At 42.6% G+C, this 57,671-nt stretch carries 47 protein-coding genes and 3 pseudogenes (2 of these 50 cut by a window edge); 8 read left to right on the top strand and 42 right to left on the bottom strand.

Annotated elements, in window-relative coordinates:
* Window positions 1-1,937, top strand: the 3' portion of a protein-coding gene (locus ACDJ58_RS15190) for a beta strand repeat-containing protein (RefSeq protein WP_413379279.1). It extends 3,103 nt beyond the left edge of the window; 1,937 of the gene's 5,040 nt are visible here — the last part of the coding sequence; the start codon falls outside the window, past its left edge; the stop codon is at window positions 1,935-1,937.
* A 4-nt stretch (window positions 1,938-1,941) separates the two neighbouring features.
* Here ACDJ58_RS15190 and ACDJ58_RS15195 read toward each other — a convergent pair whose 3' ends face one another.
* Both ACDJ58_RS15195 and ACDJ58_RS15200 read right to left on the bottom strand, forming a co-directional pair.
* Window positions 1,942-2,799: a methyltransferase domain-containing protein gene (locus ACDJ58_RS15195; protein ID WP_413379281.1), complete on the bottom strand. Its 858-nt coding sequence runs from the start codon at window positions 2,797-2,799 to the stop codon at window positions 1,942-1,944.
* Between the two features lie 347 nt (window positions 2,800-3,146).
* Window positions 3,147-3,731, bottom strand: a complete 585-nt coding sequence (locus tag ACDJ58_RS15200; RefSeq protein WP_413379283.1) for a hypothetical protein — start codon at window positions 3,729-3,731, stop codon at window positions 3,147-3,149.
* Window positions 3,732-3,812: 81 nt separating this feature from the next.
* Between ACDJ58_RS15200 and ACDJ58_RS15205 the strand changes: the two genes are divergently transcribed.
* Window positions 3,813-5,576 carry a methyl-accepting chemotaxis protein gene (locus ACDJ58_RS15205; RefSeq protein ID WP_413379285.1) on the top strand — a complete coding sequence of 588 codons (1,764 nt, stop codon included), beginning with the start codon at window positions 3,813-3,815 and terminating at the stop codon, window positions 5,574-5,576.
* Between the two features lie 320 nt (window positions 5,577-5,896).
* Here ACDJ58_RS15205 and ACDJ58_RS15210 read toward each other — a convergent pair whose 3' ends face one another.
* The 15 genes and pseudogenes from ACDJ58_RS15210 to ACDJ58_RS15280 form a co-directional block, all read right to left on the bottom strand.
* Window positions 5,897-7,399, bottom strand: a complete 1,503-nt coding sequence (locus ACDJ58_RS15210) for an alpha/beta hydrolase family protein (protein ID WP_413379287.1) — start codon at window positions 7,397-7,399, stop codon at window positions 5,897-5,899.
* Between the two features lie 435 nt (window positions 7,400-7,834).
* Complete coding sequence (locus ACDJ58_RS15215) at window positions 7,835-8,071, bottom strand: hypothetical protein (protein ID WP_413379289.1); 237 nt, start codon at window positions 8,069-8,071, stop codon at window positions 7,835-7,837.
* 467 nt (window positions 8,072-8,538) lie between these two features.
* Window positions 8,539-8,853, bottom strand: a complete 315-nt coding sequence (gene trxA / locus ACDJ58_RS15220; protein ID WP_413379291.1) for a thioredoxin — start codon at window positions 8,851-8,853, stop codon at window positions 8,539-8,541.
* A gap of 99 nt (window positions 8,854-8,952) precedes the next feature.
* A pseudogene (locus ACDJ58_RS15225) lies at window positions 8,953-9,320 on the bottom strand (transposase); the annotation flags it as partial.
* 233 nt (window positions 9,321-9,553) lie between these two features.
* Window positions 9,554-9,730, bottom strand: a complete 177-nt coding sequence (locus ACDJ58_RS15230) for a hypothetical protein (protein WP_413379293.1) — start codon at window positions 9,728-9,730, stop codon at window positions 9,554-9,556.
* Window positions 9,731-9,986: 256 nt separating this feature from the next.
* Window positions 9,987-10,571, bottom strand: coding sequence for an MFS transporter (locus tag ACDJ58_RS15235; protein WP_413379295.1), 585 nt, complete (start codon window positions 10,569-10,571; stop codon window positions 9,987-9,989).
* Window positions 10,572-11,572: 1,001 nt separating this feature from the next.
* Entirely contained in the window at window positions 11,573-12,181 is a 609-nt protein-coding gene (locus ACDJ58_RS15240) for a hypothetical protein (RefSeq protein WP_413379297.1), read from the bottom strand.
* Window positions 12,182-12,599: 418 nt separating this feature from the next.
* Window positions 12,600-13,112, bottom strand: coding sequence for a cysteine hydrolase family protein (locus ACDJ58_RS15245; protein ID WP_413379299.1), 513 nt, complete (start codon window positions 13,110-13,112; stop codon window positions 12,600-12,602).
* A gap of 547 nt (window positions 13,113-13,659) precedes the next feature.
* Window positions 13,660-13,815 (bottom strand): annotated as a pseudogene (locus ACDJ58_RS15250) (multicopper oxidase domain-containing protein); the annotation flags it as partial.
* A 21-nt stretch (window positions 13,816-13,836) separates the two neighbouring features.
* Window positions 13,837-15,015 carry an MFS transporter gene (locus tag ACDJ58_RS15255; protein WP_413379301.1) on the bottom strand — a complete coding sequence of 393 codons (1,179 nt, stop codon included), beginning with the start codon at window positions 15,013-15,015 and terminating at the stop codon, window positions 13,837-13,839.
* A 183-nt stretch (window positions 15,016-15,198) separates the two neighbouring features.
* A complete protein-coding gene (locus ACDJ58_RS15260) occupies window positions 15,199-15,771 on the bottom strand; it encodes a TetR/AcrR family transcriptional regulator (protein WP_413379303.1) in 573 nt (190 codons plus the stop codon).
* A 295-nt stretch (window positions 15,772-16,066) separates the two neighbouring features.
* Window positions 16,067-16,552, bottom strand: coding sequence for a hypothetical protein (locus tag ACDJ58_RS15265; protein ID WP_413379305.1), 486 nt, complete (start codon window positions 16,550-16,552; stop codon window positions 16,067-16,069).
* 247 nt (window positions 16,553-16,799) lie between these two features.
* Complete coding sequence (locus ACDJ58_RS15270) at window positions 16,800-17,273, bottom strand: Imm26 family immunity protein (protein WP_413379307.1); 474 nt, start codon at window positions 17,271-17,273, stop codon at window positions 16,800-16,802.
* Window positions 17,274-17,844: 571 nt separating this feature from the next.
* Window positions 17,845-18,816 (bottom strand): aldo/keto reductase, encoded by a 972-nt coding sequence (locus ACDJ58_RS15275; RefSeq protein WP_413379309.1) that lies wholly within the window; start codon window positions 18,814-18,816, stop codon window positions 17,845-17,847.
* Window positions 18,817-18,899: 83 nt separating this feature from the next.
* The gene (locus tag ACDJ58_RS15280) at window positions 18,900-19,649 is read right to left on the bottom strand and encodes an SDR family oxidoreductase (protein WP_413379311.1); all 750 of its coding nucleotides are present in this window, start codon (window positions 19,647-19,649) and stop codon (window positions 18,900-18,902) included.
* A gap of 155 nt (window positions 19,650-19,804) precedes the next feature.
* Between ACDJ58_RS15280 and ACDJ58_RS15285 the strand changes: the two genes are divergently transcribed.
* The gene (locus ACDJ58_RS15285) at window positions 19,805-20,275 is read left to right on the top strand and encodes a MarR family winged helix-turn-helix transcriptional regulator (RefSeq protein ID WP_413379313.1); all 471 of its coding nucleotides are present in this window, start codon (window positions 19,805-19,807) and stop codon (window positions 20,273-20,275) included.
* A gap of 388 nt (window positions 20,276-20,663) precedes the next feature.
* Here ACDJ58_RS15285 and ACDJ58_RS15290 read toward each other — a convergent pair whose 3' ends face one another.
* The 10 genes from ACDJ58_RS15290 to ACDJ58_RS15335 form a co-directional block, all read right to left on the bottom strand.
* Window positions 20,664-20,963: an immunity 53 family protein gene (locus ACDJ58_RS15290; protein ID WP_413379315.1), complete on the bottom strand. Its 300-nt coding sequence runs from the start codon at window positions 20,961-20,963 to the stop codon at window positions 20,664-20,666.
* A 161-nt stretch (window positions 20,964-21,124) separates the two neighbouring features.
* Window positions 21,125-22,240, bottom strand: coding sequence for a protein kinase (locus ACDJ58_RS15295; protein ID WP_413379317.1), 1,116 nt, complete (start codon window positions 22,238-22,240; stop codon window positions 21,125-21,127).
* A gap of 154 nt (window positions 22,241-22,394) precedes the next feature.
* Window positions 22,395-22,631: a hypothetical protein gene (locus ACDJ58_RS15300; RefSeq protein WP_413379319.1), complete on the bottom strand. Its 237-nt coding sequence runs from the start codon at window positions 22,629-22,631 to the stop codon at window positions 22,395-22,397.
* A gap of 438 nt (window positions 22,632-23,069) precedes the next feature.
* On the bottom strand, window positions 23,070-24,572 hold the full coding sequence (locus tag ACDJ58_RS15305) for an IMP dehydrogenase (RefSeq protein ID WP_413379321.1): 1,503 nt from the start codon (window positions 24,570-24,572) through the stop codon (window positions 23,070-23,072).
* A 1-nt stretch (window position 24,573) separates the two neighbouring features.
* Window positions 24,574-25,035, bottom strand: coding sequence for a MarR family winged helix-turn-helix transcriptional regulator (locus tag ACDJ58_RS15310; protein WP_413379323.1), 462 nt, complete (start codon window positions 25,033-25,035; stop codon window positions 24,574-24,576).
* 242 nt (window positions 25,036-25,277) lie between these two features.
* Window positions 25,278-25,913: an AraC family ligand binding domain-containing protein gene (locus tag ACDJ58_RS15315; RefSeq protein ID WP_413379325.1), complete on the bottom strand. Its 636-nt coding sequence runs from the start codon at window positions 25,911-25,913 to the stop codon at window positions 25,278-25,280.
* A gap of 287 nt (window positions 25,914-26,200) precedes the next feature.
* Window positions 26,201-26,971, bottom strand: a complete 771-nt coding sequence (gene bglS / locus ACDJ58_RS15320; protein ID WP_064637706.1) for a beta-glucanase — start codon at window positions 26,969-26,971, stop codon at window positions 26,201-26,203.
* A gap of 528 nt (window positions 26,972-27,499) precedes the next feature.
* Window positions 27,500-28,390 (bottom strand): GNAT family N-acetyltransferase, encoded by an 891-nt coding sequence (locus ACDJ58_RS15325; protein ID WP_413379328.1) that lies wholly within the window; start codon window positions 28,388-28,390, stop codon window positions 27,500-27,502.
* Window positions 28,391-28,599: 209 nt separating this feature from the next.
* Complete coding sequence (locus ACDJ58_RS15330; protein WP_413379330.1) at window positions 28,600-28,935, bottom strand: hypothetical protein; 336 nt, start codon at window positions 28,933-28,935, stop codon at window positions 28,600-28,602.
* A gap of 149 nt (window positions 28,936-29,084) precedes the next feature.
* Complete coding sequence (locus tag ACDJ58_RS15335; protein ID WP_413379332.1) at window positions 29,085-29,657, bottom strand: TetR/AcrR family transcriptional regulator; 573 nt, start codon at window positions 29,655-29,657, stop codon at window positions 29,085-29,087.
* Window positions 29,658-29,775: 118 nt separating this feature from the next.
* Between ACDJ58_RS15335 and ACDJ58_RS15340 the strand changes: the two genes are divergently transcribed.
* Window positions 29,776-30,975 carry a carboxylesterase/lipase family protein gene (locus ACDJ58_RS15340; protein WP_413379334.1) on the top strand — a complete coding sequence of 400 codons (1,200 nt, stop codon included), beginning with the start codon at window positions 29,776-29,778 and terminating at the stop codon, window positions 30,973-30,975.
* On the top strand, window positions 30,918-31,652 hold the full coding sequence (locus ACDJ58_RS15345; RefSeq protein WP_413379336.1) for a carboxylesterase family protein: 735 nt from the start codon (window positions 30,918-30,920) through the stop codon (window positions 31,650-31,652). The genes ACDJ58_RS15340 and ACDJ58_RS15345 overlap by 58 nt, the downstream gene beginning before the upstream one ends.
* Before the next feature lie 369 nt (window positions 31,653-32,021).
* Here the strand turns inward: ACDJ58_RS15345 and ACDJ58_RS15350 are convergent, their stop codons facing one another.
* Entirely contained in the window at window positions 32,022-32,591 is a 570-nt protein-coding gene (locus tag ACDJ58_RS15350) for a class I SAM-dependent methyltransferase (RefSeq protein ID WP_413379338.1), read from the bottom strand.
* A gap of 523 nt (window positions 32,592-33,114) precedes the next feature.
* On the opposite strand from ACDJ58_RS15350, the gene ACDJ58_RS15355 reads away from it, so the two are divergent.
* Window positions 33,115-33,600 carry a hypothetical protein gene (locus ACDJ58_RS15355; protein ID WP_413379340.1) on the top strand — a complete coding sequence of 162 codons (486 nt, stop codon included), beginning with the start codon at window positions 33,115-33,117 and terminating at the stop codon, window positions 33,598-33,600.
* Window positions 33,601-33,870: 270 nt separating this feature from the next.
* Here ACDJ58_RS15355 and ACDJ58_RS15360 read toward each other — a convergent pair whose 3' ends face one another.
* The 12 genes and pseudogenes from ACDJ58_RS15360 to ACDJ58_RS15415 form a co-directional block, all read right to left on the bottom strand.
* Window positions 33,871-34,743, bottom strand: a complete 873-nt coding sequence (locus ACDJ58_RS15360) for an AraC family transcriptional regulator (protein WP_413379342.1) — start codon at window positions 34,741-34,743, stop codon at window positions 33,871-33,873.
* Window positions 34,744-35,065: 322 nt separating this feature from the next.
* Window positions 35,066-40,129: a hypothetical protein gene (locus tag ACDJ58_RS15365; RefSeq protein WP_413379345.1), complete on the bottom strand. Its 5,064-nt coding sequence runs from the start codon at window positions 40,127-40,129 to the stop codon at window positions 35,066-35,068.
* A 262-nt stretch (window positions 40,130-40,391) separates the two neighbouring features.
* Entirely contained in the window at window positions 40,392-41,600 is a 1,209-nt protein-coding gene (locus ACDJ58_RS15370; protein WP_413379349.1) for a GDSL-type esterase/lipase family protein, read from the bottom strand.
* A gap of 17 nt (window positions 41,601-41,617) precedes the next feature.
* The gene (locus tag ACDJ58_RS15375) at window positions 41,618-43,849 is read right to left on the bottom strand and encodes an FAD-dependent oxidoreductase (RefSeq protein ID WP_413379351.1); all 2,232 of its coding nucleotides are present in this window, start codon (window positions 43,847-43,849) and stop codon (window positions 41,618-41,620) included.
* Between the two features lie 87 nt (window positions 43,850-43,936).
* On the bottom strand, window positions 43,937-45,559 hold the full coding sequence (locus tag ACDJ58_RS15380) for a response regulator (RefSeq protein ID WP_413379353.1): 1,623 nt from the start codon (window positions 45,557-45,559) through the stop codon (window positions 43,937-43,939).
* The gene (locus tag ACDJ58_RS15385) at window positions 45,559-47,226 is read right to left on the bottom strand and encodes a histidine kinase (RefSeq protein WP_413379355.1); all 1,668 of its coding nucleotides are present in this window, start codon (window positions 47,224-47,226) and stop codon (window positions 45,559-45,561) included. The genes ACDJ58_RS15380 and ACDJ58_RS15385 overlap by 1 nt, the downstream gene beginning before the upstream one ends.
* Window positions 47,227-47,392: 166 nt before the next feature.
* Entirely contained in the window at window positions 47,393-48,979 is a 1,587-nt protein-coding gene (locus tag ACDJ58_RS15390) for an extracellular solute-binding protein (RefSeq protein WP_413379357.1), read from the bottom strand.
* A gap of 65 nt (window positions 48,980-49,044) precedes the next feature.
* Window positions 49,045-49,914, bottom strand: coding sequence for a carbohydrate ABC transporter permease (locus ACDJ58_RS15395; RefSeq protein WP_413379359.1), 870 nt, complete (start codon window positions 49,912-49,914; stop codon window positions 49,045-49,047).
* A gap of 13 nt (window positions 49,915-49,927) precedes the next feature.
* On the bottom strand, window positions 49,928-50,875 hold the full coding sequence (locus ACDJ58_RS15400) for an ABC transporter permease (protein ID WP_413379361.1): 948 nt from the start codon (window positions 50,873-50,875) through the stop codon (window positions 49,928-49,930).
* Window positions 50,876-51,474: 599 nt separating this feature from the next.
* Window positions 51,475-52,345: pseudogene (locus ACDJ58_RS15405) on the bottom strand (SDR family NAD(P)-dependent oxidoreductase).
* 46 nt (window positions 52,346-52,391) lie between these two features.
* Window positions 52,392-53,390, bottom strand: a complete 999-nt coding sequence (locus ACDJ58_RS15410; RefSeq protein WP_413379363.1) for an NADP-dependent oxidoreductase — start codon at window positions 53,388-53,390, stop codon at window positions 52,392-52,394.
* 163 nt (window positions 53,391-53,553) lie between these two features.
* Entirely contained in the window at window positions 53,554-54,312 is a 759-nt protein-coding gene (locus ACDJ58_RS15415; RefSeq protein ID WP_413379365.1) for an SDR family oxidoreductase, read from the bottom strand.
* Window positions 54,313-54,493: 181 nt separating this feature from the next.
* On the opposite strand from ACDJ58_RS15415, the gene ACDJ58_RS15420 reads away from it, so the two are divergent.
* Window positions 54,494-55,132, top strand: a complete 639-nt coding sequence (locus tag ACDJ58_RS15420; protein WP_413379367.1) for a TetR/AcrR family transcriptional regulator — start codon at window positions 54,494-54,496, stop codon at window positions 55,130-55,132.
* Between the two features lie 474 nt (window positions 55,133-55,606).
* On the opposite strand, the gene ACDJ58_RS15425 is transcribed toward ACDJ58_RS15420, so the two are convergent.
* The gene (locus tag ACDJ58_RS15425) at window positions 55,607-56,437 is read right to left on the bottom strand and encodes an SDR family oxidoreductase (RefSeq protein WP_413379369.1); all 831 of its coding nucleotides are present in this window, start codon (window positions 56,435-56,437) and stop codon (window positions 55,607-55,609) included.
* Between the two features lie 97 nt (window positions 56,438-56,534).
* Here ACDJ58_RS15425 and ACDJ58_RS15430 point away from each other — a divergent pair, with 97 nt between their 5' ends.
* Entirely contained in the window at window positions 56,535-56,948 is a 414-nt protein-coding gene (locus ACDJ58_RS15430; RefSeq protein WP_413379371.1) for a MerR family transcriptional regulator, read from the top strand.
* Between the two features lie 87 nt (window positions 56,949-57,035).
* Here ACDJ58_RS15430 and ACDJ58_RS15435 read toward each other — a convergent pair whose 3' ends face one another.
* Window positions 57,036-57,671 carry the 3' portion of a class I SAM-dependent methyltransferase gene (locus tag ACDJ58_RS15435; protein WP_413379373.1) on the bottom strand. The gene runs 120 nt beyond the window's last position, so only the last 636 of its 756 coding nucleotides appear in the window; its start codon lies beyond the right edge, outside the window; it ends in the stop codon at window positions 57,036-57,038.

A 57,671-nucleotide genomic window follows, 5' to 3' on the forward strand; every position in this document is an offset into this window, starting at 1 on the left:
TACTGGACCCGCTGCCTGCAGGAGAAACATTCGTAACAAACAGCGTGCTTATTAACGGGAATCGCTGGAGTAGTGCCGATCCAATAACTGGGATTAATTTAGGCACTGTACAGCCTCAATTTCCGGTTACTGTCACCTTTTTAGCAACCGTTACTTCCCTGCTAGACCCGCCCGAGTTAGTCAATCAGGCCACCGGCAATTTCACATATATCCTTCCAGATGGGCGAGTTATTCCGGGAACATCTCAATCCAATATAGTGACCATTCCGGTGAGCGATCCTGGCACAATCACAGTCACAAAATTATCTAACCAAACGATAGTAACTTCGGGGAATATTGTAACCTACACATTTTCTGTGCTTAACGGTTCAAGTGCGATAGCAACTAATGTTATTCTCACTGATCCCATTCCAGATGGATCAACTTTTGTTCCGGACAGCTTAACCCTGAACGGGGTAGTACAGATTGATGCTGATCCTTCTGATGGATTTTTAATTGGCAGCCTTGCAGGGAACAGTTCTAATCCGTTGACCTTCCAAGTAAGTGTAGATAATTTATCCGTGCAGCCCGTTCCAAACACATTAATAAACCAAGCCAATCTGACCTTTATTCTAAATGGGTTAGGTGGCAGCACCTCCTCCAACCTTGTAGAGATCCCCATTCTAGCACCGGTGATTACGATTCTCAAATCCGCATCCCCTGCTGAAGTAGATCTCGGGGATACCGTGCAATATGTCCTTAGTGTTCAAAATTCGGGAAATACGTCAGCAAACGTCACCCTAGTTGACCCCATTCCCCTAGAGGCTGTCTTTATTCCGGATTCCTTAACAGTGAATGGAGTGCCTATTATTAGCGATCCTGTAGATGGAATTCCGATAGGGACCCTCCCACCAGGAGATATCACCACCGTCGCGTTCGCCGTAAACATATTAAATTTCCCTGCCAATAATCAGGTTGTAAATGAAGCCATAGCCACGTACACCTATACTCTGCCTGACGGTAGCGTCACAAACAATTCAGTCAATTCCAATTCGGTCGTAACGATAATTTCAGACCCACTGGTGGACATTATCAAAACCGCTTCTCCCACTCAGGTTGCTCCAAATCAAATCATTGATTTCTCGTTCACCTTGGTAAATGGCAACAACCTGTCGTTAAGTGATGTTTTGTTCTTTGATCAGATTCCTCAAGGAACGACTTTTGTAAGTGGAAGTGTTACGAGCCGAGGGGTAAATATACCGGGAGCGAACCCGGCAACTGGAGTTGGTATCGAGAATGTTGAAGCCGGAGCTACAATCTCAATACGTTTCCAAGTCACCGTAAATAGTGGTATTACTTTAACTCAAATCACCAATCAGGCCAGTGTGGAATATCGGTTAGGTTCAATTCCATTCAGAGTGGATTCCAACATCGTCATCATTCCCGTCACAGCAATTACACCAACAGTGCCTATAATTCCGTCAGGACCAGTACCTTCCACTCCCCCTGTAGCTTCGGAGGCTGGATCTGGGGTATCGCAAACCTCTTCAGCGCCAGCCATCCCTGTGCAAAAAACGGCTAACAAAACGGTTGTTGAAGTAGGTGAAACTATTAATTATGCCATCCTTATTCAGAATACGAGCCCTTACACCGCAACCCAGCTTGTTTTAAAAGATAAAGTACAATCGGAAGCACACATCGTATCAGGCAGTATTCACGCCCCAAATCTTCCGCAGACGGGCACCAATCTAGAACAAGGCCTGATATTAAACCAATTGCTGCCGGGAGAATCCATTCAGATCCATTATCAAGTTCTGGTCAAGGGGCAACCTGCGAATAGCAAACTGGTGAATCAGGCTTCATTATCCATTGTTTACGTCATTCCTGGTGCAGGCACAGCTACTATAACCCTTGCATCAAACACCACCGTAGTCACCATTGTGGAAAGTGAAGAATAACAACTTATCGTTTTGTACCTACTTTTTTCTTACCTAAACTTGTTTTCCGATTGGACTTGGCCCTTGTTTTGGTTCTAGAAGATTTTGGCTTGCCCCCTTTGCTACTTTTTTTAAGTATAGGGGGCTTTTCTTCTACTGACTTATTTAGAGACTCTTCCTCTCCAGATGAGAGGGAACGAAAATGATCCAAGTTGAAGGATTGTTCCTGTTCTTCTTTTTCTGTTGTTCGAATTCGTTGTTCCATCACATAATCCGGTTCTTCCAGTCTTACGGTCCCTTGAAGACCGGCTATTTCCGCTTCGGGCATCGGTTCTTTCACGACCAGAAGATGATACATGATTTGATGAGCTACGTTGAATTGTGATTGTCTGAGAAGTCCCAGCTCCACTTCATTGTATAAACCATGGTAGGCAGGGAAATAAAAGAATTCCATCTTCAGCATTCGGAAGTCAATCCGATTTTGGGACAAATCCTCTTCTACGGGGAAAGCGACCGATGGATACAGGGAAAGCTCACTATCGTCTTCCATACGTCCTGGGTAAGTCGTCCAATATTTAGGCGAGTGCTCGTTGAACTGTTGCTTAAACTGGGGATTTACCATATGAACACTGGCATGAGCATAAGGAGCAACAATACATACTATTGCTTTGTGTCGGCAAATCCGATAAATGTCCTTCATAACCAAAATCAAATTATCAACATATTGCAAACTGTGAGAACACATTATAAAATCGACAGTGTCGTTTTTAAGTGGAATAGGCAAGTTATAATCATGAACAATGTCCGTCATCTCATAACGAATACGATCAATGCCAATGCAATCTTTGAACTTATTTATGCCGCTACCCAAATCAATTCTCAACCTACTCACTTCTTCCTAGTCAGTTGTTTATGTATGTTATTCATTGAAGATAGGAATGTATAAGCCATTCTCCCATGTCAATTTGCCCTTTGTGGAGCTTCGTTTGAATTTCAGGTCATTTTGCAACCCTGAGCCACACTCGATCCCTCATTACTGCTTAAAAGATTTGTCCCTTAATCATCATATAGATAATTTTATTTATTGTGCTCCAAGTGTTGAGTGTATTTGCACTATTGTCTACTCATTCAGTGAGCCAGCTTCTTGGCACAATTGATCACGACCACCTTGTAAGGCTCACCCTCTCCTCAACTGAAAATTCTAGAGTTAAGGTCCGCATACGCCACGGACTAGCCAATCGACTGAATACGCCTTCCCTGTTCATCATAACTGTAACGAATCGTCCTTCCATCCGGTAGTGTTTCTTGTGTCAATTGGTCGAGTGTGTCGTACAGATAGGCTGTACAACCAGCATCAGTTTGAATTATTTTTACATTTCCATTGCTATCATATGTATAGTTGTGCTCACGAAGTGCACTACCAGTGCCAAAGTAATCACTGTAAGTAAGCAGCTGATCCCCTTGATCGTAAGTAGCTTTAGTTATAATTCCGTTGGCTCGATCGACTTGTTGCATTGCGCCCGTATCATTGTATTGATATAAAATGAGGCTTTGATTATCTTTTGCTATACTTTTGACTTGTTCTAACCCAGTGTATTCAAAATTAACTTTAGACGCACCTGTACCTGTTGTATATGCGAGTTCCTGGAGGCCACTGTTCGCTTTATACGTGTACGTTTTTGTATGTCCCCGATCTCCTCCATTTCTGTACTTGTTGTTGATATCATTTAAATCAAGTTGTCTAATATGTTTCAAGATAAAAAGTAAGCCGCCCATCTGCCTATATGTAAATATAAATCTAGGATTAGTCTTCATTTCCCTCTTCGATTTTACGATAAATAGTATGGGGTTATACGAATAATCCTATTCTTTACTACTTCCAAGGGGGAACAGAACGTGAGACAGACTCGCAAAAAAAAGATGGATTTAAGGTTTAAACTTTATTTGATCATTCTGGTTCCGCTGCTGGCCATGGGCGGTCTAATCATGTGGACCACCATTGATTCTAGTGAAAATGCATCATTAATGACCATGCAGCATAACAATCAGCAGCTGGCAGTGAATACTGCTTCTCAACTAGGCCAGGAATCGGAACTAATCAAGACATTATCCTCTACTGCTTCAGAGGAGAGCAACGAATACAAAAGTCTTAGAGACGAACTCGTTAAAGTTAGGCTTCAATCTGGAGCCTTATATGTTTATATGTATAACAAAACTTCAGACGGTTGGATCTACACCGTGGATGGAGCGGATTGGGACGATAGGGAATACAGCCCTTATGGGACTGCAATGGAATTCAATTCCCAGATTCAGGAACGCTTGTTACGCGGTGAAGTCGTCACAACAGGCATTGTAGACGATCCAACCTGGGGACAGCTATTGTCCTCCTTTACACCAATCAAGGATTCGCAAGGTACTGTTATTGGCTATCTGGGCATTGATATTTCTGCTGGAGCAGTGAATCAAGTCTCCGCGACATCCCTGAATAATGCTTATCGGACCATTATCCCGATTTTTGTGGTTGTACTGATTCTGTCTTTGGTCATGATGCTATTCGTAGTAAGAGGCATTCTCAGACAAGTACACGATATTAAGTCAAGCCTCGAACAGGTTGCTGATGGGAATCTCAAAGTTGTATCCACACATATGACAAATGATCAGCTCGGTGATATCAGTGATTTGATTAATGTCATGGTTGCCCAATTGACGAACATTCTGATGGGAATACAGCAAGGATCCAATACGTTGCAGCAGTCCTCGAAAAATATTGCGGAAACGGCTCAAACGAATCAGCGTCAGACCGAAGAACTTTCCAAAGCAATCGAAGAAATTGCTATAGGCTCCGTGAAACAGGCCGAAGAAACAGAACAATCCGTCCAGCACTCAGAGAATCTCGGCAAAATAATGGATGAAGTAGGTTCATATGTGCAACAGTTTACCCATACTTCAGAGCAGTTATCTGCCGTGCAAGTACAAGTTACACGTGAACATGAGGTTCTGCTTGAAAAGAGCCGCGAGAATGCGAAGCGTGTTGAGCATCAGCAGAAAATTTCCAGTTCACTGACGACTCAATCGGAACTCGCTTCCTCCATTAGTGGACAAATACACAACATTTTAAAACAAACTCAAATTCTATCGCTGAATGCTTCAATCGAGGCAGCCCGCGCTGGCGAAGCGGGTAGAGGCTTTGCGGTCGTTGCTGGTGAAATGGGACAGCTCGCTCAGCAATCCGAACGTTCGATCCAGGAGATTGATGAGATCCTGAGTTCATTTGTTCAAGAGATACATCGTATGGGCAGTCATTTTGATGCGAATATGGTGGCGGTCAAGGAACAGGAAGAACAGATTGCTGATTGCCTCCAGACGTTCAGACAGGTTAGCCGCTTATCGACCGAGGTGCAGGAGCTGGCTCAACGTTTGGAAAGCCGGACGGTGGATATGCACTCTATTCGTGAGGAAGTGGAACAGCATTTGAGCTATATTGCTTCCGCAACCGAGGAAACTTCAGCCATGGCCGAAGAAGTCACGGCAAGTGCTGTGGAGCAGCAGCGGTCGGCCAACGAACTGTCGAACATCTCCGGGCAGCTCGCCAGCCTTGCAGGGAACCTCAAATCATATTCCGACCAATTTCAGATCGAAGTCCGTAAATCAGATTCATAATAATGAAAACCCCGTTACCTGTCGAATCAGACGGCGGGGTTTTTACTTTTTCTAATTGGCTTATATATTTGAATCTATACCATTCTGTCCGGATTTCCCATCGAATCAAAGCGTTTAACCAATGCAATTTTAATGGATCATGTGTGTATTCACTTTTATTACCATTGTGAATCTTGCTCCGGATCATGGAAGGCGTACTTCTTCCCCTTTTTCTTATGTCTGTATGGACCCTTGAATTTCATTGAATTATTATCCATATAGTAAATATATAGTTATTTTACAAAGGGGATTAAAACACATTTGGTAGCCTGTTCCGTAATTTATAATAGCGAGGTTATGAACTTCACCTCTGGAAAGCGGCTATCCGGTCCTTTCATTAAGGCTCCGCCTTGATTTTTCAGATACATATCGAAGAAATCCAGCATATAGGCATTGATAACGGAGTTCGCTCTTTCTGGCGCAATCTTTCCTGTAATGCCCAGCATATTGAAAACCGGAGAAATGAACTGTACGTCGGTAAAATTCAAATGCTCTGTATTTTCGATATAGAGGATTTGTCCTCCTTCGTCGAACGTTTCGCGCATCCGTTCAAGCTCCAACTTTTTATCTTCCGTTACTTGATCCATCCACTCTCTTGTTGAGCCCATACGGTTAAGCTCTGCATCTGTGTAGACCCGGTTATTCATCACCATTTTTAATTCTTCGAAATAGCTTTCCGAGTTGATGAACAAAAACGGCTTTCGCAGATCCTCTCTGTCACGAAGACGATAAAGCCCTCCATCCAAGTCTATTCCAACCGTGATTCGCGGATCGTAAGAAGCGTCGTAGGCCGTCGCCCCGCCGATGGAATGACCGAACACCCCGACATGACCGAGATCAATCCTTCCTTTTAGATGACTTGGAATCTGTCCCGATTGGATGAGCTCGAATTGGTCCAGCGCAAACACCACATCGCCGGTTAACACTTTTCCCAACTTGTCGCGATTTTCTCTTCCTGTTCGGTAATCATCGTCGGGCGAGAATAAGTCGTTGGTTGTGCTGGTCGTGATTCGACCGTCCGGAAACTCGGTTGCAAATGTATTGTAGGTGTGGTCGATCACTGCCACGATATATCCGTGACTCGCGAGATTCTCAGCTTGCGACGTATGGAGGAACCTGGAAGAGCTGAAACCGGGGTTCGCAAGGATCAGCGGGTATGAAGTCTGAGCCGAAGAGACTTCTGCCCCCGAATAAGCATGACTGGATACGTACTTCAGGTGTTGAAAAGTAAACCCAGGAAGGCCATAGCTCGCGGCCATATAACGTAAAATTTGGGGATTGGGAATAAAGGAAGTGTACTTGTCGGTAGCAGCTTGAACCGGATACCATACCTGAACCATCAACTCTCTCTTACCACTTCTGGCTTTGGCAAAAATCTCTTCCCTATTTGTATCCACGAGATGAAAAGTTTGCGTTCCTACCTTAAATTCGCCTGTCGGTTCAGGTAGTTTAAATACAGGAAAAGCATACATAAGACCCGCTGTTACGACCAGCGTTGTCGCTATAGCGGTATAAGCTGAACCCAACATGAATCTTGGGATTTTTTTTTGGCCGTTTTTTTTAAAGTAGCTATAACTTAAAATGGCTAAAAAAATGATAGTTATGAAATATGGGAAAAATAGCTGAACTCTGTATCCTTCCACCATCCAATGAATGACCAGTAAAAGTGTGGCGATCCCGCTTGCAACGAATACTGGAATTCTACGCCGTCCTTTTTTTAATAGGAAAGTTAATACAAACAAGCCGATGTTTGACAAAAAAAGCAACAATTCAAACAGCCTCATCTCGATTCTCCTTTTAAAAAATTTCTATTTTCGTTTGTTCCAATATTATCCTGCCAGGCTGGCCTAAGCTATCGATTCAACTTACATCTACCTTACAATTTTGTAATTCTACCTTGCGGTTTTGAAGGACTCGTAAAACTGTGGAATTGATGCATACGAACCGATACATGTTTAGATCACCTTCTAAACGGAAATGACACAATGTAATTGTGCTCAGCTTTGGACATGAACTTAGTTCCTTAAAACAAAAAAAGCCGCTATAATAGCGACTTTGAATGGGATAATGTTCTTGTCCCTCGATATAATAGAAACTAAACAACCGTTCCCTGGTAGAATACCGGGAAACGGTGCAATTTAAAGATCGTTTTATTTATTTTGTCTACTTGACTCCTTGTAAGCGCCTTTTTAACAGATAACGTTGTTGACTAATTTTAGTCAACATATGTCACTCACAATGATATTTCCCCATAAACTTTTTAATGTTTTACCATTAATCTTAAATTCATTTAATAGTTGTTCAACTGATTCATACTTAATTTGCGCTTCTTCATTTTCTTTAATACAGTACCAACCACTTTCATTATAACTGATTAAGAAATGTGTATCATTCAAGATAAATTCTATTTCGTGTCCGAGATTTAAGTCTTCAGTGAATTCATCGTAACTATACATCTTGAGTCACCCTTTACTATCTCCATCGACTTCTAGGAACATTCTTATTCCAATCCCAATCCCAATCATGTGTCTGTGGGACTTTAGGTGTGCTTGGGATTTCTATGTTTCGTATAATCGATGTCTTTTTTAGCATTACCATTTTATCATAAAATTTTCTTTGAGCAAATTTACTATTATTATATATTTTATCCATATAAGAACACGGTTTTTGTTCCTTAGCTAGAAGTTTCTCAGTTTGCTTTCCGGAATATGATATTTTTTTAGCGGTCTCACCAGAACCTCTCTAAAATACCTGTACCTTCGACTGACAGTGTGAAGATCGTTTCCTCAGACGATTGTTTTACACATATGTGCCTCCTAGTGTCTAGTGTTTTTCAAGTCCATTCACTTGCCACACTATTTTTTTTGGAGAAAGCAGATGCTATACTTGCTAAAGCGTTACCTGTCGGCTTTTGTGTGTTGATTTATTCGGAGGCAACAAGCTGCTGCATGGCACCTTTCGGCAATATGCCTATTTCTTTATATAGGGGCTTTCCATCTTTGAATATAATGGTTGCCGGTATGCTCATAATCTGAAATTGTGAAGAGGTTTCCGGATTTTCGTCTATATTAACTTTAACTACTTTAATGGAATCATTTGCTTCCTTTTCAAACTCCTCTAAAACAGGTGCAAACATTCTGCATGGACCACACCAAGGAGCCCAGAAATTCACTACTGTTATACCTTCAGTTTGCACCATCTCTTTAAAAGTAGAATCTTTCGCGTGTTGAATAGCCATCGTGATCATCCTTCCGAATTAAATATAATAAAGATATATTATATCCTTAATTGTACATGAGATTTCAACGGTTTATCTGTTGGAGATTAAGGCTCCGTTTCACTTATTCCAATGTCCGGCATTATGCGTGGCAGTGTCGTTGCAAATAAGGCGAAAAAGAACGCGGAGCCTGCGTTCCAGATTCATCACCAGAAGTTGTAGCGTGATGACCGATTAACTTGTCTTTGCCTGGCGTGCCCGAAGACAGTCAAGCCCGTATTTGCACTTGCCTTCAATCGCATTTCGTTCACCTGCGTCCTGTTTGACGACTTGTTTCTCTTCGCTTATCAGGCCGTTATTCGGCTGGCGTCCCAATGCCGGTCCTGAGACGGATGCCATTCTGCTTGCAAAACTGTCGGTTCTCTCGTGTTCGGTAGGTTGATAGCCGGATAGCACCCCATGCGTTCGCGGTACTTCTCGATCACTTCTTCTATAATCCTTCTCACCTCCTTTCATAGGCCCAGTTTCGATTTCCGTGGGGAACTTTATCTGTGCGTCACGGGGAGCCTATAAGGAATTTCTTGGGGCAGCATTGAGCTCCACCGGCCCCATTGATAATGGCACAATCCCAATCGTCACAATAAAATTCTCCTCCTGCATCGCATTTATTAAACGATATTATAGCTATATAATGTCTATAAATAGCCCAAAATTCGATCGATCAATCCATTCCTTTGAATTGCCCGGCCAGTTCATAATTTTTTTTATTTTTCAGATACTGCTCCATTTGGCGTCCTGCTTCGGGGACAACTTGTTGAATCAAACATTCGCTGCCGTGATCAAGACCGCACTCGAACAACGAAGCGTTTCCTTCGATCGTGTGAATAACGTCCAGCAACGAGATATCTTCCCGATAGCGCATAGTCGGTTGCTTGTGAATATTTCAAAGTGCTCTTCTGTTTGAATTATAGACTTTATGAGTCTATAATAACTTTAATTTGCGTGAAATGCAAGCGCCAGAATCAATTGAATTAACTCCCTTTATGAGGAATCACTTTGTTCGGGATGCGTAAAAATTCGGTTACTCCAGTAAAACTTTAATTCAGTTCTGCTACCTCTCCTAACAAAAGCTGCAAGTGACCCTGTTCGTAGCACTAGCTTGAACTAGTCGTTTTGAGTCGACGGTCAGCTATGGTCAAGATTAGTGCGATGATGCTTACCACGATCATTATGATGGCAATGTGATGGAGGCCGCTATCTGTAATCTTTGTGTGAAAAACAATGCCGATTAATGCCGAGGATGCAATAGAACCAATATATCCGAATGTACGGAGAAAACCTGAAGCTGTACCAATCTGGTCTTCAGAAACCTGCATGTACAACGCTGTTTGGTTGCCGCTAGACATTGTACCCTTCATGATACCGAAAATTAGAGTAATTAACACAATCCAAATCATTGGCGTTCTAGTCTTGAGAAAGAATACCCCAATGGAGTCAACGATAGAGGAACCCGCGACAACAATGAGTGGTCCACGAACCAAATTTCGTTTTGAAATTGGCCCCACTACCAAATCCGAAAGTACGCTCATAGGTAGTATTAAAAGTCCAGCTTCAAGTGCGGACATTCCGCGTGCAGCGCTAATCCATACAGTAACACCATAAAGCACGGTATACAAGGACAAAGTCATCGATGCAAACCATGCATAGGTACCGGTGAGCGCTAGGTTCGAGGCTAGCATACGTATATCGATGAAAGGATTTTTTGCTCGCAACTCCCACCGTAAGCATAACACCCGACACAATGGACAGACCAAGCGCAATCCATATTGGGCGGGTTAAAGAGAACAGGAATATCATGAGCGTGGAGATTGTGGCAGAAAATCCTATGATACCCGTAATATCGATGCGCGATGACAGCTCCCGTACTGTCTTCTTTCCCTCCATATGAGTATCCTTAGGAATCCAAAACATGGTCATGACAAACGTGATGAGTGAAAAGGGATGTTAACGAAAAACGTTGTTCGCCATCCCCACGTATCCACAACCAAGCCGCCAATTGGTCGCTAGATATAGAGCCGTCACTAGTATTGTGGTTTGAGCCACTGAAATCTGTATAGATGCAGCGATCGGCACTAGTGGTGGCAATCATGGAGCTATTGATTGGGTTAAGCGTAGACCCCATATATAGCGGTACCACGAACCGCCAAGAGTAAGGGTTCTCGGTTGGCATGATTCTTTCACTCCTTACTCTGTCGTGATGGTGACAACTATTGCTATTGAAGAAACTACGGCAGTATAAACTTTAAGTTGCTCGAGTTCACTACTTAAGTCAGACTTTAGAATCTTTAAATCATTTACGGAATGCTTAGCTATAATCTTAGTTTTTCTAACTTCCAATTTACTTAGACTGGTTCTCTCTTTAAACCTACACCATTTCCATTTCAGTCCAAATTCTTTTAGTAAATAACTTTTATCGACTTTTTATGGTAATGTGCTTTATCACGCGACATAATTTCCATCACTCAACTGTTTAGATAAAAACATCGGGATGACACAATGTTCTTGTCCTGAGCTTGGGACAACTTGGTTCCTTAAAACCAAAAAGCCGCTATAATAGCGACTTTGAATGGAACATTGTTCTTGTCCCTCGACTATTTATGCAATTTTTTCAACCGGCTTCTTCACTGACGGCAGAGCGGTGTTCATGAATTGTGGAGGCTAACACTTAACATCCTTTTTATTACTTTCCTCCAACATGAAACACACCAATTACAGTTGCACCATCAACATCAAACATCGGAATATCACGACCATCTGGTGATCTACTGTTCTGTATTGCAATGGCTTCCTCGGGTGATTTTGGTAGCTCACCGTCTAAGTCTATTTTTAGCACATATCCTGCAGTGCCATCCTCACCTATAGCACTGATTAATTCAGGTTCCGTTTCTGGAGAAGTAGCATCTGCGCTTGAACCGTATGTCTGTCCATTTTTATTTTTAGGATAGTTTATAATATTAGGGCTAATATGAAAAGAACCAATTATGGTTTTCCCATAAACATCATACAGTGGGACATCACCAGGTTCACCGAGATAATCTTTTTTCAGCAAGTACCCTTTAATGCCATTCACACTTCCTGCATAGATTAAATTAGGTAGCATTTCAACTGAGGTGGCTTCTGCAGCAGAACCGTATGTTTGTCCTTGTTCATTTTCAGGATAGTTAGGAGAATTTGTGTGGCTTTGATCAGTCGTACTTTTAGCATATGTGCTTTGGAATACCGTTACACCTCCTACTACACAAACTATAAAAACCACACCTATCAATATTCTATTGTTTTTAGAATACATCCTCACATTTTAGCTCCTTTCTCACTCTTCACTTTGTAACCGTTCGTCCCGTCCTTTTCACTCCACATACTACACCAAATAATGGAAGCTTCGCAAATCTTCCCGTTGTTCTCGGCTCAGGACAAGAACTTGTACCGATAAAATAAAAAAAGCCGCTAAAATAGCGACTTCCAATGGGCTCTTGTTCTTGTCCCTCGACAGTTCACTCTTTATTGTAAATCACTCTGCACTTGCTGACACAGCTACTACCCATTCAAATACCCTACTAGGTTCCCTAAAGTAATACCGGTGATATACTTGAAAAAGGATAATTCGGTAATTTGACGTTCACCTAAAATTTTCGTGATTAGAAACAAGATAGTTACAGCAGATAAAGTTCGTATTGATAATTCCATCAACGGAGGAGATACTTTTTATCTTAAAACGACATAATGATATTCTGAGTATCGCTTAAAGAAACAAACCAGTCCTGCAAAACAGTATTATGGTGTGAAATGATTTGATCTGCTTTCAAGATGGAAGTATCGGCTGAACTATGACCATCTTTTATTAGAATAACGTCATATCCCATGCTAAATGCTCTTCGGCATGTCGCATCAACACAAATCTCCGTTTGAATTCCCGCGATAACCAGTTGATTAACGCCTAAACGAGTTAAATGTGAATCCAGGTTTGTTTCCTGAAATGAGTCTGGGTAGTTCTTTTCGATCTTCACGTCATCAGCTATCAAGGGTAACGTAGGATGAATAGACCACCCAGGAGATAATTTCGAGGTAGTCGTTCCCGGTTTACCATTATGCTGAGTAAGTATGACTGGAATCTTACTTATGTGTGCCCAAGTAATAAGTTGCTTGATATTCGTTAATAATTTTTCACCGTGGTGAATAAAGAGAGGATTTTCAAACGGTCCGGCTTGTATATCGATGATCAATAAAGCTGGCCTGTAAATTATAACTTTCCCCTCCTCATCCCATCCTGGTTACTTCTTCATTATATTTCTAGAGGTTAGAATTGCCCGCAATCATAATAATATACGTAATTGTTTATGCTAAAGAATTGACAGAGCCCCTGTTTGGATCATCATCAAATTGGTAATTGGAATCGGAAAATGTTCTTTTTCTTTTCGACGCTTACTATCTATCTAATATTAAGTTATCATCCCCTTATTGGGATATTTTGATGCCTCTTTTCGGCCTTTCTGTACTCATCATTTTTATCATTCTAGTATTCTACCAAAAACAATGTACGAACCGCATAATAAAGCGCCATTAGCGGTTCATACATTTCGCTAGTTACACCATATACAAGTTGACAGAATGGCGGCTTCTGCTCTACTCCTCTTACTGGGCAGTATTCCGCTAGGCTATTTTATTCGTACCTGTAGTCACAACGTGCTTTCAGGTGCCGTTGGTGAAGTAGTTGGCTCGGAGATTAATATAGTCTTCGCGTCTTTCGTCAGGAATGTGATCAACTCATGCTTATAGGTCGGGAAGATTCCCGGGCTTGGTTCCCACCCGATATGGCGTCGTAATGCCTTCGTAATTCAACATCATGCTCATGCCCATCGAGGCGTGCTTGAGATTGTGGCAATGCACCATCCAGAGGCCCGGGTTGTTCGCTTCCAGGTACAGCTCGTAAGTCTCGCCCTCCTTCGCTTACTCGCTCTCAAGTACACCTGATGCTGTTTTCTTTCCCATTAATATAGAAATCACTGCAAATACAGTTGCAAGTATGACGACTAAACCACCAACCCAGCCGATCGACGACAAGGTTAACCGCTCTACAACCACTCCGCCCAAAGCTGCACCCAGGGCAACACCAAGGTGGAAGGCGGATGAGTTCAAACTCAGTATAATTTCGGTTGATTTAGGGGCCATCGTTACCAGATAGAACTGTTGTGCAGGAGCAGTTGTCCAAGCTCCAAGCATCCAGAGAGCAAGAATAAACATGGCACCTACAAAAGTAACCGCAGCGAACGGGAGGAAAAACAAGGCAATAACATGGATCAACAGACTGACAATCAGTGTAGGGGCTATTCCCCATTTATCAGCGCCGTATCCTCCAACACGTGCTCCAACAACAGCCATTAAACCCATGCCAAGCAAGACGAGACTAATTGTATTGCTATTGAGGCCAGCATTTTCGCGTAGTAACGGCGCAAGGTATGTGGAAACAACGGAGTAACCGGTAATAAAGAACAAGGAAGCTAATAAACCGCTGATTACTTTGAAATCTTTGAGAATAGCCAATTGCTTGGATAAAGGAATCGTTTCTTGTCCAGACATTTTAGGTATCGCTTTTACAATCGCAATAATAGGAATGATGGTGATAATACCAAGAATTGCGAAGATCCAGCGCCACCCCATATATTCACCGATTAAGGTTCCTAAAGGAAGGCCGACAACGAGCGCAAGACTCGTACCCATCAAAATCGTGGCAATCGCACTTCCTCTTTTCTCTGGAGGAGCAATTTGTGCTGCAATCCCCAATGCCACTACCGCGAATACCCCAGCGCTCACACCCAAAATAGCACGGGATATCATCAATATAATAAAGTTAGGGCTAAGGACAGCAATGACATTACCGATAATAAAGATAAGAAGTGCTATGAACAGCAGCTTTTTCCGATCTATTTTTGAAGTAATCGCGATTAAAATTGGTGTTCCTACCGCGTAGGCTATAGAATACATGGCAACCAATTGGCCAGCCAAGCCAATAGTGACATTTATATCAGCGGCCACCATATCCAGAATACCTGTAATAATTGATTCCGCAGTACCGACCACGGTTGCGCCTAATGCAAGCAAGTAAATAATCCATTTGTAGTTCTTCATGAAAGAATTGATCCCCTTTGTTTGTCTAATCTCTTTTATTATTTGAAAAATATACTTTCTTCTTTTGCATTACTTCTCACCCTATGGGAATCCATACCTTGAAAATTCGATTGCAAAAAATGAAAATCACCTCCTTTAAGTTTATCGAACGATCGATCAATTTATAATAAAAAAAAGAGCTGACTATACTTTAATCGCATCCCAGCTCATTTGAATCATTTTCTCAATGTTTATTGGACTGAACTCATACGCCCCATTTAAATACTCTTTTCCCATTTCAACAAAAGGTAAGCAGGAATATGTGACCAATAGATTCGTTTCCAAATCCTTGAAATAACCTTCTTTAATTCCCCTTTCAAACAAAGGATACATCGGCTTAAACACGCCACCATTGTGATCCTTACATTTTTTACGTATAAAGGGTGAGTCAATAAACTGTTCCATTAACAAGAAGCTGTCCTTATTATTTAAGATATAATTTGAGTAATTACGCAGAATATTCTCAAACCCCACTTTTACGGGTGTACTCTCTGTTACACCATGAAACATGAGCTGGTGCATTTGATCCTTGAGCAGAAAATACAATTTGATCAACATATCCTCTTTGCTTTCAAAATAAAAATAAATGATCGAAGAAGAGATTTTCGCCCTTTTAGCAATTTTTGAGATAGATATTTCAGAAAGGCCACTTTCATTCAGAAGTTCGATCGTAGCCTGATAAATAAGATTCACTTTGTTTTCGGATTTAGTTTTCATACTCGAAATATAATCGAACGATCGATCAATGTCAATAAACGATTTGACTTTTGCATTCGCATTGTAACTGATATGAAGTAAGACGTTGCTTTAATACAAGGTACATCTAACGAAAGACGATGGTTAGCAGCAAGTACATCCGATGTGACGCTTACAGTATTAGATGCAGGCAACGGGGACGATGATGAAGCAGAGTAAGTTGTTCTTGTCCTCAGCTCGAACAAGAATATGATCCGGCATAACTCTAAAAAGCCATCTCGATATTATTTGTTTTCTCCCTAACCTTGTGTGTCCGCTAAATCGTTATCCATAAAATAGAAATATGCTTCTCGATCTCCTGATTTTCTTCGCTCATCTCCAGAAAGAACGGGTCTTCCATGATTTCATCATTCATAATACCTTCTCGCCAGAAGCTTAGCTCAAGGTCTTGAATCGCAAAGGAAAAACCTGTCCTCGGATCATCATCTCCGACCATTGAGTACTCTTGCCTAAGCGAGTGGATTAAATCCTCTACCTTCGTCGTGAAGACGTCCACACCTTGATATAAGCAGGGAATATAGAATTGCCCCGAGTAACGCGGATTAATCAGTTGAATGAACTTCACCCGCGCATTGGAATCGTATTCGAAATGTTCGCGCATAAACAGCATCTCGATGTAGCTCGGATTCACGGATATACCATCATCAGCTCTCCAATGGTTTAGATTTTCAAAAATCTGCTCCACCTCTTCCCTGCTCATCCCCAGCCGAAAAGGACCGATGCCGACAAACGGCGTTATCATGATTGTGTCCACCTGCAAACTCCTTTCAAACACAATTCTCTCGTTTAGTATACAGAATCCAGCTATCATAGGCATGCTAACCTGCCCGTTAGCTAAATAAATTAACGGACGAAGATCGATTAGATACATGCCGAATCGGTAATAGGAACATGTTTTTGCCCATCAATATTCACTTCTCGTCCCTTGATATCTAGATAAAAAAAACCTTGAGGGTAATGGGCCCTTCAAGGTTACATTGAACATAAACCTAATTTGTATAAATTAACTCATTATAATACGGGTCCCATTCTCCAGTTACAAACCTAGCATTGACTGCTTTTTCTAGACTAACAGGTGACCAAGACTCCAGTTTGGGGACTTCTTCAATCTCCGAAGCACTGGGATCTTCATTCACAACATCACCCTTATGATCTACCAACATGTATCCATCTTCAGTTTCCACTTTGTACAACGGAAATGTCATGCTTGGTATTGGCCCATTTCCAATCACATTCCAGATACCATCTTCAATCCTAGTGTTTACAGTCTGTATTAAGAAAATGATGGGTTTCGAGGTGATTTCACTGACCGTTAGGTGTTCCATGGATACCAAATCATATACAATCATACAATCTGATATTCTTCCTTCAGAAACAACTTGTCCGTAACAATAACGGTCCTGATTAAGTCTTATCGCGAAGACATCTCCTAACTTCACTTTAACCCTTTTCTTTTCTGCCATTATTAGCCTCCCTTACTATAGCGGCTTTTTAACAGAAAACGTTGTTGGCTGATTTCAATCAAAATATGCCACTCACAATGATATTTCCCCATAAACTTTTTAATGTTTTACCATTAATCTTAAATTCATTTAATAATTGTTCAACTGATTCATACTTAATTTGCGATTCTTTATTTTCTTTAATACAGTACCAACCACTTTCATTATAACTGATTAAGAAATGAGTATCATTCAAGATAAATTCTATTTCGTGTCCAAGATGTAATGATAGGGAATGAAATATAATTTCATTGCTTGAAAGTGTACTGCCAACCGATAACTACTCCTTGCTGTTTGAGTTAACGTTTCCCGTAAGCTTAAACCATATTTTCCAGATATCTGTTGAATAAAGCTAATGAGTATTCCTTTTGAGAGATCAAATTTTCTGTAATCTGTTTAATTACTTCTTTATCACGTAGCTCCAGTAAATCTGGAATCAACAGATCCTTAGGTGCTATCCATTTCGAATCAATGATCTCAGTTGTATAATCCCCTTCACTGACTGTTATACTTGTTTGATTTCGAATATCAATTATACTAATGGATGTGGTATATAAAGTTCTTCTAAACTGGTAATTTCTTCAGGCGTTAATTTAACCGATAACGCTGAAACCGCATCTTCGAGATGGCTGATTTTGGTCGAACCGATTATTGGTGCTGTGACCTCTTCCTTTTGCAGCAACCATGCAAGAGCAACTTGTGCGCGCGGAATCCCTCGGTTAGCGGCAACTTCCGCTACTCTTTCTGCAACTTTGCGATCAGCTTCTTCCGTTTTAATAAACAACGTTTTTGCTATTTGGTCATTCTCGGATCGCGAGGTCTGTTCATTCCAATCCCGGGTTAACCGGCCTGCCGCCAGAGGCAGGTAAGGAGTGATGCCAACCCCCTCATCTTTGCAAAGGGGGAGCATTTCTCTTTCTTCTTCCCGATAAAGCAAGTTAAGTCTATTTTCCATGGAAACGAAACGTGTCCAGCCATTGCGCTCCGCGACATGCTGCGCTTTCGCAAATTGCCATGCCAACATGGAGGATGCTCCGATATATCTAACCTTTCCCGCCTTAACTAAATCGTGAAGAGCCTCCATTGTCTCCTCGATTGGTGTATTAGGATCCCAACGATGGATCTGGTACAAATCGACGTAGTCCGTTCCAAGCCGTTTTAGACTGTTATCAATTTCGGTCATGATGGCTTTACGGGAAAGTCCCATTGCATTCGGACCTTTGCGCATCGGAACAAATACCTTTGTAGCAATGACGGTTTCATCACGACGGGCGAAATCCTTTAATGCACGTCCAAGAAATTCTTCACTTGTTCCGTCCGAATACATATTAGCAGTACTAAAAAAATTAATGCCCATTTCGATTGCTTCTTTAATGATCGCTCTGCTGTCCTCTTCATCCAATGACCATGGGGTATTGCCGCGTTCAGGTACGCCGAAGCTCATGGTTCCAAGACTTAACTTCGAAACATCCAAACCGCTTTGTCCCAGTTTCACATATTCCATTTAATAACACACTCCTTATATTTGTAGGCGTTACGCCTTATATTGTCCGTGGATCTTCTGGTGAGTCAGTACTAGAGATTAAATCACCAAGGGAGCTGGCGTTTCTCATTTGAGAACGTTCCCGTCGGCCCGTCTTCGCCGAGCATAGCAAGGCGTACAGGATGACGAGCAGCCTGTTGTACGGTGCCCGTGCCCTCGAAATTGTTAAGATCCGTTGCGATGAAGCCCGGGCATACAGCATTGACCTTAATTCCTGTGGACTCAAGTTCGATTGCGAAAGCAAGTGTAATCGCATTGAGAGCGGTTTTCGACGGACTATAAACGGCACCGAACATTACGCGATGCGAATTGGCAGGATCTGCGTTTAACGTCAACGAACTCGAGCCGCTTGATACGTTAACAATACGTGCCACTGCTACTTCATGCAGAAGCGGCAGCATCGCTTGCGTGACAGCAATTACGCCGAACACGTTCGTTTCGAAAACTGTGCGTATCTCGTCGAGAGACGCGACGCTTGGGCGGCCGGACCTTCCAACTTCCTCCAGCGGCCTACCTGGCAGACCTGCGTGTGATATGCCCGCGTTGTTAACAAGCACGTCAAGACGGCCGAGTTCGCTGCGAATTCGTGCTGCAGCAGCTGAGATGGAATCCTGATTCGTGACGTCGAGCTGTATAGCACGAGCATCTTCACCGATACTTTTTGCTGCTGCCTCCCCTTTTTCGAGATTGCGCGAGCCGATGAGTACCGTAAAGCCTTGTGACGCGAGATCTTTCGCTATTTGAAGCCCGATTCCTTTGTTAGCCCCAGTGACCAAGGCGACAGGTTTATGCATTTTTTACTCCTTCCTTTACATCTTTTGCAGACCTTTATAATTTTCACAGGTTGACATATCAACCTAAAGACAACATCCCTCTGGTTGATGCGTCAACTTGCAAAACAAACTGTAACACCTTGTGGTTGATGTGTCAACCATGGTATTATATTCGCATGGATATTAATGAACTAAACGAAGACGAAATGCGACTATGGAATACGTGGAAAGGCTCCTTTAAACGAGTCTTCGGTCGCGTTGTAAAAGAAATGTCTGAATATACAGGACTATCAGAGGGTGATTTTGGAGTATTAGATCGTTTAGTCCAATTTGGGGATGGTAAACTTCGCCAACAGGAATTAGCTGACTCGATGGACTGGGATAAGAGCCGACTATCTCATCATCTAACGCGTATGGAAAAACGAGGTCTAGTTCTGAGGAAACCACTAGACACAGATCGCGGTGTGCAAGTCATTATTACTTCCGTCGGAAAGTCAGCCTTGGATGAAGCCCTTCCCATAGTCTCAAAGGCAATACGCAAGTATTTTCTAGATCTATTAACTGATCAAGACATTAAGTCAATAACTGAACTGGCGGAACGAACCAAAAAAAGTGACATATCGCCTAGTAACGACTCATCACCTTGATCGCTGTTTTGGATGGCATGTACAACATATAAGTACTGCAATTGACAAGTAACGGGCCTCTCTCGCTGAAAATAGCGGAGGGGTCAGTTTAATTTTTCCAGTAGAAGCCGTATGGTTGTAATGCAGCCGAAACTTTATTAAATAATCATCAAATCAGTAATCGAACACGTTCGTATCCTTTACGGAAATAAATCGGTACAAGTTCTTGTCCTCGATTCGGGACACAAATTTGTAGCGATAAAATAAAAAAAGCCGCTAAAAAAGCGACTTTCAATGGAACTTGTCTTGTTCCTTGACATTAAAGTTATTGTTTTTTTTATTATGGCACTAGTGTCCTAAAACAAGATTAGGGCAGCTCGATAGAACACATCGATAACTTCCGTAATTATCATCTTTTTATGCTTGAAGCCCAATTTTTAAAGTGAATTAGTATCTCTTCTAGATTCGTTGCTCCGCCTGCACCATGAAATACTCCATCCCTCACATTACAGTAGAACCAATCTTCATCACTTCTCTCTTCTTCTATCGAATCAAATGGCGTATGCTCTAAATAAGTTTCAGCCAAGTTGATTTCAACAGACCAACCGGGGTTATCCACTGTATCAATTTTCACACCATATGAATGTTCCCAATTCCCATTACAGTTTTCATAATACCAGTTCTGAAGCCATTTTAATGTATTCATCATCTCTACCTCTTCTTGGAATTCCGTCTGGTCTAGTTGGTCTAACTCCCTGTTTTGTTATTTTATTGATATGACCTTTTCCTATTCCATCAAAACGTTGTACATTTTCAAATCTACTTCTAGGAGCTAACAAGACCTAAACATAACTATAAGATTCTAAAGTACTAAACAAGCTTCGCATCTGAGTAAAATGGATCGAACCCCGTTTTTGTACAGATCCGTTCAATCTCCTCAACTGGAAAAATCGTAGTTCTGCTCATCGAAACGAGATTGGTGTAGAAATCATTCATCACTACGGCTATTGGAGCGTACCGCATGATAATCTTTGCTGCTGAATCCATCATCTCTGGCAACTCGTCGCGCTCAGTACAACGGCGTATGTAGTCTATACGTTCAGTTCGGTTTACCATGCCAACCAATGCCGTTACAAGCCAGTTCACTAACGTTGTTACCACATAACACCCATCATGAGTCTTGTTCGCTTCAAGAAAATTCAATTCGGAATCGGACAGTTCAAACCGAGAAGACGTCGCAAGACCAAAGTCCGAAATATAAACACGGTTTCCGTCGGTTAAAACATTCTTAAAATGAAGATCGAAATGATGTAACTTGTTTGCATTCATAAAGGAGACAGCGGATCGCAGATTCAAATCCACCATGGATAGTTCTGAAGCGGCTTTACTCTCACCAATAGCAATCTGTTCGGAAAGCCAGTCGTGCAGGTTGTAGGGAATGTACTCACAGAACAGTACAACACTGTACTCGGATTGTTCAAGTGCCTCAATACGGTCACGCATTTTTGAAGTATCCCAAAACTCAACCATACGGGAAACATCGCTCAGTTCATCAGAGATTGGAGTTCGTCGTTCTGGACTTTTTAGCACCCGCCAGTGGTACATTAACGGAAAACTCGCACAGTGATTTGCCAGCACCCAGTTGGTGGTCATGGTATGTGCTGCAACCTCGCGCCACACACTAAAACCTGGAGAACCTATGCCATACTGGCAATATGGAGGAAGTTTGAACACGTTTTCCGTGGACATGGTATTTTCAGTGAGCCTTTCTTTTTCCGTAAGTGGTATTATTTTCACGAAGATGGGCGTTTCCTCAATCTGCATCAAAGCCGTTGCACCACCAATGCCAGCATCAAGACCCGTAGCATCTTCTACTCGTTCTCGAAGCTGTTCATCACTGAGCAATGTTACGGCAGTGGACACGATAGCATAGCGGGTAAGGCGAATGTCATGAGACACATAAGACTCCTTCGGTGATGATTTCATAGGGGGTATTCTCCTTTTTTCCCAGATCGGATGGCGCGAAGTATGTACATTTTGTACATTGGCATAAAGTTCCCTACTACCTCCCTGAAAGACAGGAAAGATATATCCACTCTTAAATACGGCCGAAAGAACAGCTCTTTACATAAGGTACTCCCTAACTTTCTCTGATCATAGCATATTCAACGACGTTCCATTGCCCTTGCTGGTAAGCAAGTTTCATGTCTAAAGAGATTGATCCCTCGTTTGCACGATACTTACTAACCTCAATAGTCATCTCATCTGGGTTGATCGATTGCTTCTGCTTTTCAATGGTTAGAAGAATGCCTTTAAGCATCATTTTCCCCTGCTCATATAACTTTTGCTCTATTAATTGTTCATAGAGCTGTATCATTTGAAATCAATTCATCCAACGCTACGCGATAAGGTCCAGTAAGATCCTCCTGTGAACCTGAACTAGTCAAACTGCTGGAGCAAGCTGATGTTAGAATAATCAGTATAATGTTGAGAATAAAATACAAATATTTTACTTTTATTATAATCCTCCCCCTTCAAAATACTTACTTAAATGAACGCAATACAACTATATAATGTTGCCAAATAACGAAACAATGCTCTTGTCCCGTGACACGAAATGGTTGGGGTTCTGGATTAACTACTCTTCTACGGTCTCTCGAGTCCCCCCAAATAAAAAATAAAGTGTCGAGAAAGTCCCTAAGACTTTCTCGACACTTTAGAGAACTGTGATCACAGTTCTCTAACATATATAAGCTACATCTCATTTATATAAAAATCTAATTTATTCAGTGAACGATTCGCTAACAATGATGTGTTACAATATCTGACGACTATCTTTAAGTAGAACATCGTGTGCACTACCCTCAACAATACTTGTAGAAGAAACTAAGGTTATCTTAGCATTTTTTTGTAGTTCAGAAATTGTCAGGTAACCACAATTACACATTGTTGAACGTACAATGCTTAAAGAAAGTCCAACATTATCTTCTAAACTTCCTGCATATGGAACAAACGAATCAACTCCTTCTTCAAAAGAAAGTTTTTCGTCACCGCCTAAGTCATATCTTTGCCAATTTTTTGCCCTTGTACTTCCCTCTCCCCAATACTCCTTCATATAATTACCGTTTATATTCACTTTTTTAGTGGGGCTTTCATCAAATCGGGCAAAATATCTTCCTAACATTAGAAAATCTGCTCCCATCGCTAGTGCCAATGTAATGTGATAATCGTGTACAGTACCTCCATCAGAACAAATTGGTACATAGATTCCTGTCTCATTAAAATATTCATCACGAGCCTTCGCTACCTCAATTAATGCGGTAGCTTGACCTCTCCCTATGCCTTTTTGTTCTCGTGTAATACAAATTGCACCGCCGCCAATTCCTACTTTTACAAAATCGGCACCAGCTTCTGCAAGGAAACGGAAACCTTCTTTATCAACTATATTTCCTGCCCCAATTTTTACGGTATCACCATAATTCTTCCGAACGTATTCAAGAACAATCTTTTGCCATTCTGTAAATCCTTCGGAACTGTCAATACAAAGAACATCTACTCCAGCTTGAAGTAATGCTGGAATTCGTTCAGCATAATCTCTAGTATTAATACCTGCACCAACCATATATCTTTTGGATTCATCAATCAACTCATTCTCATTTTTCTTATTAGTATTGTAATCTTTTCGAAATACCATAGAAATCAATCTTTGTTCATCCTCAATGATTGGAAGACAATTTAATTTGTGCTCCCATATAATATTATTCGCTTCTTTTAATGTGGTATCTTTATTACCACAGATTAATTCTTCGAACGGTGTCATAAAATCTTTAACTTTAGTGTCTAAAGTCATCCGACTAACTCGATAATCTCTGCTAGTTACAATGCCTACTAATTCACCTCTAGAACTTCCATCAATTGTTACTGCTATAGTCGAATGATTTGTTTTCTTCTTTAACATTAACAGTTCGTCTAAAGTAGCTTCAGGAGATATATTTGAATCACTAACAACAAATCCAGCTCTATAACTTTTAACACGAGCAACCATTTGTGCCTGACTTTCAATAGATTGTGATCCGTAAATAAAAGAAAGTCCACCTTCTTTTGCTAAATATATTGCCATTGTATCATCAGAAACAGACTGCATAATTGCTGATGCCATAGGAATTTTCAAAGACATAGGAGGTTTATTTCCCTTTTTAAATTTCACTAAGGGTGTTTGTAAGCTAACATTTGCCGGTATACACTCTACAGATGAGTAACCTGGTATTAGTAAATACTCACCAAAGGTGCGCGATACTTCATTCAGATAAACTGCCATATTATTTTCCCCCTTGTTCTTGAGCTGTTTTTTCCATAAGTTTATATAGACCTTGATACAATCCCATAAGCATCTCATCATCGAAGTCAGTAAATAACTCCTCTATATACTGTTCTTCCTCCTTACCTCTTTCCAAGTAATACTTTTTACCCTTAGATGTTAAAGCAACACGTAAACTCCTTCTATCAGTTTCATCTTTTCCTACTGTAGCAAAACCTCTTTTCTCAAGAATATCTATGATTTTTTTCACATTCTGACTCGAAGTACCGACAATTTGAGCAATATCTTTTAGGTTAAGAAAGTAATCCTCATAAAGAGAAATATTCCACAACACAAAAGCTTGTTTTAATGAAAGATCCTTATATCTTCTATCACCTAAAAGTTGCAAACGGTTAGACAATGTGAAAATTGATCCATAAACATAGGCTTTAGGTGTGATTTTTTTTTCGATTGGAAATTCCAATATTTCCACCTCCAAAATAGGTAACTGGTTATGTATTAAAATATCTAACCAGTTACCTTTTGTCAAGTAATTAAGAGGATACAAACGAAAGATTTAATAAGGAAAGTGGATTTTTGCCGGCTGCCTGCGTCACTTCGTTTACTTATAATGATAGGGAATGAAGATATAATTGCATTGCTTGAAAGTGTTAAATGGCTTGGTAAAACTGTTCATTCTAATTTTTTGCTCGAATTACTTCTTAGCTAAATATCTCCAGTGTTGTTCACTCTGTACTTCAGTTCAATCATGACCATAATCACCTGACGTATTTTCTCATACTGCCTCTCACTGATGATGGGTTGACTACCGCAAATCCCCTCTATTCGACACTCCCGATTTACGATAGTCAAAAACTGGAGAATAAGCGAGTATACAACCGTAGCGTAGGAACGCTGCTCCCTCTCATGCTCCACTTGGAGTTCAAGAAGAAGTGACCGCAGCCTGTCCATGGCTGGATGATCACGGTGGATCAGATTCATGTAATGTTTGTCTATTTCGCGGAACGGGCTGAATAGCTCCGGATCGAATCGGAGGTTATGAATAAACAAGGTCGAATCGAACGTAATGACAGTCATGACAAGATCCTTCGTTTCGTAAGCGCAGTGAAGATCATTCGAATTGATGAGCAGCACATCTCCCTGCTGGAAATCAAATTTTTGCCCGTTGATGATGTAGTAGCCCGTGCCGGATTTAATATAATTAATCTCCAGAACATTATGCCAATGAAGCTTTTGATAAGGGATAGTCACACCAATCGTGTCGCCGACATAAACTGGATAATTCTTATTCATTTTTACCTTTTCCTTCGGAACCGCTTCTTCCCTTATGATAGATGGCATTCATAACTCCCCCCACATTTTTTGTAAGCGCTAACAAATACATATATTGTAAAAATCTCTATCACCTATATTCCAATTGTTGTAAATAAAAAATGCTATCCCGAGAGCCACTACTGACCCGGGACAGCTTTTTAAAAGGTCACTACAGAGTAAACTTTGTAACGCCTTCAGATAATCCATAACTGCTAATTCTTCTGGACTTCAATTTCTGCCTATATCACACAGAGTTATATTCAGATTATTTCATCTTATTTGTAAATTCAGTTAAAAAACCCATCTTTCAAACGTCAGTTAGCCGGTTTAAATTTGATCCAATCAAAATAGGCACGTACCGGCATACCTGGGTAATTGAATTTTCCTGTCCATATTTCAGCCGGTCCCGAGCCCGACCACAGATTAACCATAATATAGCCAGGACTGGTCGGAAGTGTTCCACGTGACCCATTCTCCGTGTGGACCAGTTTACCGTCTACATACCACTTAATGGAAGATGGCGACCATTCGAACGCATAATTATGAAAATCGAGCGAGGCATCAAACCCCAGATTGATGATCGTGCTATGTTGACCTACACCATTCGTAAAATAATTAGTTTCCATCTTCGTCGTGTCTTTGCCCAATATTTCAATGTCGATTTCGTCATTGGATGTACCTGTTCCTTGCCCGGAATACGTGAAGAGGCTTGTGACGAGACCGACTCCTGAAGCCGCTTTTAAACGTGCTTCAACCCGGCCATAGCCATACTTCACATGGGTCGAATATTCAGCGGAAGCATAATTTTTCCCCGAGCAACTTGCGGGACACCCAGTATTGTCAAGTCGCAGAGCCATAATTCCATTCACGAATTCCTGATTAACCGCCTTCCAGCCCACTCCGAAATCTGGACCATTAGCCCATCCATCTGAGGTATAGAACAAATTAGGATTCACGCCGTTTAAAGGTTCGTTAAAAGCAATGTCTGCCGCCGACGCTTGAATGGGTAACAGCATCGCGCATATCAGGCCACTTGCCATTAACACGGCCGACATTTTCTTTCTAAAATCCATTAACTTTTTCATGAACAACACCTCTTCCTTGGAATGTAATTAAGAAAACATAAGCACGACAAGTTATGCACTTCTGGGATTCCGGAATGAATAATTCCATCCTGAATCATCTTCATACTACATGTAAAAATGTAGTAAATCTCAATCATTTCAATGATTAAACTGCACTATTTAACGGTTTTTCGCATCAGTCCATTAGTAAAAAGGCTACAAACAACCTATAGTTCCTTCCTGTTACGGCCTTCTTCAGCCACCTTATCTAATCTTAGGTAGCTATGTGCGATAGTATTTTTCAAATATTCTCGGAAATCTGTGCAGATTGGAGTACTATAGATGACGCTATTGCCAATGAACTGTCCTGTCGGTTAGTTAAATAAGAAGACAGCCGATCTTAATCGGCTGTCTTCTTATTTTTTTGCGCTATCATGTCCCGTTAGCTTAATGATGTGTGTTGCTTTATTTCTTGTATCATTGTATTCAACGAATGCTAAAAAAATTTGTAATTCAACATTACTATTATCTATCTGTTTCTCTTTTATCTTAGTTAAGATCCATATTTCGCATCATGAACACTTGCTCAACATTTGTTGTGAAACCTAATTTTATCAATAGATCGTTCAGAGATTGATTGGATTTACGCAGGTTAGATGTCCCTCGTCTGCAAACATAGTCTAACGGGGCGAACAGCTCACTGAGAGCAAGCTTATAAATCTCCTCTGCATCTTCCCGCCCAGGAAGGACCTCACATTGATAGAGCGAAATGGTTACCAATTTATCCTCTTGATCAAATGTTCGCTTATACAATGCATAGCATACAGGCTCGCCATCTTGTCTAATAATTATAGATTCACCCTCCTTCATGCTAGGCCATTGTGTCTGCCAAGCAGATAAACCTCGATAGAAGTCTAGCGCATATACATCACGGGGCAATCCTTTGGTGATAGAAAAGGGATGCTCAACAGATCGCTTCAATAATTGGGGATCTATTGTACCCGTATGTTGTAAAATCATTAATCGATCCGTAATTTCATACCCCACATACTGATATAGCTTGATCGCACTCTCATTCTGGGTGAGCGCTTCAAGTATCGCAATCTCCACGCCATGTTCTCGGTACAACTCTAGATTTCTTAACATGAGCGCTCTGCCAATGCCCTGCCCTCTAAATGCAGACGCAATACCTGTCCCACCGTTCCATGCTAGTTTCTTTCCATCTACTTCACGAAATCCATTCATTACAAACCCTGCAGGTTCACCATCCACATAAATAGCGAGTGAATTCTCCAAGGAAAGTCCTTCGTTAACAATCCTGGTCATCAAAGCCTCAATCGTCATGACCATCTGTATAAAATAGCCCTCGAATCCTAGATTCCAAATACGTACATTTTCCTCGATCGATAGCTCACTTAGTTTCCTAAACGTCATTGTCATAAGTACGAACCTCTCTTTTACTTCGTTTAATGTGATCATTTTCGTATTTTCGTCCAACCTATATGCATTCTACTTTAACCGTTCGATAATGAAAAGTAAGGGAGCCATGGTCGAGTCGAACAACTAGCTCAAATCTCCATCTCACTGCCACCGGCTTCATCGCTTTTTTATACCGTGTATTGGAACTATGTTCGTATAAATATCAAAATCTATCCGAAATATTGAAGAATTAACTGGTATATTGCTATAGAAAGCCCTAAAATACTCGCTTTCATTTTAGATGGATGATTTCTTTTGCTGCGAAACAAGTAAAAGAAAACCACTATAAATCCTAAGGGAATCCATAACTGAAAGACACCTTCTGTTGTAGCACGAGAATAAATGGGAGTAATGAAAGTACTAATTAAAAAGTAAAAGAATACCGTAAAACGTCTTATTTCTAATTGCTTGCTCCACCTTATTAAAAAGAGAATAATAATTATTGCGATAATTGTAATGTGTAACGGGGGTAGAAGAATAGCAGCGTCCCCAAACTTGAATTCCATTCTACATTGTCCTCCTCATCTTTAGTACATCGCCAAATTTGATCAATATACAAATCTTGATCCTATTCAAACTGCATACATAGCTCTCTTAAGATAGATTAAGAATTAATTACAGGTTAAAGAAGGCCCCACTACTTTTATTCCGAACTTCAAATTAATCTGTTGTAGTTGGACAATAGTTGATGCATGACTATTTCGGCGATATCTTCGGGGGATTCGCGTTTGTTATTCTTAATCCACTGGACCAGCACACCAATAGACGAACCAACATTCGCAGCCATTACATACTCTACATAGTCTGAAGGTATCCCATCCAGTAGATAGGTATAATCATCGTAATATTGTCGTAAAACTTCTACATAAGAATCGCTCAATATGTCAATTCTATTGATCTTGATTAACGCTTCAATCAGAAGAGTGTTACTAGACCAGAACGTAAAAAAAGGTTTGCTAGAGGCCGGCCCTGGCGGTACGTCATACTGTGTTTGGTAATCGGTAAGATATTCTCTTAATCGGAGGCATGTTTGGTTGCATTTGAATTTGAACACGTCGTCTTTTTGGTCAAAATTTCGGTAAAAGGTTGATCTTCCAACCTTGGCGCGATTTACGATATCCGTCACACTTATTTTCTCATAATCCATTTCATCTGTTAAAGCCAGCAATGCTTCGAAGATCCATTCACTCGATTGAATTGATCTTTTATCACGGTTTATATGGTACAAATCTATCCCTCCTGTTTCACATCATCTTAACTTGTTGACAACCCATATTAGTAATTATAAGATATCGACTTATACGGTACAAGTGTACCATAACTTTATGGAATTAGGAGTAGATTGCATGAGTGAACTTGAAGTTAAAAAAAATAAGAATCTTATCATCTGGTTTTGGGCCCCATTTATGGTTTTTGCACTTATCACGGCTTTATTATTATTTACTAGAGAAAGTAGACTGCTCGAGTGGGTCTTGTTCGCTGTAGTAGGTACAATAGCAATTTTTATGCGAAAACCGCTTGTTCGTTTGAGAACTTTATTCAAATTCGCTTCCTGGATATTGACATCCGCTTTTTTAGGCTTAATAGTGATTTTGACCGGTCCCATTCTTGTGAACAGATCAGTATGGAACGATGAGATGGAATCCATGCCAACTGAGCCGGTGGAGACGCAAGACGGCTTGATCTCGGGACTTTATAACGAAGATAAATCTGTCAGGGCTTTCGCTGCAATCCCTTATGCTACCCCGCCAGTCGGAGAATTGAGATGGAAGGCTCCGCAACCGGTCCAGCCATGGAAAGGGGTACGCGAACTAAAACGTTTCCCGAATGCGGCCATGCAGAAAAAAACACCGTCTATTTTAACAAACTTCATTAACTTACGACTTGGCACAAGTGCATTCATGGACAATTTCAGTATCAAGCATAATGAAAAAATAAGTGAAGACAGCTTATATTTAAATGTATGGTCAGGTGCTAAATCAGATCAGGAGAAGCAGCCTGTATTGGTGTACATCCATGGAGGGGCATTCAAAAACGGATCAGGTTCCATGGACTTGTACAACGGCGAGAACATGGCAAAAAAGGGTGTTATATTCGTAACGATTAATTACCGACTCGGCATTTTCGGCTTTATGGCACATCCAGAGCTAACCGAGGAATCCGATTATGGAGCTTCGGGAAACTACGGGATTCTGGATCAAATCGCTGCATTGAAGTGGGTCAAACGTAATATTGCTGCTTTCGGTGGCGATCCGGACAATGTGACAATTGCAGGGGAGTCGGCCGGAGCGGGCTCGGTTAATATTCTAACGGCATCCCCCTTGGCTAAGGGGTTATTCAATAAAGCAATTGCCGAAAGCGGTGCTTTCTTTGATATGGAGCGAGAGAGAACGGGTGGAATCTATACGCAAAGCTGGCCCAAGCCGAACTTCACGGAGATGAATTCCAGAAGTCGCTTAATAAAACTTCTATTAGCGATTTACGGAAGATGTCCGCAGCGGACTTACTTCGTGCTTCTGCAGACGAGACGATCGCCCCAGCTATAGATGGTTATGTATTGCCGAATACCGTTTATAACATTTTTGAAACTGGAAAACAAAATGATGTTCGCACTTTGATCGGCAGCAATTCTGATGAAGGAACCCTTCTCACGATGCCTTGGCCCATATATGCAATAAAGGATGTCGATGAATTCCAAGCTTCTGTTCGTAAACGGTTCGGAGACAAAGCTGATGAAGTATTGGAGCTGTATCGTTCGGATAGTGATAACGAATCCAAGCAGGCTCAAGTCGATCTTTCGACGGACAAGCTGTTCACCTGGCAAATGCACACCTGGGCACAACTTCAGAGCACAACAGGGAAATCTAATGTCTACTATTATATCTTCGATAAGGGGCAGCCCGGACCATCTAGATTTGAGACGTTAGGAGCATACCACTCCGGCGAAATCGTGTATGCATACAATAATTTGGATAAGGTGAACTTGCCCTACACCCCCGAAGATTATGAACTGGCCGATCGAATGTCTTCGTATTGGGTAAATTTCGCCAAGAGTGGCGACCCTAACGATGATAAACTACCATTTTGGGCGCCATATGATGCTGAAACGGATCAGGTTATGACACTCGGAACGAAATTGGGAATGATCGAGATGCCTCGCAGAACATATATGAATTTCTTTGACGATTATGAGAGTGAATTAAGATCTTCATTTAAAGAATAAAAGACATTCGTAAAAGTTTCCGGTTATGAGAAAGGAATCTACAAGAACACCCTGTATGATCAATTCGATCAGCTTCTCAGCTCCTCTGTTATTTCTGGATACAACCAAGTTCTTGTCTCGTCTCGGAATAAGAACTTAATATAATGTAGCAAAAAGGACGGCTTCGCCGTCCTTTTGTACTTTATGGCAACTACAATTAGTAACCCTGCTTAAGAATTGATAAGCTAACGAATTGTTCAGCAATTTGAGGCAATATCCCAATAACGCCGATTTCAGTATTTAGAATACGTCCTTACATCAATAACAATATTCCTGTTCTTTTTATCATAAGGTTTTTAATTTTTGCTTATTATGAACTAGTTTCATTTTTTATTTATTCTTCTGTGCAATAATGATATAGACGGGTTGATTAGCAATTTGCGTTGGTGAATGAAACATATCAATAACTGAAAAGCCTGCCTTAACGATTTCTCCCTCCATTTCCTTCGATGAAACCCTTGGAGCATTAGACATCTCCGACATCTTCGACTTCTCTAATTCAATGCACAAAAAGATCCCTTTGTCTTTTAAAACTCTGTGGATTTCATCCAACACCAATGAAAGAGGTTGAACCTCGTGTAACGAGATTGAAGCAACAGCTTTTTCGAATCTTTCGTTCTCTAATGGCATTTCTTTAAAGTTTGCGGCTGTGGTTTCAATATTGGTTATCCCTTTTTCCTTAGCTTTTACCTCTAGATACTTTAAAATATCATTATCGTAATCAAAGGCAACTACCTTTTTCACATATTTAGCAAAAGAAAAGCTTATATAACCTGTACCGGCTCCAAGATCTAATAGTTCGTCCTCTTTATTAAGCTGTATATACTCAAATAACTCCTCTGCTGGGAACCTCTCGATATTCTCCAAGTGCTCAATTTTTCTTTGTAGTTTTGGATTCATTTTTATACTCCTTGTATAATCGTATTTGTAAGAATACTTGGTTTTTTCCAGCTGACGTCGGGATTGATCTCAGTCCTGCCTGTGGAACTAAGGGATCAACAAGTTCTGCTTAAGAGATTTTCTATAGGCTTTTTAGTTCATATTTTATTCTAACCACTTGAAAATAAACCACTGGTTTTTATTATAGATATTGATTATCTTTAATAACTATAATGTATGAAATAAGATTTGTATATAGCAATGTTTAACACAGCAACCCCCTAATCTACCTAAACTTGACTCCAGAGTTGACCTAACCCGATATTTCATACAAATTGGCAGAGCCCTCCATCTCTCACCAACGATCCAAGCGGGCATTCTGCTCAAGTTATTGAATCGCGTTCTGGTCATTCAGAGATCAGGCCGTTTGCGTATGACAGTCTCTTGGTAGGCGATCAATTTATTGAATTTTTATCCATAAAAGAAAAATATATGATATATTTGACGAGTAACTTAGAACATATTCAGGAAAAGAGGATGCTATATGAAAAAAGTCTTTTTATCTTGTCTGGCCATGCTCATGTTTTTGATTTCATTTTCCCCTGTGACTTCCGCCGCCAGTGGAGATCGTCTGATTTATGACACGATGTATAACGTCGCCGGTGGGGGGTTAGTGTCAAACAATATCAGGTTTTCGTTTCAATTTGATAATTATGGTGATGCGCAGATCTGGGATGTCAAGTCACGCAAGATGATATGGAACAGCAAAACCAAAGACACGAGAATACATAAACTCCAGATTAATTATTTCAGCGGGAAGTTGGTCATATCAGATCCGCAAAACACACCTTATTGGACGTCAGATAACCTGGCGTGGGCTAAGACATATTATGGAGCAGACAATGTGCCAGCCAATCTTAGAGGCAATGTGCTGATCATGCAAAATGACGGCAATCTGGTACTGTACAACAATGAAAATCCGGCCTTGGGCTGGTATCCTGTCTGGGCTTCCGATACAGGTGGACATTAAACACCATAACAGTACCTTGCAAATGGATTCACGCACTCATCTGTCATCATTATGTAATGTGATTTCCATTAAAAAGTTGTTGTACACCAAAAGATCTCTTCAGTAGTGAAGAGATCTTTTGGTATTTCACATATAACCGACATCTGAAACTCAAAAAGTTCAATGATTCTCGCTTGCTCACTACATGCGAATACAAATTGAGGGTGGTGACTCTTCTTTGTCCCGATTTAAAACTATTGCGCCACCCCACACATATGAAGCCACACAGCTTTATCGCTTCCGTATCGGTATCCATATCTCGCTTCTGTACTGCAAAGAAGTGACATCCTTGTGCTCATTCCACAGTATTTCCGGTCCTTCGCTCAGCTCATAATCCGTAGAAGGAAACCACTCGGAATAGATTCTTCCCCATACATCCTGAAGCGTACTCGGAAAAGGACCAACAGCAGTAAACACTGCCCACGTTGAGGCAGGCACTTCCAGTTGTGCCAAACCCTCGGGAGCCTCTTGGGTCGTGGCTGCACCGATATAATGATCTAGTTCCCCTTTTCCCTCCATCCGTTCCTCACTAAAATGAGTCGAGGCACTTATTATCCCAAGCGGCTGAACATTGGATAACCCCTTAATCGTCTCAATTAATTCCGGCGTAAGATGTTGATACATCGCAGCAATGTCCGGGTTCACTCCGTTGAACACGATCGGCACCCTTTTACTGATGCCCACAATCCTAAAGGCCTCTTTGTCTTCAATACGGTAGTTCATTTCGCTTCCTCCTTGAATGGTCAATTGAAATGTCATTCGAGGGAAGGCCTTGAGAGATGGACCATGATTTTTCGCTTCCGAGGGCGTAACACCATGCATGCTCTGAAAAGCCCTAGCGAAGGAATCCGGAGAGGTATATCCAAATTTGAGGGCAACATCAATGACTTTACTGTCATTCCGGCTTAGTTCCAGAGCTGCCAGCGTCAAGCGCCGACGTCGGATATACTCTGATAAGGTAATGCCGCTAAGAAAGGAAAACATACGTGTAAAATGGTATTCCGAGCAGCAGGCGATTCGTGCTACCTCTTTCATATCCACGGAATCCATTAGATTCTCCTCAATGTAGCTCAGGCCCTCATTCAGTCGTGCTAGCGTATTCATGATCTTTCCCTCCCTCGTTGATTCAAGCATATCAAATCCTTTCTTCTTGCATCCGACATTCCCTGCACCATTTTGCAGGCATTGCTGCTTCATAATTTCCTGACCTGTCCCATTAATCTCTACATGATGATACATATTATGTTGATTCTACTCTAGAAATAGGATGGGGACCATGTTCTTGTCCCTCGACATAAAAAAAGCCGAATGGATCGTTCTCATCCACTCAGCTCTTAGGGTTATTTAACAATAACTTGTATAACATCAATTCAATAACTCACATGTACACTAACTGGCATCATGTAAACATGTCGCAACACCTCTATTATTCAGAAAGTGTTGGTTCACCTGGCGCCTCATTTGCAAGCAGCTCCGAACCATCGGAATGCCGTTCGAACATAACTGCGTCAACCCTCGTATAGATCATATCCGCAGGAAGCGTTGGCGGGTCTACCGTTGTAGGAGTAACCCTGGTTAACCGGACATACTCGCTACCGTCACCCGTAAAGTCGAACGTTCCTAGATTAACCCACCCCGATGAGCCGACCGTTGCATCGATATAGGTGACCTCGGTACCCGTCTTATGCTTCACTTCTACTTTGACATTATTATCGTTTGCCGTCGTATGAACGAGCTTGTAGATCGAGACCGTATATTTCCCCTCTGGAAACTGGCCTTTCCACGTTGCTGATGATCCTTGAACTGTAGAGTAACGGGACTTAACCCCAATTTTGTATCCGGCTAAATTGCTTTGGCTCCAAGACCCTTCTGTCGTGTATAACCCAGTTGTATTTGTACTATCGACGATAACCGTTAGGTCCTTGATCGTGATGTTCAAAGGCGGTGTGGTTAAGGTCACACCATCAATCGTTACAGTAGCCCATACCTCAATGTGATCCGTGTCCCCATCGAGATTTAGAAGGGTCAACAACCCACTGCTGTCCACTTCGGCCAGATCCGTACGATCAACGAAATACTGCACATTGGCCTGTGTTAGATCACCGATCAAACCGTTATCCAAATAGCCGGTTACGCTCAGTTGTGCGGTTTGAGTCATCTGCAGCTCGTTCCGATCGGACAGGATCACGGCAGACTCCAATTGCGGTATCCTGTTCGGGTTCACCCACATTATTGCATCGGCAACGACCCTGGACTTGTTGGCCTTGTTGGTTAGTTCCACGTACCCGCTATCGCCTGCAGCAAAAGGATAATCCCCTAGGTGCACCCAAGTACCATTCGCCGTTGTCTCATCAACAGTAACCGTCTCGGAGCCTCCGCTATAATAAACGGTAAATGAGGCATTCGTTGCCCAATTTTCACTCGCAGCGGTGATTTGCGGAATCTTGTAATACACACTGTAAGTGACACTTTCTGGCAGCTCAGGCCGCCATCTCATTTTGCTTGTCGCTGCGCCGGCTGTCGATTTGGCATACACATAGTTATCATAGTAATAGTTGTCAGCTGTCGTATCCCTTATCCAGACGCCTTCTGTCTCCGCCTCCGTATTATCCACAATGATAGATGAACTATCCTGGCCATCGGGTTGGACTGGAGTTTCCGTTACCTGATCAGGCAGATAGAGTGTCCGCTTGCGGGTCTGTTTCCCCTCCGATTCCACGTAATAAGTGAAAGTTTGTGATAAATCGTTTACCCGTATCGACCATTCCATCGGGTATATCGTATCTGGGATGGTTGTATACGTAGCCCCGCCATCCAGGGAATAATGGATTGTCGCTGGTTTCGTCGTTTTGGCCTGCACATAAGCATCATAGGCCGTTTCGTCGGGCTTAACCATCAGCATGCCTTTAACCGCATCAATTGGACTGTGAATATCGAAGAAATAGCTTGCATCCGATGTATCAGCCGTTCTGACCTGATGCAGCGGCACATCAATATCGAGACCCTCTACAATGATCGCGGTGATTCCCTTGCCTGAAACCGTAGCTTGAATGATTCCGCCACTCATAACTGCTTGCTCTGGTGTACCATTGTCGCGGATGATCGTTACGGTATAATCTTGTGCCGGGTTGAATCCAATGATTTGTTCATTCAATTCGATCGGAGTCTGAACTTCTTCTGACGATGCATTGCTTAGGCCGATGTAGAATTTATCCCCGCTCTCACCCGTTATCCAGTTCAATTGAGGATGATTAGTCTTAATAATCCCCTTGGGCATCCAGAGCCAAACGTCGGAATTACCATAAAATTGACCTGGTTTATTCCCATAGAGGTGATATTTGAACCATAAAAAATTCGTTTCAAATACGGAAGGAAATGTAATGCTCCCGTTCGATTTCAATGATTGTTCGCTGATCAAATAATCCATCGTTTGCCCAAGCTGCCCCGGAATATGGTGATAATAGATGGATGTAGCCCCGCTTGGGCCTTCCAGAGGAAAATCCGGTTCAAGTTGGCTAACGGCAAATCCCTTATAGTAATAACCCGGATAACTGGAATATCGACCAATAACCGCATTATGAGCAATATCCTGCAGCAGTTTATCACCTGTATACTGCGCCAATCTCAGCATGAATGGGGCTTCCTGAGCATTCATCCGATAATAGCCGGTTGTACTTCCCGCTTCAAACGTCAATCCATTGGGAGAAACCAGCCAACTATCCGCTTGAACGCCTCCGGCTATATCTTCTGGAAGCTTGAGCCTAGGATATTGAAATTTACCACTTTCCGGCCAATGGAACGACTCCGCGTAATTATACGTCTCAGGCTGAGGAATCGTAACGTTACCTTCAGGAACTGGACGAGCAACGAACATGGTTGCATACCGTTTGGCTTCCTTATAAGCGGCATTCAAGTATTTGGGATCCTGAGTTTCCTCATAAAGCTCCAAGATCTCCATCCACAGCTTGCTATAATAATAAATGAACTCATTTTTACTCACATCCACGGATGCAGGCGTATCGATATATTGCATGATATAACTATCGGCTGCATCCTTGGCAGCCTGCAAATACTGCGACTCTCCCGTCATACGATACATCATCAGGGGTTGAATGACAGGCCCCCGGTCTTTTTGGTCAGGATCACGCATGAGATACTCTTCCTGTGCCAGCGCCCCAATTCCTGCCGAAGTGCCCATCATCTGATTGACAGCGGCTACGCTTGAAACATCGAAAGGCAGAGTAGCCATTTTCCATAAGGAAGGCACACCGTATACTTTTTTCTGCGTCGGCGACCAACCGATACCATTTCGCGATACACCATACTGGACGGACGGCAGTGCTCTCGTATCGTATAGCTGGTCATCCCCAGTCAAATAGTAAGCCCCCAGAAGAACCGCATTCGAGCTTGTTCGAACGCTATCCTCGTTTTCGATATCAATAAAGCCCTTGGCACGGCTCCACCACCCGCTGGGTGACGGGACATAATTAACAGAGTCGTCCCCTTGCGGCTCAATCTTAAGCAAATCGATCATATTGAACATCGCGTCAGTAAGCGACTGATCTGACACATTTTCGCGGTATGCTGAATAACCGTACTCATTGCGAAGAATATCCGCGTAGGACTCATACAGATTGCTTTTTTGAGCGATTAGCCCCATATGAAATTGATAAGTGCTTTCTGCAGTCATTTGAGAATAAGTCCCTAATTGAGGCGCATACAGGATTGGTTGCACGCTGCCTTCGTTGTTGACCAGGCTCATGCCAAGCCGTTGTTTCGTAACGCCTCCCGTCGGTTCAAATTCAACCGGAAGCTCTGCCGAAGGTACAAATACGCCATACGTCAATGGATTACCCGAACCATCATTCTTCTCAACCAGGCTCATCGGAGCGCTCAGCTCTCTCAAGCTTGTTGATTCCACCGTACCTACCATTTTGGCATGCGACCTGAATCCATTTAACACTTCATTGATGCCGGAGACTGCCTCTGTTGTGAAGGACTGATATCCAATCACATAATTACCGTCGCGGCGAGGCGTAAAGGCGAAAGAAACATCTGGTTTTTCCCCTGCCATGGACCAGTTCACTTCAAAATCGTAATCACTGCCATGCGTAGAATCGGTTAATACCGCCGTGTGGCTGTCTGGAAAATGGACCCCGTCGAATGTAATCCAGTGTTTGTTCATCGTATCGTAGTAATTGGTTCGGCTGCCCGCATTCCCATCCAATAAGACCCATTGCTCCTCAAGTCTTTCCGACACATTATTGATTGGCATCCAGTTTCCCGTGTCCGTGTTCTTGTAGAACATGTCACGAACGATGGATTTGCCCCCATCCCATGCTGCCTCATAGAAAGTCGCCTTATAGTTAGCATTTTCGATGCTGCCTTTTTCCGTGTAACTGAGATTCGCTAAGGTACGGCTCCGCAGCGGGGGCAACGGCGGTGCTTGCTGCCGGATATTCCCTTCGAACTTGACTGCATCGGCCCTAGTAATAATTGTACCCGTCGTAGGTTGCGTTCGAGTCAGCCTGACAAATTCGCTATCATCACCACTAAACTCGTACTCCCCCAGATCCACCCATCCAACCGATGGACCTGACGAAGGTCTTAGATCCATAAACTTAACATCCGTTATCCCGTTATGAACAATCTCAATCTTCACATTACTATCTGCTTTATCCGCCCAATCCAGCTTATAGAACGATATTCTCACCGTCCCTGCTTCCAAGCGCGGATTCCATGTGATAGTTCTACCTACGGCATCCGTATATTTGGAACTGGAATTATTGTATCCCTTCACTCCTGCGCTTGTGGTCCAATAAGGAGCGGAGAACCCGTTATTGACGTTGCCTGAATCAACAGTGACGACATTATCAATCGTAAGGCTTCCATCATCAATGATGATCGTCTTATGTGGCTCTTTCTGTTGAATATTCCCTTCGAACTTGACCGCATCAGCACGCGTAAGGATCGTGTTCGTGGTGCCGGTAGACCGGGTCAATTTAACGAATTCTTCACCAACCCCGGAAAAATAGTACTCTCCCAAATCAACCCAACCAGCTGGAGCGCCAGATGAGGGTCTTAGATCCATAAAGACTACATCCGTCGTTCCATTATGAACAATTTCGATTTTCACATTGCTATCAGCGTTATCCGCCCAATCCAGCTTATAGAACGATATTTTCGCCGTCCCTGCTTCCAAGCGTGGATTCCATGTTATCGTTCTGCCTGCTGTACTCGTATATTTGGTGCTGGAAAGATCATACCCCTTCACCCCTGTGCTTGTGGTCCAATTTGGAGCCGAATATCCATTGTTCTCGTTACCCGCATCAGGTGTCACAACATCATTAATCTTAATGCTACCGTCATCGATGATAATCGTCTGATAAGGTAAGGTCTCCGCATAAGCGGCCCTTATTCCGATCAGGCTGGAAGGAACTCCTATCGTCAACATGAAAACGATTAAGAAAAACAGCTTCCTTTTGACCATACAACTCACAGCCTCTCCTATTAATGATAACGCTTCCAAAAAAAGATGCCCTTTTGCTCAAATGATCGTAAAAAAGCAATTAACCTTATCCTTCTGGCTAATCCCGCTCTGTCGTTTTTATCTTAGCATGTCACATCACCGTGAAATTTCTTTCATTTTAAGAATTTCTTATAAGATTTTAAGTAAAAAAAGAAACCTACATCCTAATTGATTGCTCAGTTGCAGTCAGATAGAATATAGGTCTTCCAAGTGGACTAATCAATTATAATGGCGGCTGCACCAATAGCAACTTCCCAAGCTGAATGACCGTTTGATCATACCAAGCCGGATGTTGTCGAACATGTTCCATACTTCTTTCATTGCCACTTGCCTCAAACACTGCCGCTTTGTCTGTCTTCTTGTGATCGATTTCGAAGCAAACCGTATGTTTCCCATTCGGTAGCTCCGGTAAGAAAACATATTGATTTCGATTATGATCGTTATATGATGTGAATCGATCGATAAGAAAGGGTTCCCCTCCATCCACCGTCACCTTCAATCTGCCGGAATCCGGCCCCCCAATATCGAATAATCCGATGTGGGTTCCCTCAAACTCCACTGTGATCGTCTCTCCGGGATCGACTGCTCGCCATAGACCGGGGAACAACCATTCATACTCGCGCACTAAAGCAAAATCATCAGGGATCATGTAAGACCACCCCGCGGAAAAATGAGTAAGACTATCCAGTGGCAGCATGGTTGCATACTCCCAAGGATTGGCCGGGACCAATGGGTCCTGCGGCAAGTGATGCTCGACCTTTCCCACGTGATCTCGAAGTTCGCTCATTTTCTCAAACGACCGGGTGATTGTATCCGTGTAGATCTGGTGTCCTTCGGGAATCGTTGGATGGATCGAATCATGCGTAAAAATAACGGCTCCGGGAATAGACACGTCTGCTCTTAAGGTGAAAATGAGCTTTCCATCCAAAACCAATTGACTGACTGCTACGCCCAGATGAATCGAAGGAATGTCGTAATAGTCGGCGACTTCCTCTTGCATACGAGCGCCCTTCTGGTATTGGCCGGATTGAAATGAGGTCAAATCCCGTTCCTTAACCGTATACACAAACAGGATATCGGTAAACCGGCTCCGCTTGCGAATCTGTCGGACAATGCCTTCGATCCGCGCCTTGGATTCGGGAACTCCGCCATCGTTACCAACAAATTCAACAAACACGAGATCAGGCTGATGACGCAGTACATCTGTCTCCAAACGGGCGCAGCCGAGGTCCGATCCTGTCCCATCAATGCCTGCATTCACAGAGCGGATATCTGCATTGGGATATTGCCCTCGCAGCCAATCCGCCGTCATGACCCTGTATCCTTCAGAACGCGTATTACTGCCGCCAAAATAGACAATTGTTACTGTTTCCCCATTTTCCAACTTTTGAATGACATTAGGCAGCCCTCTTCGAGGGAAAAATTCCTTCATCGTGACTTCACCCGCCCTCACTTAGCGTTTTTAGGAGCAAAAAATTTTACAGCAAACACTTCATAATAAGGCGAACCATACGTTGCACAGAAATCAAACCGGATTCGGGTTACACCTTTTTCATGCACCTGATGTTTATTCAACGAAAGATAATTATCACGGATATTAATTTCACTCTCGGTTCCATCTTCTAAGGTTAAGATCACATCATAATCTTGGATAAGTGGCTCGATCGGATCGTCGAAATGCTCCAAATTCAGCTGTGAATTGAAAACAAGATGGATTTCTTCCAGATTCCTGGGGCTTGCAAAACCAAATTCCAACCATTCCTGTCCTTCCGTACGTTCAGAAATCCAGCCGTTCGGCAGACCATAAGGTCTGGAGAAGCCGTTGACGACATTCGCGGGATTATACATATCCTGGGATGGTATCAGATCCTTGAAGCAAATGCTTCTGCTGAATTTCTTCAGTCTGGACGGCTCTTCCGGTCTATAATAGAAGCTCACCGCTCCTGTCATTTTTTCTTCATTGCCGTATACGGCAAGGCTCGCCGTACCTTCCAATACGATGTAGATTTTGTCATCAGCAGGCTTCTTACAGCTGAGGTCCAGTGTAATCCAGTCATCGTGACCCGCTGAAATCACCAAGTTGTAGCCTTTCAGCTCGCTGGCGGGAATATAGTTTTCCTTCCGCTCCCCGCCAAATAGCTTCACTTGCAACGTTTCCGAATGCTCGGATCTATTTTTAATTTTGATCTGCACGCTTTCAGCCACGGATGTCTGAATCGGCAAGACCAAACATAACGCTTTCTCCAAGGAGATCTCTTCGGTTGGATGAAGATGTTCATAGCTTCGCTGAGACGAGGCACGAATCGTTAATCCGTCAGCGAAATAAGAATCCAACTGCTCTTGAAGCCCTACAATCGTTTGCCCGTCTCGAAGCAGCTGCGTCTGAAGCTCACCCATATGCGCTTTGACTATGTCCGCGGGGTCTGTATCATATTTTACGCATAACGCAGCAGCCGTTCCTACCGCCTGCCCCATACAACCACAGGTTGCCATCACCCTTGTAGACCCGAAAGCCACATGGGTAGCGCTTATATTGCGGCCAGCGAACATCAGATTAGGAATATTGCGTGAAAACAAGCTGCGGAAAGGGATATTATACAATCCTGGAACAAAATTCCACGCTGTAGCGGGTCCCTCATCGTAGATGCCTTTATTCGCATGTAGATCCATATACCAACCTCCGACGGATACAGCATCTTCGAAATGAGACTTTGCTGTAAGATCGTTCTGAGACAGCATGTGTTCCCCTATAAACCGCCTCGACTCCCGCTTTCCCGGAATCGGGCATACATAATCCAAGATGAGATTGTCTACATCATCAAACTCGCCGCTATTTTTGATATAATCCCATATCCCGTACACCAATTTCCGCAGTTCCAATGCGATGTCTTCATTATTCTTAATAATATCCATATGTCCGCCGTATTCCAGCCACCACAATCCGCCAAGTCCATTGATTTTCCTTGGAAAAGACCGATGGTTTAATCCTTTTCTGATACTATCGAAAAACTCCAGCTTCGTAATATCATACGCAAAGCCAGGCCTTTTGTAAGGAACGGAATAGTTTACGTCACGGGCTTGAAACAGAATCGTATCGCCCATCGTGTAATGATCCGCCACTTCTGGAGCAAGCTCCTCCTTGTATTCATGCTTCGCTTCTCTTCCCCATCGGAAGTCAGCACCTGCTTGGTATCCAACAATTCCATCACCGGAGCAATCGATATAGGTTGGGCTTTCAAAACGAAATTTTCTTTCGGAAGCTAATTGAAGGCCCTCCACCCATTGAATTCTGCCGTTCTCCATGCCCGTTTCATGCACACATGTATTCAGAAATAGAGAAATGTTAGGCTCATCATAAACCATGTCGAGCAAGACCGTATCCGAAAGCGAAAGCATAAGCTTCTTGTTGTATAACGGATTATAATGAAAGATCTTCAGCTTAAGTTCTTCTACCAACCCACCCTCGCGGGCATAATAGGATGGACTGTTTCCGAGATATGCCGACCCGTTGATATGAACTCTGACCTCACTGCTCGCATTTCCCCCAAGCACCGGCCGATCATTAATAAGTGAAACCTGCAGACCTTGGCGTGCAGCTGCAATGGCAGCGCATATCCCTGCAATACCTCCACCTACGACGGTTACATCTGCTTTCATAAGCTCCATTTTGATAACCTCCATGATTAGATGCTCCTATTATGGTAATGGTTTTGGCCCCTTTTTTTTTACAGGATTTCACGAAAAAATCATACATTTTTTTTTGTATTCTTATTTGGATTCGTACCGTGTCATTTTTATCCGATATTGCTTAGGTGTATCACCCGTATATTCTTTAAACAGTTTGCAAAAGTAACCTTCATTGACGATGCCTACTTCCTCGCACAATTCCAATAAAGAATAATCCCGGACGTTTAACAACTCGAGAGCGAGATGGATTTTTTTACGGTTGATGTAGCTGATCACGCCTTCGCTCATTGTTTTTTTGAATAAGCTGCTAAAATACGATGGCGCTAGATTCACTTCCTCCGCAATTGCCTCCAACGTTAAGCGTTGTTTCAGGTTTTTCTCGATAAAATGCATAGCACTCATGATTTCTGCACGATGTAATAGTTGGCCCGCTTGTACGTATTCGAATGTGAAGTCACCAATATAGGCGAGCTGCTCCTGAAAAGCCATAAATTCCATGGGGAAGTCTGGGACTTCCGTGGCCATCTTGTTCCCTGATTTAAACTTTACGGTAATGTCTCTGTACAAGTCTCTAATCATTGGCGCCATGATGGACTTGTGGATTTTATGGTCCGAAACAAATTGAGACAGATCGGCAAGTGCATTCTCCAGCTCTTCCTTGGAAATCTTCCTTTTCATCCGTATAAGAAAATCAGCCAGCTTCTGCTGAAAGTCTGCTTTTTTGTCATTATGGTATTGGAACCGATGCATCGGTGTTTTTACTACTTTCTCGGAATGATAATAGAAATCCTCACTCACATTTTTAGCTTCCGTGTACGCCTGTTTGATCGATTCCCAGCCTCGGTGTGTTCCGCCAAAAGCGACAGATACCCTTTGATTCAAATATTGATGCAAATGAGAGACGATCTGCCCTCCCAAGGATAGACAAGCATATTCCGTTTCCATATCACTGCGGTTATTTTCCCAGGATAGAAAGCCAATAAAACGATTATCGGACAGATCCGCAGCTACCCCACTACCACCATTCATCACCGTTTCTTCGATGATATTCGTAATCGCATATTTCAAGATGTTTTGATCTGTGGCTGCGTATTCGTTTCGGAAACTTTCATACGTATTCATTTCAACGATGAAGCAGCAATAGTTGGCTTGAAAGAAATGAAACTGCATTCGATTAGCAAAATCCGATGCCCGATGAGAAGGAATTTCGCCTCTGATCAGTTCGTTGAAAAATTGCTTGCGCACTCTATATTTGTTTTCAAGCACGGATACGTTTAAAGATTGAAATTCCGCTTCTTTTTTCTTAAACTCATTTAAAATTCCGGCTGCTTTATCCAAAGCTCGATTCAAATCTGCTTCCCTCAGCGGAACCTTTACAATGTACTCCAATACGTTGGCTTGAATAGCTCGCTGGGCGTATTCAAAGGATGAATAGGCGGTCAAAAGTATGTATTGCGTATGGGGGAGCTCCGCCTTGAGCTGCTCAATCATGGAGATTCCGTCCATTCGCGGCATAACGATATCGGATATGACGATGTCCGGCTTAAGTTTTATGATCTCCTCGATCCCATTCAGCCCATTATTCGCTTTGCCCACTAGAACAAATCGCTTATCCCTATGAGAGAGTTCATTAAAAAACAATTCCAATCTTTGAATGATCAGGTCTTCATCGTCAACAATGAAGCAGGTATAGTCTCTCACCATTATGCATCTCCTTTTTGCAATTCTGCCGGGAATAAAGCGCGTATACGGGTTATTTCCTTAGGTATGCTAATGATTTGCAGTCCGAATTGATTGCCATAGTGAAGTCTTATTCGGCCATGAATATTATTTAGCCCGATCCTTTTCCTTTTTAATTCCATTTCACTCGGTTCTGAGATTAAAATATGCTTTATTTTATCAGCTGGAATCCCCTCGCCTTGATCAACAACTTCTATGATGACGATACTGTCCTCCCTGTACGCATGAATCGTAATAGGTCCCTCAATTCCCCCTCCGTTATAACCATGGAAGATGCTGTTCTCCACAAGAGGCTGCAGCAGCATTCGAAAAACCGGAAAATCCATTAACCCTGCTTCGATATTTTCAATCAAGTGGAAGTTTCGGTTATACCGAACGTTCTGGATCTCGATATAGTCCGCTACATTACGTAGTTCCTGACTTAAGGAAACCTTCTCTGAAGCATCGTCTATCCCGTATTCCAATAATGAAATGAGCGATCCGATCACCACATCTACTTTCTCTATTTGTCCGAGACGTATAACGTTGCTGATCGAACCAAGTGTGTTATACAGAAAATGAGGGTTAATTTGAGACTGTAGCACCTGGATTTCCAACTTCCGCTCAAGCTCATTATGAAGTTCCGCTCCCCGAATCAGTTCCACAATTTGCTGCAGCATACGATCGAATGCTCGTGAAAGATCTCCAAACTCATCGTTTCGATTAACCGTAATTGTCGTTGTGAGTAAACCCTGCTCCACTTGCTTCATTTTTGTTTTGAGTGTATAGAGTGGTTTCCTTATATATTTGGCAACCAAAAAAGAAATGATCAAACTTAAGAGAAGACCTGCAGCTAGAAGCTCAATATAATAGGTTTCCAATCTGGACAAAGCTGCTTTCAAGCGTGATTCATCATTGATTGAGATTATGGTCCAGTTGAATTTCTCCGTCGGTTTTTTCAGAAGGGAGACCGGAATGCCATCCATGGTATGCAGTTGAAGACTTGTTTCTGTCGTATCCAGGATTTGTTCAGCTGACGTTTCCCCGATCGAAAACGTATGATCTTGAATATTCAGTAGTCCTTTATTTTCAGAAAATCCGGCAATGATTTTACCTGACGCTGTGATCAGAGCCAGATTCATTTGTTCTTGTTTATTAATCTTGAACAAGGTTTCTTCAATGGCATTTAGATCCAAGTCAACCGCAATGGCCATTGGAAACGGAGCACCGTTTAGATATCGAACCATCGTAACGGTCCAGCCAGAATACTTCGATTTGTATGGTTCACTAACAAAGGTAGTCCTTCTGTTCTTATCAGCCGCATCAAACAAAGGTTCTCTTTCAGATAAAGGTTCATCGAATATTCGAGTAGCTGTACTTCCGCCTAGAATGGATAAATCGCATTTGATCAAATAAATATTACTGACGTAATTACTATTGAGTTCATACAGTTCTCTTAATTGCTTTTTAATCACTTCCGCATTGTCAATATTGGCTTTCACTGATGTTTCGACTGAGAAGAGAATCGTCTGGAAGGAAGAAAAATTAACAGTGAAGTACTGGTCTACCTTGTCAAGGATTTGGTTGGTGTAAAAAATGTCATTGGTTCTTATTTCCTTTTGGACATAGCGATAAGACAATTGGCTTATCAAGATTATGCACCCTAATACAAATGCAAACACGAGAAAAAATAATTTTAAAGGCAAGCTGATTCTTCTTCGCATCCATCATCTTCCTTTTAATTCTATAGTAAACTAAGAATAGCATATGCTAATAAAGAGAGGGGCTACGAATAGCCACTCTCTTTGTTTATTTATTTTACTTGATAAGGCCGGCTTCTTTAAATTGTTTGATTGCTGTTTCCTTATATTTCTGCATGTCAAACTTGGTATCCAACGTTTGGAGGAAATTGTCCCAGTTGGAAAGAGGCTCTTTGCCCGTCATAAATTTAACTAAACTTTCATTAATGAAACGTGTGCGGTCAGCATCCAAGGTATCGCTGGGGTCTGGGGTCAATAAATTTCCGGGCAACGTTGGCCCCACATATTGCTGATTGTCCTTGAAAGCTTCCGCCGTCTTAGGATTCTGGAAGCTGAAGTACTCCGCATCATCACCACGGCGTGGCATTCTATAATGATCGACCCACAGGTACTTCTCTTTCATTTCCTTCGATAACTCGGAGGTTTTATTTTTGATCTTGCCGTCCACTACATCCCAATGAATACCTTTAATTCCGTATGCAAAATTCGGATAAGCCTCTTCGTCTGTAAAGAGATAATTCAGCATGGACAAGATCCGAATGATTTTGTCCTTATCCGCTTTCGCGGAAATGGCCCATGAATTGCCTTGGAATGATTTTCTTTCTACAATTTGATCCCCGTAAGGACCTTTCATCGGAGGAATGACGATCCATTCCGGCACCTCGCCACTAATCTCTTTCATTTTCTGCTGATAATCCGGCTCCAGCCTACGGGCATCTCTGATCATGAAGCCAACTTTACCCTTAAACATCTTTTGGTCCAACAGATCAGGTGAATTCATCGTCACCCAGTCTGGGTCTACCACGTTGGCTGCCATCATTTTGTTAATGTAAGCAAGCGCCTCTTTCATTTTGGGATCGATAAACAGGAATATCGGTTCATTATCTTTTATTTCGATGGCCGAAGGAGGATTGACGCCAAACATCCACATCAAGCTATCGAAGCCGTAGGTTTGCAGATTACCTTCTTTGTTCATACCGCCGATGAATCCGTACGTATCGTTTTTGCCATTACCGTCCGGGTCTTTCTCTGTAAAGGCTTTCATAACTTCGAACAGCTCATCCGGTGTCGTTGGCACTTCCATATTCAGCTTTTTCAGCCAATCATTACGGATGAAAAAGCTTCGGCTGATCCCGTTAACATTATCATAGCCTGGAACTCCGATCGTTTTTCCTTGATAGGACATTGCCTCCCAGGAGTCGTTGCCAAACCGTTTCTGTAATTCAGGGAATTGATCCAGATACGGTGTCAAATCCGCAAGAACGCCTTGGTCATAATATTGCGCGAGATCAGCCCGACTCTTCAAGAAGATCAAATCTGGAATATCTCCGCCTGCAATGAGCGTATTCAGTTTGGTTGTTGCTTGCCCAGCTTGAGGAATCATCATATCCAAGTCGATGTTCATCTCTTTTTCCAACATTTGACGTTGAACATCTTCATCACGTGGAGGTACCGGAGCAGCAGCGTTGAAAGTGCCTTGGTTAAACATTGAGATTTTCATTTTGGTTGCAAACTGGCCAGACTGCCCTTGCGAATTACTCGAAGCTGTCGATGTAACTTCTTCATTTCCCCCACATCCTGACAATAGCGTTCCCAATCCTAAGATTGCCGACAGAATAGCAAATGAAATCTTCTTACGCTGCATATTGACCTCTCCTTTGCTTGTATATTATCACGGTTTCCCCGTAATAAGTTAGGTTGGAACACCTTTTAACCTTTAACGGAACCCAAGAGCACACCTTTGGTAAAATGCTTTTGTAAAAATGGGTAAACGATTAAAATCGGAATCGTAGTCACAACAACTGTAGCCATTTGTACAGCGAAGGTACTAACGGCTCCGGAATTGGCGAGTGATTCAGCGCTTTGTGTTGCGACGTTAAGCAGGATGTTGCGCAAGACTACTTGAAGCGGCATGAAGTTGGAATCATTGATATAAACAATAGCATCGAAATAACTGTTCCAATGTCCTACTGCGTAAAATAAAGAAATGGTGGAAATGACGGGCAAAGACAGTGGTAAAATGATCCGCCATAACGATTGAAGTTCACTTGCACCGTCAACCCTCGCTGATTCCTCGATTTCACCAGGCAATTGCTCGAAAAAGCCTTTAATGATCACCAGATTAAATGCACTAATGAGATTTGGAATAATCAATACCCACGGACTGTTTAGCAACCCCAGAGAGCGAATTAGTAGATAAGTCGGAATTAACCCCCCACTAAACATCATGGTAAACACAATGAATAGTAAAAACGGACTGCGTCCCGGCAAATATTTTTTGGATAACGGATAAGCTGCTAAGACCGTAAAAAACACATTAAGCATCGTGCCTACAATCGTTCGAAACAACGTAATTTTATACGCCTGCCAGATCCCATGAGAGATGAATACTTCTTTATAGGCCAGAAAGGTAAAAGATTCTGGTATAATAACGATCCCTCTTCTTAACACTTCCGATTCTGGCGTCACTGAGACAGCAATCACATACAGAAAGGGTAGTAAGCAAAGTAGGGATAAAAAAATAAGAATAACATAAACGACGGATTGCCAAACTTTTTCCCCGATTGTCAAATTGATCATTTTAAAAACCACCTCACCAAATTTGCCCATCGAATTTTTTGGCGAGCTTATTTGCTGCCAAAACTAAACCAAATCCAATGACAGCTTTAAACAATCCTACAGCAGTAGCCAAGCCAATTTTAAGACGCTCCAACCCTTCACGGTATACCCATGTGTCGATAATGTCGATCTTCTCCTGGTTAAAGGTGTTGGCAAACATGAATATTTGGTCAAATCCAGCATCCAGAATATGGCTTAATTTAAGAATCAGCATCAGAATAATGACTCCTCGAATGCCGGGTAAAGTGATGTGCCAGAGCTGTCTCCATTTGGAAGCGCCATCCATTCGAGCCGCTTCATATAAGCTTGGATCAATACCTGCTAATGCGGCGAGGTACAGTATCGCTCCCCATCCAATGTCCTTCCATATTTCAGATGCGATGACCAGCAGTCTTCCCCAAGCAGGCTCCGTTAGAAATGAAATGGGCTGAAAACCACTTTCCTTCAAAATCATATTAAAAAGGCCATCGCCTGGGGCTAATAATGCTACCATCAATCCATATACAATGACCCAAGACAGAAAGTGGGGTAAATAAGTAATTGTTTGTACGATTTTCTTAAACCAATGGGTATGAACTTCATTGAGCAGTAAAGCAAGTAAGATGGGAGCTGAGAAACCGAACAATAGCTTATAGAGCGATATAACAATCGTATTTTTCATGATGTCCCAGAAATAAACGCCGTTCATAAAATCCGTAAAATTTTTGAATCCCACCCACGGGCTATCCCATACTCCCAAAGCCAGGTTGTAGTTTTTAAAAGCAATCAATATTCCCGCCATAGGAATGTATTTGAATACGGCAAAGTAAATTAAGGCCGGTAATAAGAGAGCATACATCACTTTATATTTTTGGATCGTCCTTATCCATGACTTCCGCTTTTTGGAGAGGGGAATGGCGTCCGCTGTCAATTTCGCTTGCATATCATCACCTCGTCTTTATTTGTATTTGTATATTAGCACCCCCCTATCGGATAAATTTCTGAAATTTCAAGAATTTCTTATAAGATATTAAGGAAGTGTGCCTTGGATCGTTCCAAGAGCTCATCCCGGGAAGCGGGACAAGAACTTGTACCGCTAAAATGCATACGAAAATGAATCGAAGTTTCAAATCAATAACGTTGAGAATTAGCAAAGCCAGTTGCTTTATATTTGCAAAACAGTTCTGGAGCAGAAAATACTTACACAGCAGAACCATCTACTACCACAACTATTGATGGTAAATATCAATTAACAACCCATATTCAATATGGAGAAAAGTATCCAAGAAGTTTTTTAAATATCATTACACCAGATGGTCAAAGGCAACTCGAACTTATATTCAGAGAAAACTAGCCTTCTTGGATAGTTTAGATTAATGATGATAGAAATATAAAAACAAAAAAATCGTTGCCTAAGTACGAAGTAGGCAACGATTTTTTTGTTGAGTATAACATTGACAGCAAGGCGTTTGATTCATTCCAGTTAGGGAACGTAGTGAACATTGCATCAATCAGGGTAATTAAACAAACAACTTTTCATTTTTAAAGATAACTCGGAACATTCCCACCAAGAAATTCATGGTTATATGTATCAGAGATTTTATCCAGCACACGCTGCGCATGTTCTGTAAATTTTAAGTCCGCAACCCGATCTTTCAACAAAAACACGCCGGTCTCATTGTTGTGTATGCCGAGGGCCCCCTCAAATAATAGGTTGGGGCCATGGGTAGGCGGAGAGGAAAAAAACCTCATAAATAGTTCAAACCATGCGGTAAGTCCGGAATCTTTTCCTTTTCTTAGCGTGTTGTTAATTCCCTGGTCAACGCTGCGGATCTTGATGCCTTCCTTGGCAAGTTTGGGGGCGACGGCTTGAGTCCACAACGAAAGAGCCAGCTTTGAAGTTGCATAGGGGCCAAACATTTTGCGGAAGGTTTGGGGATGCTCTAAGTTATCGATCGTAAACACCTTCGTAAATCTAAGGGCCTGCGATGAAGTGTTAATAACCGTTTTTAAGCTGCCGTTTTTCAACAGCTCCTTCAATTCCATCAGAATGATATAAGGAACGACCGTCAACAACTCATAATGCATTTCGCAACCTTGTTTCGAATAGCGCAGCTCACTTAAGCCTCCTCCGGCGTTGTTGAACAAAATATCGATCCGCTGCTCCTTGCCTTTGATTTCTTCCAAAGAGTGTCTCAAACTGCCATAATCGGTGAGATCCTTCACTTTATAGGCTCGAAGCCATCCGTCTTTTAGATGATTTTGGATGAATCTATCGTCCGCCGGAAAATTCGACCGGTTCAAAGCAATCACCTGCCAGTTCTCCGACAGTAATTTCCGGGTCAATGCCAACCCGATCCCACTACTTGCGCCTGTAAATCAGTGCGATATGTTCTCGTTGATTCGTATTCAATGTATATCCTCCATCCTTCTGAATTTTTACCGGTTATTTGCGCACATCAGTCGGTGGCGGGCAGGAGGATCAACTTGCCGTGGGCACGCCCACTCTGACTGATTTCGACAGCTGAACGCCATGCGTCGAGTGCGAAAGTCTTGCCGACCGGAATAGAGAAATTGCCATCGGCTGCGTATTGGGCAAAATCGCCGACAACGTCATAACGCAGGGTATGTAATTCTCCATAGCTGGCGCGAACGCCAAATTCAGCGGCTGCGGCGAAATCGCTGACGGTTAGGACGCGCTGGGGATGCCCATTGACGATTTGGATCAGATCTATCAATGAACCGCTGATTGGTGCGGTATCCAGGGCGAGATCAACCGGCTGCTTCGCCAGTTCGGTCACTCGTTCGACCATTCCATCATCGTACGAGGTCACCATCGCTCCCATTGCGCGGAGTTTGTCGGCGTAGGTGGTACCAGCGGTTGCGACCACACGTGCACCGCGCATGAGCGCAATCTGGACGGCGGCGAAGCCTACCGTTGTGCCGGCTCCGTGTACGAGTATGGTCTGTCCCGACCCCACTCCGAGAGAATCAATGCCTCGGTAGGCGGTTTCGACCGCCATTGGCAATGCTGCAGCCTGTACAAAGTCGAGTCCGGCCGGGATGCGGAACCAGTAGTACATGATCGCTCGGTCGGACGCACCGGCGCTCGATCCACTCATGAAATCGGCGGCACCCAGAACGGCATCGCCGATGGCGACATCGGTTACGCCCTCTCCGATTGCGTCTACAATGCCTGACACGTCGAGCCCAATTCCGCGAGGCAAGGGCAGTTGACCGGCAAAGTGTCCGCGACACATCCCCCAGTCAACCGGATTTAACCCACAAGCGCGTACACTCACGCGAATGCGTCCCGGACCTGGTTCTGGGATCGCCACCTCCTCCAAGCGCAAGACATCAGTCGGTTCGCCGTAGTCGTGGAACCGGATTGACCGCATGGTAATAGAACTGGACGCCTGATTCTTTAAATCTTTGATAGAATTATCTAAATTCTCCATTTCAATGTTTCCTCCATTTTACTCTACTGGAATAGTGTCCTTCGTGAATTCGAACGGTCTTCCAAGGAAAAGGCAGGAGAGATACACGAAAATCCATAACCTTCCTGCCCGCGCATTAATAGAATTGAGAAGAAACCCTGTGCCAACTGCGAACGGAGAGTGCTCAGATCTGGGAGCCGCCTCCGTCAACAGGGAACTCAGCCCCGGTGGTAAAGGTGGCCTCAAATGCTAGGAATGATACGGCTTTGGCGACCTCGACCGGATCGCCGAAACGCAGCATTGGGATCTGCTGTTTTGTCTGCGCCCCGATCTGTTCTGCAGCTTCCTTCGGCATCGACCTTTCCAAGATACCGGTGTCGATGGGGCCGGGGCTTACCGCGTTAACGCGAATCTTTCGCGGTAACAGCTCGCGAGCCAGACTGCGAGTCATGGAGCGCAACGCTGCTTTACTGGCCGAGTACGCACTGATCATCGGGATACCCAATACGTTCGTGATAGAGGTAGTGAGCACCACGCCACTTCCTGCGTTTAGCAATGGGGCGAGTTTCTGTACGGTGAAGTACGGACCTTTAGCGTTAATTGTATGTAACTCGTCGTACACATCCTCGGACATGGATTCGAAGGGGACGTAGCGCGTGATGCCGGCGTTAACGAACAGGGCATCGATCATGCCGAACTCGGCCTTTACCCGGTCGGCTAACTCGACGATATCCGTCAACGACGCGGCGTCGCTCAGCACTGTGACCGCGTTGTTGCCGAGTTCTTCACGAGCCGAGTCGAGCTTAGCCTGAGTACGTCCGGTGATCAGAACGCGTGCTCCTTCATCCACTAATAACTTCGCCGTTGCGAGGCCAAGTCCGCTGCTTCCTCCCGTGATCACGACTTTCTTCCCGGAGAATTTGCCCTTACTGAATTGTTCCATTTGAATCGTCCTCCCTTTGAGTAATCCGCAAGCGGATGATTAGGTACAGGACCGATTATATAGTAATTATTTTATTAAGTAAACAATTTTAATACATTTAGTTCATTTAATAAATTGTATACATAAATGGCGGCAAGTTTGTTATAATGATATTGATAGGCATAAAGGGAGGTACTTACCTTTGAGAAAAGCTGTGAGTGTTGATACATATGTGGAAAAAATAAAACCCATAATTAGAAGAACAAAATTCAGCCAACTGAAAGTCGACGATCTCGCAAAATATATGGATATTAGCAAAGTGACACTCTATAAGCATTTTTCCTCTAAAGACGACATCATCGAACAAGTTGTGGATTATTACATTGAATACGCAAAGAATGCTGACACCGTTGTCGAAGACGACTCCGTTTCTTATTTGGATCGTTTTCAAATCACATTTTTACAATCTTTTATGTGTGCCACGTATATCTCTGATTTATTCTTGCAAGATCTAAAGGAATTTTATCCGCACCATTTCGAGAATTTGTCAGTTGCCCTACAAAATCGGAATAAAAGCTTACAAACTTTTTTTGAATCAGGAATGGAGCAACAGATTTTCAACAGAATGAATGCCGTGTTATTTATGGTTCAAGATGACGCTGTGCTGCGGCGCTTTATCGAGCCATCATTTTCAATTCAGTATGACATCACCTTGAAGCAAGCGATTATGGATTTCTACCGCATGAAGCAGTATCAATTGCTAAAACCTGAATATCTGAAGATGATAGACGACTCCGCTGTTGAAAGGAAAATCGTTAATATATTGCAAACCATTTCATAAATGTCGTATTTTTACGCACCCGAAGAAAAGCAAAATGCCTTGGTCGCAGGACCAAGACTATCCAGTTTAACACGTCTCGGTGGTTAAAGCCGAGGCGCTTATTTGCAGTTGCGTCAAAATAAAAAGGCTCAAAAATACTTTGTGTAACCTCTCAAACCTACTAAAATGAATGCGACTTGTTCTTGTCCTTTTCTGCAATCGGTACAAGTTCTTGTGCAAATGAGAGAATAAATTTTGTTTTATAACCAGCATTAATTCCAGAAGAAACTAAACGACCCTTCCCCGGTAGAATACCAGGAAACGGTCGTAGCTTAAGTTGTCTTTTTTCGTGTTTACTTGACTGGGTTATGACTATTAATGCGACTTTCTTTATATATACGTTGTTGTCATTTCATTCTCATTCCTTCCTTCCAATTCCCTTGCGAAACGCCAAGATGCGATCGTTATTTTTTTGTGAACTACATTTATCTAACGCTATTTTGTGAAATAATGTCCTTGCTCCAGATCTGCGAGAAGTCCATGCTGGACAGGCTTCCAGCCGAGAAGCTCCTTCGTCCCTTCACTTGATCTTGCTAAGTCAAGCGAAGCGACCATGCCTAGAAAACCGAAGATTGCTTGCGCTTCTTCAGGCGGGATGCTGACTACTGGCACATCCACATGACGACCAATGGCTGCGGCAATGTCGCTGAACGCAATGCCTTCATCGTGCACGCCATCCAGTCGTGAGCCTGCAGGCGCAGATTCTACAGCGAGGCGGAACAAAACTGCCGCATCCAAGCGATGAATCGCTGGCCAACGGTTAGAGCCGTCTCCAATGTAAGCCGAAGAGCCTCTTTCCTGAGCGATCCGGATTAATTCCGGCACGAAGCCTTTATCTCCTTCTCCATGAACGGAAGGTGCAAGCGAGACGATCGATGCTCTCACGCCTTGTTCTATAAACGCAAGTGCCGCATCCTCCGATGTTTTGCCATTCGCATGTGCTGTAATAACAAGTGGTTTACCGGAGCTGGCAAGCGCCTCTCCCATTGCTTCGATGGCGCGTAGATCAGTTGCCAGTGATGCGTCGAAATTAGAGAAATCGTGGTTAAATGCCAGATGAATAACGCCGTCTGAAGTGGCTGCACAGCTGCGCAGTAAATCCAGATCCTCTAAAACACCGCGAGCCACCTCAGCTCCCAAGCTTTCTAATACGTGAGCACCACTCTCCGAACGGGTCAGACCAACTACCTGATGGCCCGCACCGATGAGTTCGCGGACAACGGCTGTACCAATATAACCTGCTGCACCAGTAACGAATATACGCATAATATTTTAACGCCTCCTTAAGCATTTGACGAAGATATGACTTCAGTCTAAACTATGAAGTGAACTCTAAGGCAAGCGTTTGGAGGTATGATTTCATATGAAAATTCAAGAATTAGCAGATTTGATGGGTTTAACCCCCCATACCATTCGATTTTATGAGAAGGAAGGCTTGCTTGATAGCAGGCATATTCAGCGAGAGAAGAATAATTACCGCAACTACTCAGACGAAGCAATTGAGCGGTTAAGGCTGATTAAGAAATTTCAAGGCATCGGCTGCTCGTTAGCCGAGCTGAAGACGATTTTGCAGGATCACGATACGAACGCACGCACCAACCATGAAGTAATTGAATGGATTCTTCAGAAGATTAATGAGATCGAGCGCAAGAAGGAAGAATACGATCATATGCTTGTAACGCTGAATTGGATGCTGACATACAGGAAGCTGCTGAATGAAGATCCACAACAAGCTGAGGCTATGATGGCCGAATTACGTCTTAAAATCAACATCTAGGCGTACAATCGTGAAAAGCTTTATGGACGTAAATTCCACAAACATACCCAGGTATAGCTTAAGGCTATACCTGGGTATCATTTGGAACTATACTTCTCCCCAAAAAATCTCAGTTTCATAATCGAATTCAACAATACCATCTTGATTATTTCTATCAAATAGATTCCGAAGTTCTGTCATCATGGGATCATAATTTGCATGCCCGGGTACAGGGCTGTAGGAAGAGGATAGCAACCGGCCTTTCAAGCCCTCGAAATCGAACTCCTGACTCATTCTGAATCGCATTTTATGCATTGAACCTTCCTTGAAAAAAGAGAGCAGCATCGTCTGAGAAATATTTTTATGATTGACTTTTTCGTAGTCGGTTCCGTAAGTATGAAGCAGATGATTGTACTCTTCACGAAATGGAGTACCGTTTGTAAGACGTGAATTCCAGATGAGTATTACTCTCCCACCTGGCCGTAGAATTCTGCGAAACTCGATTTGTGCTGCGGAGCGATCGAACCAGTGAAATGCCTGAGCGCAGACAATAAACTCAACCGACTGATCAGGTAATCCAGTAGATTCTGCAGAACCTGATGTACTCTGAAATTTCAGATTACTTTCTAACATTTGCTCGGCGGCTTCCCGCATTGCCTGATTTGGCTCGACCGCGATCACATAGCTTCCGCGTTCCAGAAGTAGCTTTGAGATGATCCCAGTACCTGAACCGATGTCTGCTAT

It is taken from the genome of Paenibacillus taichungensis (genome assembly GCF_047302525.1).
GTDB classification, from domain to species: Bacteria; Bacillota; Bacilli; order Paenibacillales; family Paenibacillaceae; genus Paenibacillus; species Paenibacillus taichungensis_B.

Bases quoted from the DNA above. Each gene is read 5' to 3' on its own strand.
- ACDJ58_RS15300 (WP_413379319.1), bottom strand. From the start codon at position 22,631: ATGATACAGCTCTATGAACAATTAATAGAGCAAAAGTTATATGAGCAG.
- ACDJ58_RS15265 (WP_413379305.1), bottom strand. From the start codon at position 16,552: ATGATAACGCCGTTTGTCGGCATCGGTCCTTTTCGGCTGGGGATGAGC.
- ACDJ58_RS15200 (WP_413379283.1), bottom strand. From the start codon at position 3,731: ATGAAGACTAATCCTAGATTTATATTTACATATAGGCAGATGGGCGGC.
- ACDJ58_RS15210 (WP_413379287.1), bottom strand. From the start codon at position 7,399: ATGAGGCTGTTTGAATTGTTGCTTTTTTTGTCAAACATCGGCTTGTTT.
- ACDJ58_RS15215 (WP_413379289.1), bottom strand. From the start codon at position 8,071: ATGTATAGTTACGATGAATTCACTGAAGACTTAAATCTCGGACACGAA.
- ACDJ58_RS15280 (WP_413379311.1), bottom strand. From the start codon at position 19,649: ATGCATAAACCTGTCGCCTTGGTCACTGGGGCTAACAAAGGAATCGGG.
- ACDJ58_RS15375 (WP_413379351.1), bottom strand. From the start codon at position 43,849: ATGGAGGTTATCAAAATGGAGCTTATGAAAGCAGATGTAACCGTCGTA.
- ACDJ58_RS15425 (WP_413379369.1), bottom strand. From the start codon at position 56,437: ATGCGTATATTCGTTACTGGTGCAGCAGGTTATATTGGTACAGCCGTT.
- trxA (WP_413379291.1), bottom strand. From the start codon at position 8,853: ATGGCTATTCAACACGCGAAAGATTCTACTTTTAAAGAGATGGTGCAA.
- ACDJ58_RS15275 (WP_413379309.1), bottom strand. From the start codon at position 18,816: ATGGAATATGTGAAACTGGGACAAAGCGGTTTGGATGTTTCGAAGTTA.
- ACDJ58_RS15285 (WP_413379313.1), top strand. From the start codon at position 19,805: ATGGATATTAATGAACTAAACGAAGACGAAATGCGACTATGGAATACG.
- ACDJ58_RS15400 (WP_413379361.1), bottom strand. From the start codon at position 50,875: ATGCAAGCGAAATTGACAGCGGACGCCATTCCCCTCTCCAAAAAGCGG.
- ACDJ58_RS15360 (WP_413379342.1), bottom strand. From the start codon at position 34,743: ATGAATACGCTAGCACGACTGAATGAGGGCCTGAGCTACATTGAGGAG.
- ACDJ58_RS15290 (WP_413379315.1), bottom strand. From the start codon at position 20,963: ATGATGAATACATTAAAATGGCTTCAGAACTGGTATTATGAAAACTGT.
- ACDJ58_RS15295 (WP_413379317.1), bottom strand. From the start codon at position 22,240: ATGAAATCATCACCGAAGGAGTCTTATGTGTCTCATGACATTCGCCTT.
- ACDJ58_RS15255 (WP_413379301.1), bottom strand. From the start codon at position 15,015: ATGAAGAACTACAAATGGATTATTTACTTGCTTGCATTAGGCGCAACC.
- ACDJ58_RS15390 (WP_413379357.1), bottom strand. From the start codon at position 48,979: ATGCAGCGTAAGAAGATTTCATTTGCTATTCTGTCGGCAATCTTAGGA.
- ACDJ58_RS15410 (WP_413379363.1), bottom strand. From the start codon at position 53,390: ATGGAGAATTTAGATAATTCTATCAAAGATTTAAAGAATCAGGCGTCC.
- ACDJ58_RS15315 (WP_413379325.1), bottom strand. From the start codon at position 25,913: ATGCCATCTATCATAAGGGAAGAAGCGGTTCCGAAGGAAAAGGTAAAA.
- bglS (WP_064637706.1), bottom strand. From the start codon at position 26,971: ATGAAAAAGTTAATGGATTTTAGAAAGAAAATGTCGGCCGTGTTAATG.
- ACDJ58_RS15395 (WP_413379359.1), bottom strand. From the start codon at position 49,914: ATGATCAATTTGACAATCGGGGAAAAAGTTTGGCAATCCGTCGTTTAT.
- ACDJ58_RS15430 (WP_413379371.1), top strand. From the start codon at position 56,535: ATGAAAATTCAAGAATTAGCAGATTTGATGGGTTTAACCCCCCATACC.
- ACDJ58_RS15380 (WP_413379353.1), bottom strand. From the start codon at position 45,559: ATGGTGAGAGACTATACCTGCTTCATTGTTGACGATGAAGACCTGATC.
- ACDJ58_RS15325 (WP_413379328.1), bottom strand. From the start codon at position 28,390: ATGACAATGACGTTTAGGAAACTAAGTGAGCTATCGATCGAGGAAAAT.
- ACDJ58_RS15235 (WP_413379295.1), bottom strand. From the start codon at position 10,571: ATGCTAGCCTCGAACCTAGCGCTCACCGGTACCTATGCATGGTTTGCA.
- ACDJ58_RS15355 (WP_413379340.1), top strand. From the start codon at position 33,115: ATGAAAAAAGTCTTTTTATCTTGTCTGGCCATGCTCATGTTTTTGATT.
- ACDJ58_RS15260 (WP_413379303.1), bottom strand. From the start codon at position 15,771: ATGAAAACTAAATCCGAAAACAAAGTGAATCTTATTTATCAGGCTACG.
- ACDJ58_RS15240 (WP_413379297.1), bottom strand. From the start codon at position 12,181: ATGTATTCTAAAAACAATAGAATATTGATAGGTGTGGTTTTTATAGTT.
- ACDJ58_RS15350 (WP_413379338.1), bottom strand. From the start codon at position 32,591: ATGAATCCAAAACTACAAAGAAAAATTGAGCACTTGGAGAATATCGAG.
- ACDJ58_RS15365 (WP_413379345.1), bottom strand. From the start codon at position 40,129: ATGGTCAAAAGGAAGCTGTTTTTCTTAATCGTTTTCATGTTGACGATA.
- ACDJ58_RS15330 (WP_413379330.1), bottom strand. From the start codon at position 28,935: ATGGAATTCAAGTTTGGGGACGCTGCTATTCTTCTACCCCCGTTACAC.
- ACDJ58_RS15340 (WP_413379334.1), top strand. From the start codon at position 29,776: ATGAGTGAACTTGAAGTTAAAAAAAATAAGAATCTTATCATCTGGTTT.
- ACDJ58_RS15345 (WP_413379336.1), top strand. From the start codon at position 30,918: ATGTCCGCAGCGGACTTACTTCGTGCTTCTGCAGACGAGACGATCGCC.
- ACDJ58_RS15305 (WP_413379321.1), bottom strand. From the start codon at position 24,572: ATGGCAGTTTATCTGAATGAAGTATCGCGCACCTTTGGTGAGTATTTA.
- ACDJ58_RS15370 (WP_413379349.1), bottom strand. From the start codon at position 41,600: ATGAAGGAATTTTTCCCTCGAAGAGGGCTGCCTAATGTCATTCAAAAG.
- ACDJ58_RS15415 (WP_413379365.1), bottom strand. From the start codon at position 54,312: ATGGAACAATTCAGTAAGGGCAAATTCTCCGGGAAGAAAGTCGTGATC.
- ACDJ58_RS15270 (WP_413379307.1), bottom strand. From the start codon at position 17,273: ATGGCAGAAAAGAAAAGGGTTAAAGTGAAGTTAGGAGATGTCTTCGCG.